Annotated in this window: 59 protein-coding genes and 4 pseudogenes (1 of these 63 running past the window's edge); 35 read left to right on the top strand and 28 right to left on the bottom strand. The window is 39.1% G+C overall.

The genetic code is table 11. The features are described 5' to 3' along the window. A protein-coding gene (locus NSQ44_RS18575; RefSeq protein WP_340858342.1) for a hypothetical protein crosses the window boundary here: on the bottom strand, positions 1–9 show its start. It extends 420 nt beyond the left edge of the window; 9 of the gene's 429 nt are visible here — the first part of the coding sequence; its start codon is at positions 7–9; its stop codon lies off the left edge, out of view. A gap of 462 nt (positions 10–471) precedes the next feature. Then, positions 472–555: a putative holin-like toxin gene (locus NSQ44_RS19140; protein ID WP_353391810.1), complete on the bottom strand. Its 84-nt coding sequence runs from the start codon at positions 553–555 to the stop codon at positions 472–474. Positions 556–792: 237 nt separating this feature from the next. Here NSQ44_RS19140 and NSQ44_RS18570 point away from each other — a divergent pair, with 237 nt between their 5' ends. From NSQ44_RS18570 to NSQ44_RS18560, 3 genes are all read left to right on the top strand, one after another. Further along, positions 793–975, top strand: coding sequence for a hypothetical protein (locus NSQ44_RS18570; protein WP_042385846.1), 183 nt, complete (start codon positions 793–795; stop codon positions 973–975). Continuing rightward, positions 972–1,610: a Fic/DOC family protein gene (locus NSQ44_RS18565; protein ID WP_042385843.1), complete on the top strand. Its 639-nt coding sequence runs from the start codon at positions 972–974 to the stop codon at positions 1,608–1,610. Before NSQ44_RS18570 ends, NSQ44_RS18565 begins: the two co-directional genes overlap by 4 nt. A gap of 183 nt (positions 1,611–1,793) precedes the next feature. Further along, positions 1,794–2,768, top strand: a complete 975-nt coding sequence (locus tag NSQ44_RS18560) for a tyrosine-type recombinase/integrase (RefSeq protein ID WP_340858341.1) — start codon at positions 1,794–1,796, stop codon at positions 2,766–2,768. Positions 2,769–3,061: 293 nt separating this feature from the next. On the opposite strand, the gene NSQ44_RS18555 is transcribed toward NSQ44_RS18560, so the two are convergent. From NSQ44_RS18555 to NSQ44_RS18545, 3 genes are all read right to left on the bottom strand, one after another. Further along, positions 3,062–3,553: a hypothetical protein gene (locus NSQ44_RS18555; RefSeq protein ID WP_172418762.1), complete on the bottom strand. Its 492-nt coding sequence runs from the start codon at positions 3,551–3,553 to the stop codon at positions 3,062–3,064. Positions 3,554–3,744: 191 nt separating this feature from the next. Further along, a complete protein-coding gene (locus NSQ44_RS18550) occupies positions 3,745–4,185 on the bottom strand; it encodes a JAB domain-containing protein (RefSeq protein ID WP_340858340.1) in 441 nt (146 codons plus the stop codon). Between the two features lie 233 nt (positions 4,186–4,418). After that, entirely contained in the window at positions 4,419–4,655 is a 237-nt protein-coding gene (locus NSQ44_RS18545) for a hypothetical protein (RefSeq protein ID WP_340858339.1), read from the bottom strand. Between the two features lie 52 nt (positions 4,656–4,707). Between NSQ44_RS18545 and NSQ44_RS18540 the strand changes: the two genes are divergently transcribed. After that, the gene (locus NSQ44_RS18540) at positions 4,708–5,193 is read left to right on the top strand and encodes a hypothetical protein (RefSeq protein WP_340858338.1); all 486 of its coding nucleotides are present in this window, start codon (positions 4,708–4,710) and stop codon (positions 5,191–5,193) included. Positions 5,194–5,356: 163 nt separating this feature from the next. Here NSQ44_RS18540 and NSQ44_RS18535 read toward each other — a convergent pair whose 3' ends face one another. Further along, the gene (locus tag NSQ44_RS18535; protein WP_012749540.1) at positions 5,357–5,497 is read right to left on the bottom strand and encodes a hypothetical protein; all 141 of its coding nucleotides are present in this window, start codon (positions 5,495–5,497) and stop codon (positions 5,357–5,359) included. Positions 5,498–5,751: 254 nt separating this feature from the next. Between NSQ44_RS18535 and NSQ44_RS18530 the strand changes: the two genes are divergently transcribed. The 4 genes from NSQ44_RS18530 to NSQ44_RS18515 all read left to right on the top strand — a co-directional run bounded on the left by NSQ44_RS18530 (position 5,752) and on the right by NSQ44_RS18515 (position 8,363). Further along, on the top strand, positions 5,752–5,967 hold the full coding sequence (locus NSQ44_RS18530) for a class IIb bacteriocin, lactobin A/cerein 7B family (RefSeq protein WP_144972630.1): 216 nt from the start codon (positions 5,752–5,754) through the stop codon (positions 5,965–5,967). 23 nt (positions 5,968–5,990) lie between these two features. Continuing rightward, complete coding sequence (locus NSQ44_RS18525) at positions 5,991–6,194, top strand: hypothetical protein (RefSeq protein WP_063388395.1); 204 nt, start codon at positions 5,991–5,993, stop codon at positions 6,192–6,194. Positions 6,195–6,285: 91 nt separating this feature from the next. After that, complete coding sequence (locus NSQ44_RS18520) at positions 6,286–7,248, top strand: ATP-grasp domain-containing protein (RefSeq protein ID WP_339193332.1); 963 nt, start codon at positions 6,286–6,288, stop codon at positions 7,246–7,248. A gap of 20 nt (positions 7,249–7,268) precedes the next feature. Further along, entirely contained in the window at positions 7,269–8,363 is a 1,095-nt protein-coding gene (locus NSQ44_RS18515) for a hypothetical protein (RefSeq protein WP_340858337.1), read from the top strand. Between the two features lie 204 nt (positions 8,364–8,567). Here NSQ44_RS18515 and NSQ44_RS18510 read toward each other — a convergent pair. Continuing rightward, a pseudogene (locus NSQ44_RS18510) lies at positions 8,568–9,746 on the bottom strand (ISL3 family transposase). A 220-nt stretch (positions 9,747–9,966) separates the two neighbouring features. Here NSQ44_RS18510 and NSQ44_RS18505 point away from each other — a divergent pair. From NSQ44_RS18505 to NSQ44_RS18490, 4 genes are all read left to right on the top strand, one after another. Further along, on the top strand, positions 9,967–10,182 hold the full coding sequence (locus tag NSQ44_RS18505; RefSeq protein WP_144972630.1) for a class IIb bacteriocin, lactobin A/cerein 7B family: 216 nt from the start codon (positions 9,967–9,969) through the stop codon (positions 10,180–10,182). A gap of 29 nt (positions 10,183–10,211) precedes the next feature. After that, positions 10,212–10,382 (top strand): class IIb bacteriocin, lactobin A/cerein 7B family, encoded by a 171-nt coding sequence (locus NSQ44_RS18500; RefSeq protein WP_340858336.1) that lies wholly within the window; start codon positions 10,212–10,214, stop codon positions 10,380–10,382. 71 nt (positions 10,383–10,453) lie between these two features. Continuing rightward, the gene (locus NSQ44_RS18495; protein WP_340858334.1) at positions 10,454–12,640 is read left to right on the top strand and encodes a peptidase domain-containing ABC transporter; all 2,187 of its coding nucleotides are present in this window, start codon (positions 10,454–10,456) and stop codon (positions 12,638–12,640) included. Between the two features lie 6 nt (positions 12,641–12,646). Further along, positions 12,647–14,128, top strand: a complete 1,482-nt coding sequence (locus NSQ44_RS18490) for an HlyD family efflux transporter periplasmic adaptor subunit (protein WP_340858333.1) — start codon at positions 12,647–12,649, stop codon at positions 14,126–14,128. A 115-nt stretch (positions 14,129–14,243) separates the two neighbouring features. Here NSQ44_RS18490 and NSQ44_RS18485 read toward each other — a convergent pair. Beyond that, positions 14,244–14,453: pseudogene (locus NSQ44_RS18485) on the bottom strand (helix-turn-helix domain-containing protein); the annotation flags it as partial. Positions 14,454–14,801: 348 nt separating this feature from the next. Between NSQ44_RS18485 and NSQ44_RS18480 the strand changes: the two are divergent. The 4 genes from NSQ44_RS18480 to NSQ44_RS18465 all read left to right on the top strand — a co-directional run bounded on the left by NSQ44_RS18480 (position 14,802) and on the right by NSQ44_RS18465 (position 18,515). After that, complete coding sequence (locus NSQ44_RS18480) at positions 14,802–15,716, top strand: tyrosine-type recombinase/integrase (protein WP_340790024.1); 915 nt, start codon at positions 14,802–14,804, stop codon at positions 15,714–15,716. 38 nt (positions 15,717–15,754) lie between these two features. After that, positions 15,755–16,009: a hypothetical protein gene (locus tag NSQ44_RS18475; protein WP_012301086.1), complete on the top strand. Its 255-nt coding sequence runs from the start codon at positions 15,755–15,757 to the stop codon at positions 16,007–16,009. 183 nt (positions 16,010–16,192) lie between these two features. Next, entirely contained in the window at positions 16,193–16,729 is a 537-nt protein-coding gene (locus NSQ44_RS18470; RefSeq protein WP_011229485.1) for a hypothetical protein, read from the top strand. 19 nt (positions 16,730–16,748) lie between these two features. Continuing rightward, positions 16,749–18,515, top strand: coding sequence for an ImmA/IrrE family metallo-endopeptidase (locus NSQ44_RS18465; protein WP_340790023.1), 1,767 nt, complete (start codon positions 16,749–16,751; stop codon positions 18,513–18,515). A gap of 88 nt (positions 18,516–18,603) precedes the next feature. Here NSQ44_RS18465 and NSQ44_RS18460 read toward each other — a convergent pair whose 3' ends face one another. After that, a complete protein-coding gene (locus tag NSQ44_RS18460) occupies positions 18,604–20,298 on the bottom strand; it encodes an AlwI family type II restriction endonuclease (protein ID WP_340790022.1) in 1,695 nt (564 codons plus the stop codon). 21 nt (positions 20,299–20,319) lie between these two features. Then, a complete protein-coding gene (locus NSQ44_RS18455) occupies positions 20,320–22,218 on the bottom strand; it encodes a Dam family site-specific DNA-(adenine-N6)-methyltransferase (RefSeq protein WP_340790021.1) in 1,899 nt (632 codons plus the stop codon). Positions 22,219–22,711: 493 nt separating this feature from the next. Here NSQ44_RS18455 and NSQ44_RS19135 point away from each other — a divergent pair, with 493 nt between their 5' ends. Together NSQ44_RS19135 and NSQ44_RS18450 are read left to right on the top strand one after the other, a co-directional pair. Then, a complete protein-coding gene (locus tag NSQ44_RS19135; RefSeq protein WP_012301082.1) occupies positions 22,712–22,891 on the top strand; it encodes a DNA-damage repair protein in 180 nt (59 codons plus the stop codon). Next, positions 22,831–23,127 (top strand): annotated as a pseudogene (locus NSQ44_RS18450) (tyrosine-type recombinase/integrase); the annotation flags it as partial. The gene NSQ44_RS19135 and the pseudogene NSQ44_RS18450, both read left to right, overlap by 61 nt. Before the next feature lie 162 nt (positions 23,128–23,289). Here the strand turns inward: NSQ44_RS18450 and NSQ44_RS18445 are convergent. Beyond that, positions 23,290–23,547 carry a transposase gene (locus tag NSQ44_RS18445; RefSeq protein WP_340790019.1) on the bottom strand — a complete coding sequence of 86 codons (258 nt, stop codon included), beginning with the start codon at positions 23,545–23,547 and terminating at the stop codon, positions 23,290–23,292. Between the two features lie 20 nt (positions 23,548–23,567). After that, positions 23,568–24,098, bottom strand: coding sequence for a helix-turn-helix domain-containing protein (locus NSQ44_RS18440; RefSeq protein WP_340790017.1), 531 nt, complete (start codon positions 24,096–24,098; stop codon positions 23,568–23,570). Positions 24,099–24,182: 84 nt separating this feature from the next. Here NSQ44_RS18440 and NSQ44_RS18435 point away from each other — a divergent pair, with 84 nt between their 5' ends. From NSQ44_RS18435 to NSQ44_RS18420, 4 genes are all read left to right on the top strand, one after another. Then, positions 24,183–24,434: a hypothetical protein gene (locus NSQ44_RS18435; protein ID WP_340858332.1), complete on the top strand. Its 252-nt coding sequence runs from the start codon at positions 24,183–24,185 to the stop codon at positions 24,432–24,434. Positions 24,435–24,691: 257 nt separating this feature from the next. After that, a complete protein-coding gene (locus NSQ44_RS18430; protein ID WP_340790015.1) occupies positions 24,692–26,095 on the top strand; it encodes an alkaline phosphatase in 1,404 nt (467 codons plus the stop codon). 92 nt (positions 26,096–26,187) lie between these two features. Continuing rightward, complete coding sequence (locus NSQ44_RS18425; protein WP_445659544.1) at positions 26,188–26,886, top strand: hypothetical protein; 699 nt, start codon at positions 26,188–26,190, stop codon at positions 26,884–26,886. 488 nt (positions 26,887–27,374) lie between these two features. After that, positions 27,375–28,343, top strand: coding sequence for an IS4 family transposase (locus tag NSQ44_RS18420; protein WP_340790011.1), 969 nt, complete (start codon positions 27,375–27,377; stop codon positions 28,341–28,343). A 924-nt stretch (positions 28,344–29,267) separates the two neighbouring features. On the opposite strand, the gene NSQ44_RS18415 is transcribed toward NSQ44_RS18420, so the two are convergent. Together NSQ44_RS18415 and NSQ44_RS18410 are read right to left on the bottom strand one after the other, a co-directional pair. Continuing rightward, complete coding sequence (locus NSQ44_RS18415) at positions 29,268–30,623, bottom strand: hypothetical protein (RefSeq protein WP_340858331.1); 1,356 nt, start codon at positions 30,621–30,623, stop codon at positions 29,268–29,270. Next, positions 30,577–30,807, bottom strand: a complete 231-nt coding sequence (locus tag NSQ44_RS18410; RefSeq protein ID WP_340790004.1) for a hypothetical protein — start codon at positions 30,805–30,807, stop codon at positions 30,577–30,579. Before NSQ44_RS18410 ends, NSQ44_RS18415 begins: the two co-directional genes overlap by 47 nt. 299 nt (positions 30,808–31,106) lie before the next feature. Between NSQ44_RS18410 and NSQ44_RS18405 the strand changes: the two genes are divergently transcribed. The 4 genes from NSQ44_RS18405 to NSQ44_RS18390 all read left to right on the top strand — a co-directional run bounded on the left by NSQ44_RS18405 (position 31,107) and on the right by NSQ44_RS18390 (position 36,818). Further along, positions 31,107–32,603 (top strand): type I restriction-modification system subunit M, encoded by a 1,497-nt coding sequence (locus NSQ44_RS18405; RefSeq protein WP_340858330.1) that lies wholly within the window; start codon positions 31,107–31,109, stop codon positions 32,601–32,603. Beyond that, positions 32,596–33,891: a restriction endonuclease subunit S gene (locus tag NSQ44_RS18400; RefSeq protein WP_340858329.1), complete on the top strand. Its 1,296-nt coding sequence runs from the start codon at positions 32,596–32,598 to the stop codon at positions 33,889–33,891. The genes NSQ44_RS18405 and NSQ44_RS18400 overlap by 8 nt, the downstream gene beginning before the upstream one ends. Further along, positions 33,888–35,387 carry a type I restriction endonuclease subunit R gene (locus NSQ44_RS18395; RefSeq protein ID WP_340858328.1) on the top strand — a complete coding sequence of 500 codons (1,500 nt, stop codon included), beginning with the start codon at positions 33,888–33,890 and terminating at the stop codon, positions 35,385–35,387. The genes NSQ44_RS18400 and NSQ44_RS18395 overlap by 4 nt, the downstream gene beginning before the upstream one ends. A 135-nt stretch (positions 35,388–35,522) precedes the next feature. Next, positions 35,523–36,818, top strand: a complete 1,296-nt coding sequence (locus tag NSQ44_RS18390; protein WP_340858327.1) for a type I restriction enzyme endonuclease domain-containing protein — start codon at positions 35,523–35,525, stop codon at positions 36,816–36,818. A gap of 24 nt (positions 36,819–36,842) precedes the next feature. Here NSQ44_RS18390 and NSQ44_RS18385 read toward each other — a convergent pair whose 3' ends face one another. Next, entirely contained in the window at positions 36,843–37,571 is a 729-nt protein-coding gene (locus NSQ44_RS18385; protein WP_340858326.1) for a M48 family metallopeptidase, read from the bottom strand. A gap of 85 nt (positions 37,572–37,656) precedes the next feature. Here NSQ44_RS18385 and NSQ44_RS18380 point away from each other — a divergent pair. Beyond that, positions 37,657–38,096: pseudogene (locus tag NSQ44_RS18380) on the top strand (site-specific integrase); the annotation flags it as partial. A gap of 30 nt (positions 38,097–38,126) precedes the next feature. After that, entirely contained in the window at positions 38,127–39,365 is a 1,239-nt protein-coding gene (locus NSQ44_RS18375) for an esterase/lipase family protein (RefSeq protein ID WP_445659543.1), read from the top strand. A gap of 711 nt (positions 39,366–40,076) precedes the next feature. Here the strand turns inward: NSQ44_RS18375 and NSQ44_RS18370 are convergent. Genes NSQ44_RS18370 through mobQ form a run of 7 tightly spaced genes read right to left on the bottom strand, consistent with a single transcriptional unit; the run spans position 40,077 to position 48,720 of the window. After that, positions 40,077–40,919, bottom strand: a complete 843-nt coding sequence (locus tag NSQ44_RS18370; RefSeq protein WP_340858324.1) for a hypothetical protein — start codon at positions 40,917–40,919, stop codon at positions 40,077–40,079. Next, complete coding sequence (locus tag NSQ44_RS18365) at positions 40,912–41,268, bottom strand: hypothetical protein (protein WP_033017425.1); 357 nt, start codon at positions 41,266–41,268, stop codon at positions 40,912–40,914. The genes NSQ44_RS18370 and NSQ44_RS18365 overlap by 8 nt, the downstream gene beginning before the upstream one ends. Before the next feature lie 16 nt (positions 41,269–41,284). Then, positions 41,285–42,277, bottom strand: a complete 993-nt coding sequence (locus NSQ44_RS18360) for an ArdC family protein (RefSeq protein ID WP_340858323.1) — start codon at positions 42,275–42,277, stop codon at positions 41,285–41,287. Continuing rightward, positions 42,274–42,468, bottom strand: coding sequence for a hypothetical protein (locus tag NSQ44_RS18355; RefSeq protein ID WP_041265042.1), 195 nt, complete (start codon positions 42,466–42,468; stop codon positions 42,274–42,276). The genes NSQ44_RS18360 and NSQ44_RS18355 overlap by 4 nt, the downstream gene beginning before the upstream one ends. Before the next feature lie 33 nt (positions 42,469–42,501). Beyond that, positions 42,502–44,622 carry a type IA DNA topoisomerase gene (locus NSQ44_RS18350; protein ID WP_340858322.1) on the bottom strand — a complete coding sequence of 707 codons (2,121 nt, stop codon included), beginning with the start codon at positions 44,620–44,622 and terminating at the stop codon, positions 42,502–42,504. A gap of 21 nt (positions 44,623–44,643) precedes the next feature. Then, positions 44,644–46,770, bottom strand: a complete 2,127-nt coding sequence (locus NSQ44_RS18345; RefSeq protein WP_340858320.1) for a VirD4-like conjugal transfer protein, CD1115 family — start codon at positions 46,768–46,770, stop codon at positions 44,644–44,646. A gap of 18 nt (positions 46,771–46,788) precedes the next feature. Further along, on the bottom strand, positions 46,789–48,720 hold the full coding sequence (mobQ, locus tag NSQ44_RS18340) for a MobQ family relaxase (protein ID WP_340858319.1): 1,932 nt from the start codon (positions 48,718–48,720) through the stop codon (positions 46,789–46,791). 227 nt (positions 48,721–48,947) lie between these two features. On the opposite strand from mobQ, the gene NSQ44_RS18335 reads away from it, so the two are divergent. Genes NSQ44_RS18335 through NSQ44_RS18325 form a run of 3 tightly spaced genes read left to right on the top strand, consistent with a single transcriptional unit; the run spans position 48,948 to position 50,092 of the window. Then, positions 48,948–49,199: a hypothetical protein gene (locus NSQ44_RS18335; protein ID WP_340858318.1), complete on the top strand. Its 252-nt coding sequence runs from the start codon at positions 48,948–48,950 to the stop codon at positions 49,197–49,199. Next, positions 49,174–49,428 (top strand): hypothetical protein, encoded by a 255-nt coding sequence (locus NSQ44_RS18330; RefSeq protein WP_340858317.1) that lies wholly within the window; start codon positions 49,174–49,176, stop codon positions 49,426–49,428. Before NSQ44_RS18335 ends, NSQ44_RS18330 begins: the two co-directional genes overlap by 26 nt. Positions 49,429–49,444: 16 nt before the next feature. After that, positions 49,445–50,092, top strand: a complete 648-nt coding sequence (locus tag NSQ44_RS18325) for a hypothetical protein (RefSeq protein WP_340858316.1) — start codon at positions 49,445–49,447, stop codon at positions 50,090–50,092. Positions 50,093–50,153: 61 nt separating this feature from the next. On the opposite strand, the gene NSQ44_RS18320 is transcribed toward NSQ44_RS18325, so the two are convergent. Continuing rightward, positions 50,154–50,699: a cupin domain-containing protein gene (locus NSQ44_RS18320; protein WP_008881732.1), complete on the bottom strand. Its 546-nt coding sequence runs from the start codon at positions 50,697–50,699 to the stop codon at positions 50,154–50,156. 510 nt (positions 50,700–51,209) lie between these two features. Here NSQ44_RS18320 and NSQ44_RS18315 point away from each other — a divergent pair. Both NSQ44_RS18315 and NSQ44_RS18310 read left to right on the top strand, forming a co-directional pair. Further along, positions 51,210–52,361: a ParM/StbA family protein gene (locus NSQ44_RS18315; protein ID WP_340858315.1), complete on the top strand. Its 1,152-nt coding sequence runs from the start codon at positions 51,210–51,212 to the stop codon at positions 52,359–52,361. An 18-nt stretch (positions 52,362–52,379) separates the two neighbouring features. After that, positions 52,380–52,751 carry a hypothetical protein gene (locus tag NSQ44_RS18310; protein ID WP_340858314.1) on the top strand — a complete coding sequence of 124 codons (372 nt, stop codon included), beginning with the start codon at positions 52,380–52,382 and terminating at the stop codon, positions 52,749–52,751. A 45-nt stretch (positions 52,752–52,796) separates the two neighbouring features. On the opposite strand, the gene NSQ44_RS18305 is transcribed toward NSQ44_RS18310, so the two are convergent. From NSQ44_RS18305 to NSQ44_RS18290, 4 genes are all read right to left on the bottom strand, one after another. Next, the gene (locus NSQ44_RS18305; protein WP_340789971.1) at positions 52,797–53,204 is read right to left on the bottom strand and encodes a CopG family transcriptional regulator; all 408 of its coding nucleotides are present in this window, start codon (positions 53,202–53,204) and stop codon (positions 52,797–52,799) included. Positions 53,205–53,310: 106 nt separating this feature from the next. Further along, entirely contained in the window at positions 53,311–54,039 is a 729-nt protein-coding gene (locus NSQ44_RS18300) for a replication-relaxation family protein (protein WP_340789969.1), read from the bottom strand. 1 nt (position 54,040) lies between these two features. Next, positions 54,041–55,198: an FtsK/SpoIIIE domain-containing protein gene (locus tag NSQ44_RS18295; protein WP_289666615.1), complete on the bottom strand. Its 1,158-nt coding sequence runs from the start codon at positions 55,196–55,198 to the stop codon at positions 54,041–54,043. Between the two features lie 13 nt (positions 55,199–55,211). Next, the gene (locus NSQ44_RS18290; RefSeq protein WP_289666614.1) at positions 55,212–55,544 is read right to left on the bottom strand and encodes a hypothetical protein; all 333 of its coding nucleotides are present in this window, start codon (positions 55,542–55,544) and stop codon (positions 55,212–55,214) included. Between the two features lie 357 nt (positions 55,545–55,901). On the opposite strand from NSQ44_RS18290, the gene NSQ44_RS18285 reads away from it, so the two are divergent. Both NSQ44_RS18285 and NSQ44_RS18280 read left to right on the top strand, forming a co-directional pair. Then, a complete protein-coding gene (locus tag NSQ44_RS18285; protein ID WP_042409949.1) occupies positions 55,902–56,132 on the top strand; it encodes a helix-turn-helix domain-containing protein in 231 nt (76 codons plus the stop codon). Then, positions 56,129–56,548 carry an endonuclease domain-containing protein gene (locus NSQ44_RS18280; protein WP_340789968.1) on the top strand — a complete coding sequence of 140 codons (420 nt, stop codon included), beginning with the start codon at positions 56,129–56,131 and terminating at the stop codon, positions 56,546–56,548. The genes NSQ44_RS18285 and NSQ44_RS18280 overlap by 4 nt, the downstream gene beginning before the upstream one ends. A gap of 76 nt (positions 56,549–56,624) precedes the next feature. Here the strand turns inward: NSQ44_RS18280 and NSQ44_RS18275 are convergent, their stop codons facing one another. Continuing rightward, positions 56,625–57,629, bottom strand: coding sequence for a RepA protein (locus tag NSQ44_RS18275; protein WP_340858313.1), 1,005 nt, complete (start codon positions 57,627–57,629; stop codon positions 56,625–56,627). Between the last annotated feature and the right edge of the window lie 42 nt (positions 57,630–57,671).

Genomic DNA, 57,671 nt, shown 5'->3' with positions numbered 1-57,671 from the left:
AAGCTTCATTTTGCAAAAGCCGCAATAATAACGATGTTGGTGATTTTGTACCCCACTTCCACAGTACGGGCAAGTTTTCATCACAACTTGGCGAGGAGACTCCAACTTCTAAGCGTTAGCGAAAGTTGGAGAGGAATCGCCTTCTCTCCTTTCTACATAAAATTGGATTTTCACTAATTTTATACTGACTCCCTCTCTATATTGTTGTAACTTACTACAATTATTATAACATCTATTGTTGTAAGTTACAACATTTTTGATTTTTAGTTTGGCGAAGTCACCTTTGAGCGAATAGACCTATACATTCATCATTCAAACATGTATAATATATATAGAAGCTCCATATAAATAAAAATAAGACCGACGGTGCAGCAACACCCTCGGTCCTTCGCAATAGAACGGTTCCCTACAAGGGGGATCGGCAGCGGAGAGGAAATAATCCACCCGACCGGCCGTTAACTCAAGGGTGGATTATTTCTTTTGGTTGAAAGACAGTATTGAAACGATGAGACTTGCGAAAGCAATCGCAAACATTAACGCTTCAAATACCGTCATCGGCATCACCCCCTTTCTTCATATGAAGGGGTACAATGCCGACCCACCCTTGAGTTCTTCCGTTCTATTGCCTTTCTATTATACCATATATTTGCATCTACTGAAAACAGAAGATAATAAGAATTATCTTCTGTTTTTTTATTAGAAATCATTGAAAAACGAGAGATAATTCGGTAGAATATATAATAGAAAAACGAAAGATAATTCGGCTATTTTTTTAAAAGGAGAGAGATTGTTATGAAAAAGAATACAATGAACCAAAAAATTGAAGGAATTTTGCCGGAGGTAAAAGCGTCGTTGAGTTTTGAAGGTTTGCAAATAACTGAAGAAGAAGAAAAACTAATTAAAGCTGCATTGAGTGGAGATATTAGCCGAGCAACCTTTCTAAAAAAAGCAAGAGAGTTGGCTGAAAACCAATGATGCAATCAAAGCAATCAAAATACTGGTATCCAGGGACCGAAGTATTGATCAATAATTTCAATATTCGTGATCCTAAAAAACTCGAAACATTAGAGCGTATTATTACAGGTGAACGATTGGCAAAGCTATATCTAAAACCGATTTATGGAAAGTTTGATTTAAAACACTTACAAGCAATACACAAATTTCTTTTTAGCGACATTTATCCTTTTGCCGGAAAGATTAGGGATGAAAACATTGCGAAAGGCGGTTTTTCTTTTGCTAATGCACAGTTTATTGAGGAATCGGCGAAACAGCTGTTTAAGGAATTAGCCAATGAAAAGCATTTGAAGGGTTACGACTTCGAAAAATTTTCCGAACGTGCAGCATACTATTTGGCCGAGATTAACGTATTGCATCCTTTCCGAGAAGGAAACGGAAGAACACAACGTGAGTTTATTCGTTCCTTAGCGCTTAAAAATGGATATTCTCTTGAATGGAGCCGAATTGATCGTGAAGAATTATTAAGTGCTTCAATACGATCCATTACTGACATTCAGCCTTTAGTTAATGTATTAAAGAAAGCAATTGTGAACAGAGAGCCTGATAGACAGTTAATGAGGTTATTTGAGAATGCAAGAGGGATAGAAAGGTAGGTAAAGATGAATGTGGGTATATGGAGATGAAGAAGGCGGCTCCTGGATTATTAAGAGCGCTCAAACGGAAAATTAGAGATCGGCGTTATGCCGAACTCCTGCCAGGAAACCGCCGCTAATAGATTATCACAATTTTTAGATTTTGAATATCTGGTAATTAATTACAAAAGGAGAGAAGGGAAATTGGAAAAATACATTCATTGGTTACAGCAACAAGGAAAAAGTGAACATACCATCCGTCGCTATAAAACCGTACTAAAAGAATTTCAACAATGGTACGAAGGAATGACGGGTGGAGTTCCCTTCGATCCCAAAAATGTGTCTGCTATCGATCTCCAGGACTGGAAGAACTATTTAATAAATATTGCGCGTATTGAAAATCCAAAAACAGGGGAAAGGAAAAAACTCACGATTTCTACCGTTAACAACAAAATTGAGAGCCTGAAGGCTTATTTCCGGTATCTTTATGATACCGGTATTATTAAAGATAATCCGGCTTCTTCTCTTTCAGTACAAAAACAACAAACACCATTATCACCGCGTTGGCTTGAACGTGTTGAGAAAAATAAACTTTTGCATTACATTGACGATAAGGAAAAGCAAAAAAAAAATCCGTGGCGCTATGCGAGAAATCAAGCAATCATCTACTGTATGCTTCACGCTGGAATGAGGGTCAGTGAGGTTGTAGAGCTGGAATTAGAGGATATTGATTTCGCAAATGGTTATATCAATATACGTGATGGTAAAGGTGGGAAGGCTAGACGTATTCCCATGAACAGCGATCTAAAACATGCCCTAAGTCTATGGATAAGCGAAAGGAACACCAAAGAAACGAATACAAATAAAGTCTTTGTCTCTCAGAAAGGCGGCAATCTAACCATATCTGGCGTGAATAACTTATTTAATAAGATTCGACATGACTTAAAAATTGAAGAACTTACACCGCATGTGCTACGACACACTTTTTGCCATGATCTTATTGAAAAAGGTTTTCCTATTACTTATGTTGCCGATCTTGCGGGTCACAGTGATTTAGATACGACCAGGAGGTACGTGGCCACAAGCGATAAGGAAATGAAAATCGCTGTTGAGTCTTTATCTTCAGGCCGTTATCGACAAACAGAAAACAAAAAACATAAGGGTGAAGATGAAAGATAAAGGAAAAGTGAATGATTTGTATTTCGTCATCTAGAGGGCATTGGCCCTCTGTTTTCATGGTTTTGTAGTGGACTTGTGAGTGATACTTTCACAGAATACGAAAAGGGGAGGTATCCTGAATTTTTCAGCCCCCCTTTAAAAAACGGCTTCTCAGATTGGCGTATAACGCGTCTTCAATTGCAAAGTAATGGTTTTATATACGGAAGAGAAAAAGCGTCTCTATAGGGCATTTATGGCTTTTTAAAACGTATCCCCTTTTGTTCAATCAAAATTTTGCTATATTTTTTCCCTGATCATTTCTTCTGTTGCTCCAATAAATGCTTGGCAAAGCTTTCAACGGTATATTTTGACCAGTATGGCGTTCCGGCTACTACTAAGTCTTCCTTTGGAAACTTTCCTCTTTTGCGATAGACAGCAATCTTGTTTTGGGGGAAATGAATTCCTTTATCCTCTAGATAGCGCGCAAAATCACTTTGGGTGTAGTAGTCCTGGGAGTCTTTAATGATCGAGAAGTTAGGGTTTTTGATTAAATGCGTTTCGTTCTTGAAGAATTCCGCGATTAGTTGCAACGCAAATTCCAGCCATTCATCTTCAAGGTGCTGATATAGTAATTGGAGCGAGAATGCTTCCTCATTCGGTTTTTCAAAGAATCGAGCTAATTGCAAAAATGTCTTTTCTAACTCACTTAATGTTGAGGAAGTTTTCAATACTTCTTTATTGGATTCATCCAGTAAAGGTTTTAATTGAGGAAATTGATTGATGATCTTTTGTGTAGTATTTTTCATTTAATCCACCTCTTTGTTGTAAGTTACTACAATAATAGCATAAAATGTTGTATATCACAACATTTTCCCTAAAATAAATGGCTGTTTTATTGCAACGCTTTAAAACAGCCCATTTTTGAAAAGCTCGATGCTATTCAAAAATGGAGAAAGGGAAAGAAAGAAAAAGAAGAAGGAAGGAGGAAAACCTTCCTTCAGGAAAAGAACCCTCTTTCTTTGAGGGAAGTGTATTCTGCTTTGTAGTTGATGACTAGGTGATCGAGAACTTCAATCCCTAGTATCCTTCCGGATTCTGCTAGCCGTTTCGTCATTTCAACATCCTCTCTCGATGGAGTTACGTCACCACTTGGATGCTGATGTGCGACGATGATGCTAGCTGAGTTATTGAGGATTGCTGCCTTAAAGACTTCTCTTGGGTGAACGATGGATGCGTTGAGAGAACCGATATGGCAGCGATGAACGGCAACGACTTCGTTTTTGGTATTGAGGCACATAACGAAGAACACTTCTCTGTCGTCGTCGCCGATGAAGTGTGCTGCCACTTTTGCTGCATCCTCCGGACAACGGATTTTGTATCGCTCTTCCACCTCCTGAACGATTTGTTTGATGCGTTGGATTTCGTAGATTTTTTCCATGGTTGAACACTCCTTTCTTTGTTTGCCGGTGGGGGAATTTTTGCGCGAAGGTGGGTAGAAGGGTGCGGAACGAAGTGGAGCATACGAAGTATCAAGCGATTCGTTGACGGCTTGTGGGAAGCCCAATGACTTAGCAAGCCTTAAAAGCGATGCTTCTTAGGCTTGGTTAGCCGACTTGGCTTCCCCAAGCCGTCCGAAGAGCGCAGACCCTTTACGCGCCTAACAAGCAAAAATTATAATGGGGTGAGGCAAAGGAAGGAGCGTACTTGGGAAGGAGGTAAAAAATAAAACGCATTTTTAGCCTGTTGCATTTTTTTAATGCAACGGCCTAAAAATGCGCCAAGACAAACTTCTACTCGATGTAACTGAAAATGGGGAGAATAAATAAAAAAGAAAATAGGGATGTCTATGTTAGCAGGGTTATTCCCCATAGCCATCAAGTTAAGAATTTGATCTTTTTTCAGCGCCAAAAACATGGTATCCTTTCTAACGAAAATCATCGTTGGAAAGGATTATTTTTTGATGGCAAAAAAGATGAAGGCATGGATAAAAACGATTCGTCAACTCTTCTCCTCTGAAGAACTGACCCGTCTGGCACGGAAAGTCGGATTCATTCAGCGGCAGCGTTCATTAACAGCGGAAGCCTTTCTGACGCTATGTGCTTGGGGAGACGGATCGCTCGCCTGTCAGTCGCTTCAGCGGTTGTGTGCCGATTTGGCGCTCTGGCATGATTGCTCTCTCTCGAATGAAGGACTGAATCAGCGGTTTACGCCTCGTGCCGTGGCGTTTTTAAAAGAGGTCTTTTTTACTCTCCTGATGCATCAACGTCCGGCACTCTCTTCCATCACCGAGACGTATCGCGCTTGTTTCACCCGTCTGCGGATCTTAGACTCTACCAGTTTTTTACTTCCGGCCGACTATGGTGAGGACTATCAAGGTTCGGTTTCATCTGGCGCCAAAATCCAATTTGAGTATGAGCTGTTATCGGGAACCTGTCTTCAGCTGTAACTCCACTAACTACTTATATAACCAATAACAAAAGAGGTTAGAAAAAGAGAAATACCACCTAAAATCAGATATTTTTTGTCATTCCATTTAAAATAAAAGATAATACTTAATACAGTAACAATAAAAAAAATCAAACCAACAACCCAAATCATCTTTCTTTCCCCTACCCCGTTATTCTAGCAATAAATCCTCCTACTAAATACCCTGCTAATAAAATAATAAAAGATGCCCCTACATAAAATCCTATTCTAATAAATGTATCCTGACGGTTAACAAAATCGATAATTAAATCCAATACTTTCATATTGAATTCCTCCATAAATCTTTATTATTTATACAATAACATTAACATAAGATATCGACTATTTAAATACATTATTAATTTTATTTTCAAAATATGTTACATTTTTACAAATTTAATGATATAATCCATAATTGTAATATTCAAATACATTATTAATTTTATGTAAAATATGATACATTTTTACAAATTTTATGATATAATCCATAGCTGTAAGGCGCCTTACATACTATTTTTAAAATAGGAGTGTGAGGAAAATGGAACAAAAAGTAGTAAACTTAGAATCTGTATTAAAAAATAATAATATGCAGGAGTTAGACTTAAATGAATCTATTGAAGTTGACGGAGGAGTTTTACCAGCTCTAGCTGGGGTAGGAGCAGGATTCCTTAAAGTTGCTGGTTATGTAGGAGCTGGTGCTACAATCGTTGGTGCTGGTTATGCTGTCGGAAGATGGGTAGGTAGACACTTTTAATTTAATAGACTAGGAGGTCAAAAATGAAAAAGAAATTGTTTATTGAAGAATTGGAAGTAAGGCAATCTAGCTCTCCGTTATTTGTGAGCCCTATTGTGGATCCGGGATATGCCACAACGTTAGCTTTAGGCGAAGAAGGAGGATATACAACTCAAGCTATCGGGGAAGAAGGCGGGCCAATTGTTACCACATATGCACTTGGCGAAGAAGGCGGTTTTATAAAATAGGTTTTGTTAAAAGTTGGACAAGCGCCCCAGAGAATGTTTTCTGGGGCGCTAAAATTCGGAAAATTCTCATTTATTTCATCGGAGGTGCGAAATGGCGGAAGTATCTGTTGGTATTATCGGTTCACAATTTGAAAGGCATTGTCTTTATTTACAAAAGGAATTGGTTCGACAAGGCGCCCAAGCATTCATTTTAGATAATTCGCCGGATGTCCCCTACCCCTTAAGCTTTGGGGGTGAAGACAGCCATTATGAAAACCGTGATTTATCGGAAACGAACGTTTACTTTTTGAGAGCATTATTTGTTCCTACTCCTGCATTCGATACTTCTCAAATAAAGGAACAAATCAAGGAGAATGGATTTTTGGCATATGCGGCGGAGCGGGAGAGATATGCTGCTTGGCTGTCTTGGTTAAAATCTTCCTCTTACTTCGGCAGACTCATCGTCAATCCTGTTGATACACTGCTCATTCATTTTGCAAAGCCTTATCACCTCGAGTGTCTAAGAAGAGCAGGTATTCCCGTTCCTAAAACGTTAGTAACCAGCAATCCGGAAAAAGTTTTGGAATTCAGCCATAACTGCGATGTCATCTATAAACCCGTTGCTGGAGGAGCATTGTGCCGTCTATTGACAGAGGAAGATAAAAAACCTGAAAGATTAGAAGCATTGAGCACAGCACCGGTGCAATTCCAAGAATACATACAAGGTCAGGATGTACGTGTATTTGTCCTGGACAGAAAAGTCATCGCATCATTTATCATTGAGGGAGAAGGAATTGATTATCGTGAAGGCGCCCATCAAGTCAAACCCTTTGAGATAACGCCAGAGATCGCTCAGTTATGTATAGAGGCATGCGAAACATTAGGGCTTATTTTCAGCGGAATTGATTTAAAACTACGTCCAGACGGTTCTGTTATATGCATTGAATGTAATCCAAGCCCAATGTTCGAAGGATTCGATCGGGTTGCCCCTGTTTCAATTGTTTCCCAGCTGGCTTCATACTTGATCAAACAAGCCATTCTTAAAGAGGAAAATAAACTGAAAGTGAGAAACTGACGTTTGGAGAGGGAGTATTTGTGAATTACTCACAGTCATTTCAAAAACCGTTAGTATACAAAATAGGAAAGATAAAAGAAGATCGGTACTGGATTGAACGACCGGATGGACTTTTATTGCAAATAGATAACTATTCAAAAAAATTGTTGGAGCAGTTGGCAAACAAAGAGCCTATATCTTCTATTGCAGATAAAATGGAAGTATCGGAGAAGGAAATTTTACTATTTCTTGAAAAGTTAGGCATCGATAAGGATGCAGCCTTTTCCCTTATTGAAGAAAAACAATCTGATTTTGAGCCGTATCAAAAGCCGCTCATAACCTATTACAATCCTTGGCTGGAGCGTAAATGGTTTAACTGGATTACCGCAGGTGCTGTTTTGATTTCGATCATCAGCACCGTTTTGTTCATGATCAACACTCCATTTTTTCTCGTCACTGATCTAAAAGGTCAATGGATCATCGCCGGAGTTTTAACATTTTCAGTCCTCATCCATGAGCTTGGGCACTTATTAACAATGCCGCGTACAGGGAACATTTCCATTTCTGTTCAATGGTCCGGGCCTGTCCCGTTATTTAGCATTGTTTGCAATGAAGCTTGGAAGCTATCAAAATGGCAGCGCATGCGGATCAACATCGCGGGCTTTACGGCAGATTTGATTGTATGCGGATTAACATCAGTGATCGGCTTATGCTTTGCACAGCTTTCACCATGGATTTGGTCCTTTCTTATTGTTCATATGTTTAGAATGCTGTTTGCGATTTTCCCGCTGCTTCCTGGAGACGGCTACTGGATGATCGTTGATCTATTGAATCAGCCGAATTTGTGGAAAAATGCAATAGATCAACTAAAGAAATTGAAAATTAATTGGCTTTCCTTCTATGCTTTTGTGCGGATTGCCTTTCATATCTTTATTTGGATTTTATATACGTATTTCATTTTTTTGTGGTCAGCTATCATATTCACAAGGCCGTTTGAAGACGTTCTTTTATTCTTTTTACAGCCTGCGCCGTTGTTGTTATTCCTGAACCTTTTCTATCAGCTGATTTTCATTACTTCCCTCGGAATCAAGCATATAAGGCGGCTGGACAAGGCGGAACGGGCTCTGGAACGGTAACGATTTTTCGCCATTTTATGAAAATCATAACTTAATGATTCGCCATAAACGGCTCTCGAGTTGTTGAAAAGATTGCAAGAGTGGAATTTTTGAATGATTATTCCCGGAACGGAGCCAATCTTGAACATAATTTAATTGATTTTTTTTTGAAAAAATATTGACAAAAAATTGGTTCATCACCAAAAGATGTACTTGATTTTTACGTTAAAATGTGATAGAGGTCTCTAGACGGACACGCAAAGTAAAACGCTGGATATTTCGATACCCATATCCTCGCCTTTTGTATCAATTTTATTTTGTTGTTGATTCCTTCCATTGGACCATTTGAGTAAGAAAAAACGATGCAAGAAAGCACTGCGTCTCTTCGGGTGATGAGTGCCTTGGCAATACTGCGTACGGCGGCACAGTCGCTAAAAAGGTACCGGTCAAACCATTGGGTCAAACGAGTTTCGGCTTGCTTTCTTGTTTGGCTTTTGGATACGTAACGGAATGTTGAAGTGCTTGATAGACATCACGTAAATAAGCACTTTCTTGGCACCATTGTCGAACTTCCTGTCTCTCTTCTTCTGTTAATTTTTCTGGACGTTGGCTTAACAATCGGCACACGCGGCGAACGCTTCCATGTTTGGTTCCGCCTTTGGCAAGGTATTTGCGACAACGTTCCAGTGCATCGGTGAATAACTGAATCACATGGAAGTGGTCAAGAACATGGATGGCTTTTGGACATACCTTTTCAATGGCTTTTCTCATGGCAGGAGCCAAGTCGCTGACAACATACTTCACTTTGGAGGCGACGGGTTGAAGCGCCTCCACAATGGCTTCTTCATTTTTTCCAGAAGCAATGGAAAGGACATTCCGAGTCTGTGTGTCCATCACCGCTACTCCGTAATCATGTCCCTTTCGGAAAGCGAATTCATCCACACATACTACTGTAGGATTCGATGTTGGTAAAAGAGCCGGGGCATATTGATAAAACCAGCGTTCTACTGTCGTATAGGCGAGTTGTAACAAGCGAGCGACTTCTTGAATCGTTTTTCCGATGCATAACTGGGCGACCCAATGTTGAAACGATTCCGTCGCGATACTGTGAGACGGAAGTCCCGGATAAGAAACGGTGAACGTCAGAAAACAGGCTTGGCAACGCCGTCTTTCTATGGGAAGTTCAATCCAAAATAAACCGACCGTATTGGCATAGCCATGAATCCATTGTTTTCGTTTCGATGATATTTTGGTTGTCCGTCCGAAGCAAGTCGGGCAGATCGGACAATGAGGAGGGAGGGAAAGTTCAAAAATCCATCGTTCTCCCTCTTTTCGTTCTCCTTGAATAAGAAAATCTGGTAAAGTGATCAAATCTTTGAATTTCGCATTTTTTGTACCCTTGATCAGAAAAAAACCTGATTGTCAAGTACATTTTGTGGTGAAGAGCCTTTTATTTTCAAAATATGTTACATTTTTACAAATTTCATGATATAATCCATAATTGTAATATTCAAATACATTATTAATTTTATGTAAAATATGATACATTTTTACAAATTTTATGATATAATCCATAGCTGTAAGGCGCCTTACATACTATTTTTAAAATAGGAGTGTGAGGAAAATGGAACAAAAAGTAGTAAACTTAGAATCTGTATTAAAAAATAATAATATGCAGGAGTTAGACTTAAATGAATCTATTGAAGTTGACGGAGGAGTTTTACCAGCTCTAGCTGGGGTAGGAGCAGGATTCCTTAAAGTTGCTGGTTATGTAGGAGCTGGTGCTACAATCGTTGGTGCTGGTTATGCTGTCGGAAGATGGGTAGGTAGACACTTTTAATTTAATAGACTAGGAGGATAGTGGGTAGCATGTCTAAATTAGAAATTGCAAATGCAAGAGATTTAACGGAACAAGAACTAAGAGAAACTGACGGCGGTTGGGTGCCTTGGGCAATTGCTGGAGGGCTTTTCATAGTTGGTGGAATCGCTGGTTACATGGATCAAAAACAAGAAAATAAAAAAAATAAATGTGGAAAATAAAAATTATATAAAAGTAAATCAATTGGGGATAGTTTAAACTATTCCCATTCGATTTTGTTAGGAGAATTGGTATGTTAAGCCTAAAAAGATACATTTGTGTAAAACAGCATGATGAAAAAGACTGTGGAGCTGCATGTTTAGCAACTATTTCTAAACATTATGGTTTAAAAGTACCAATTTCTAAAATTAGAGAAATTGCAGGAACTGATAAGAAAGGTACTAATGTTTATGGCTTAATCAAAGCTGCAGAACATCTTGGTTTTTCTGCTAAAGGGGTAAAAGCTAATCCTGATGCTTTAAAAGAACGATTCCCTTTACCGGCTATAGCTCATGTAGTAATTGATGGTAAATTACTTCATTATGTTGTTATTCATGAAATAAGAAATGACAAAATGATTATTGCCGACCCAGGAAAGGGAATTGTTAAGTATAAAATTGAAGAGTTTTTAAAAATCTGGACTGGAATTTTGATATTAATGGTTCCTTCAGAAACATTTAAAAAAGAAGATCAAATACAAAGTACTTTTTCTCGTTTTTCGCATGTAATATTTGCTCAGAAATCTTTACTAACTCATATCATTATTGCCTCTTTTATAATTACACTTTTTGGTATTTTAGGCGCCTTTTATTTTCAAATAATTATAGATGAAATACTTCCCAATGGTATCAAAAGTACGTTACATATAATCTCTATTGGATTAATAATAATGTATTTGTTTCAGGTAATATTATCAGCATTTAGACAATATTTATTACTTTACCTTGGGCAACGTCTAAGCATATCTATTATGTTAGGTTATTATAACCATGTTTTAAAACTTCCTTTAAATTTTTTTGGTACAAGAAAAGTCGGAGAAATAATCTCACGTTTTACGGATGCTAACAAAGTAATCGACGCTATTTCAAGTGCTGCTTTAACTGTTATTTTAGATGTAATAATGATTATCATAGTTGGAGGAGTTCTTTATTTTCAAAGTCCTACATTATTTGGGGTCACTTTGTGTCTAATTCCGATTTACATAGCAATAGTATGGGGATTTTTTAAATCCTACGACAAAATAAATAAACAAGAAATGGAAAATAATGCTCAACTTACTGCTAAAATTGTTGAGTCGTTAAATGGTATAGAAACAGTAAAATCATACAACTCTGTAGATAAAGTCAATACAGAAACAGAGAAGCAGTTTGTAAAATACTTAAAATCAGTATTTAAACATGGATTAATCGACACCTTTCAAACTTCTTTAAAAAGTTTCTTAGAACTTGCAGGTGGTGCTTTAATATTATGGATTGGAGCTACAAAAGTCCTTGATGGAAGTATATCTATTGGACAACTTATAACTTTTAATGCACTATTAACTTATTTTTTAGATCCTTTACAAAATTTAATTAACTTACAACCTAAGCTTCAATCAGCAGCAGTTGCTGCTGAAAGATTAGGAGAAATTTTAGATATTGATCAAGAAATATTAGAAAATGAAGAACATAAAATTACTAACCCTGAACTAATAAAGGCACCTGTTACCTTTAATTCAGTGGATTTTAGGTATGGTACAAGAAATTTAGTTTTAAAATCAATAAATATCAATATTAATCCAGGTGAAAAAATTGCATTTGTTGGAGAAAGTGGTTCAGGAAAGTCCACTCTAGTCAAACTTATTATGAATTTTTATTCTCCCGAAAAAGGAGAAATTTTAATAAATGGTATCAATATTAATGATATTCAAAGAAATACTTTAAGGGAAAAAATTGCATTTATTCCTCAAGAGGCTTTCTTTTTCAGTGGTACTATTCTTGAAAACCTTATGTTAAGCGCACCTCCAAATACAAGCATGGAAGATATAGTTAATGCTTGTAAAATCGCAAGAGCTCATGAATTTATTAATAAATTACCTCTAAGATATGAGACGATCTTAGAAGAAAATGCTTCAAATTTATCAGGTGGTCAAAAACAAAGATTAGCCATTGCACGCGCATTTCTAAAACAGCCGAGTATTTTAATAATGGACGAGTCAACAAGTAACTTAGATTCTTCTGCTGAAAAAGCTATATTAGAATATATATATACGCGTGATGATATAACAACCATTTTTATAACCCATAGATTAAGTACCATTATGAGATGTGATCGTATCTATGTTATGGAAAATGGGGAAATAGTTGAGGAAGGTTCTCATGATGAATTAATGAACAAACAAGGACATTACTATAAGCTATGGCAAAATCAAATACCTTCAGTAACTGAACCATGGTGGTAAGATAATATGAGATACAATGACAATGTCTATGAATGGGAAGAATTAACTGATAGTAAGGAACTTTATGTTTCTAAACCTCGCCCAATATCAATCATATTCATATACATATTATTTGCTATAATAGCATTTTTTCTTTTATTTAGTTATTTCGGGAAAAAGGAAATAGTAATTAAAGCTCAAGGAATAGTAAGACCTTCAAAAGGAACCACTACTATAACAAGCGAAATCCCAGGTGAAATAAGTCAGATTAACTTTAAAGAGGGTAGTACCGTAGAGAAAGGAACTACTTTATTTATACTTAATAGCGAAACTTTATTATCACAAAAACAATCGTTAGAAAATGAATTATCCAATTTACAAGAGGAGTTACGTTTAAACAAATTATTAGTTAAAAGTATCACTGAAGACAAAAATTTTTTTAAACCAAATGAAGGTAAAGATTTTCAAAGTCAGTACGAACTATATCATACAAAGAAGCAAATGTTGATGAATGAAATTGATTCATTAAAGAAACAGTCTTCTGAAGTCATAAATAATAAAAAACAAAAAATAGAACAATTATCGAAAGAAGAAAGTAGATTAAACAAAAAACTTAATAGAGTTCAATCGCTTATTTCCGCCATAAAAAACAATAAACCATTCCCTTTAAATAATGACGTATATGATACAAAATATCAAAAATATAATAGTCTTCGTGATCAAATAACAGATAAAATGAATGCATTGGACCCAAATATAGAAGAAAACAAGGAACAAATTGCTACTCTAAAAAATGAACTAGAAGCACTTAAACAGGAAAATATTATTTCTTTGGAAGCTGAAGAAGAAGCATTGAAAGAAGCTATCATTGATGTTCAAAATAACATTGAAGAAGTGTCAAATATGGATTATGGGAATAATTTCAAAAATGAAATGAGTAAAGTTCAACTATCAATTAATCAATTAAAAATGGAATTCACAAATCAATTATATACTCAAGAAAAAGAAATAAAATCTAAAATTAGATCTATCGAAAATGAAATAAAATTACTAGATTTACAAATAAAAAAACATGAAATTAAAGCTCCAGTAAGTGGACAAATAAATATCAAAAACAATGTATCTGTTGGTGAACATCTTCAACCTGGCGTTGAAATTTTAGATATAGTACCTTTAACAGATAAAAAAGTGGTAGAAATCTTAGTAGATAGCAATAAAATATCAGGTTTAAAAATTGGACAGAAAGTTAGGTATAATTTTTATAACTTACCTAATAACAAAAGTGGGTATTTAGAGGGTAAGATTATACATATAAACCCTGATGCCACATTCACACAAAATGGTGAGAAATTCCATTTAATTAAAGCTAGTATAGAAGAGAAACCTCTATATAACTATAAAGGTGATAAACTTTACCTCAAAAATGGAATGTCAACAGATGTTTCTATAATAACTGATAATAAAAGGATAATTTATTATTTATTGGAAAAAATTAATTTTACAAATTAAAGCGCACTTTTATAGCCGCGCTTTAATTTGTTTTTACCTCTCCTTTATTCTCTGGACATTCACACAGTACATTATGACGTTGCTACTAATTTGGGAATACCACAGAAACTCTTCAATCTTCTAACATCCGTTTTTGAAGATACGGTTTAAATGGATCTAACTTGCTTTTTCTTTGTTTTCGCTTGGATTTGGAAGGAGGATTGGGAGAGTGAATATATTTTCGGACTGTTTTTCGATCAATCCCCAACTCCCTCGCAATATCGGAAATACTCATTCCCCTTTCATACATCTCTTTGATCATAAAAAATTCCCCTCTCGTAATCATGAACCATAGCTCCTCTCATTGACACTATGGTTCTATTGTAAGTGGGGAATTCTATTCCGGCTATATTGGGGATTTTATCATCGGCTTTAACATAGGAATTTTAAACGGACGATTTTTGGAAAAAATAATAGACTTTGACAATATGTTGCATTCATCGATATCTGACAAAACGAAACTGGGTTTTTCTTTGTCTCTTTTATATGATTAAACTAGACATATAATATACATTATATGTCTAACAATCTCGTCTTTTTTATGATATACTCGTCATATAATTTTATTTTTCGAAGCGATTATTTGCTCTTCGAATCCTTTTAAACTCGTCGTATAAGTGAAAGGATGAAAAAGATGCTGCACGAATATGAAACATATTTGCAAGAGAAGGGGTTTTCTCCTAACACCGTGATCTCCTATCTCAATGACGTGAATCAGTTTTTGAAAGACTTGCATCTTCGTCCAGGCGATTACGTCACGTCGGCCGACATACGCAAATGGATTCAGCAAATGTTGAATCCGGTAGAAGGGAAACCGTTGGCTATCTCTACGATCAATCGCCGTATGAATTCGCTGCGAAGCTTCTATGCGTGGGCGGTGGAACACCATAAGATTGAACAGAACCCAATGAAAGACATCCAGGATTTAAAATCAGCCGATGAAGATAACGAAAAAATCATGTGGCTCACAGAAGAAGAATTCGAGGACTTATTGCATCGGATGCGGAAAAAACCGGTGCAAAGCCGGGGAGTCGATCCTGAAGAGAAATATCGTCGGGACCGTGCAGTGGTGTACCTGCTTACCTATGCAGGATTGCGAGTAGAGGAGTTATCAAACTTAAAATTGACGGACTTAGATTTAGAGATGAAACGAATTCGGATCGTGGGAAAGGGGATGAAGGTTCGGACGGTACCGATCTCGAATATCTTGCTGGCAGAACTCGAGGATTGGCTGAAGTTTCGTGCGGAAATGGCGAAAAAGAAACCGCATGTGGCCGCATCGCCATACGTCTTTTACAGCCAACGCTCGCCGAAGTTTTCGGTCCGAGGCATTCAGCGAATGATCGAAAGCTACAGCCTGCCGAATAAAAAATTAACTCCACATATGTTCCGACATACGTTTTGCAAGTGGATGTTAAAGGCGACGAACAACGATATCGAGAAAGTGCGGAGGCTTGCCGGACATAGCAATATTGCCACGACGTCTCGATACTTAAAAGACAGCTATAGTGATTTGGCTGATGCAGTCGAGGCGCTGCCGAAGTTCTAACCTAAGCAAATTTGTTTCAGAAGGGAGAAAACCAATCGATGATGGATTCATTGCAAATCATTGACGGGTATTTTAGCAATAAGGAGTTTTATATGCGCAGCGTGGCTGGATTTCCGTTAGAAGGTCGCTTCAAGGCCGCCGGCTTGCGTTCCTTGGCACGATTGATCGATGAAAACGAGCCTTTTTCTTTCACGCTAGGTCCCAACACCGTGCTCCACGTTCCTGTGGAGCTCAATCGGCAGCTGAAAAAAGAGCTATTCATGATTGCGGAGAAGCTTGATGAAAAGGAATAAACAGCGAAAAACGGTGTTTCATTTAGGGAATCTGGTGAATGACCCAAACTCGTCATTTACTGAATCATAAGCCGACGCCTCAATAGATTTTTCTCCTTTCTGTGAAGGAGATAAGGGAGAAGTCGATGAAATAATGTAATAATTATAAAGAAATTAACTTGTTAGATAGAGAGGGGAGTAAGATTGGCAAAGCAAACAAAAATTTGTGCATGTGGACATACAGTACCTATAGATTTTGATCAAGAACAAATAGAATTAACAGGTAAAGTAAGTGATCTGAATATGCTTGATCCTATAAGCTATAAAGCAGAAGCAACAGAGTTGTATAAGGGTATAGAGCTGTACTACTATTACGAAGAAGATACTTTAAAATTTATAGATGACGGGAGCGCACCTAAAGCAAAATTCAAGAACTTATGTGAATCATGTTTGTTGGAAACTTTACAAACTGATGAACCACATTATGGCGATGGTGTATATTTGACCCAACACAAGCAATTGTTTGATAATGCTACCCATGAAGAGGTGAAAAAAAGTCACGGAATTTCTTATAGAAAACACCGCGCTACATATGTTTGTCTTGATGAAAGTGTATTTCGAAAAATATATAAAACCGGAGGGGTTGTGCGTTCTTGCAAGCATACAGTACAAACAATAGGTGATAAAAAAATGGTAAGTGTAGATGATGGGGTTTTGTTTCAGCTTTACTTAGACTGGTAAGAAAGGAGGGGAGAAAATAATGATAACAGGAAAAGGAATTATTGATGATTTCTTTAATAAAAAGAATCCTATTGATAAAAAGAAGATATTATCCAATATATGTAAATATACATATATATATTATGGAATAATCCCATTTGCAAGCTGGTTTGCAAAAGATGAAAGAGGAGTATCTTATGAGGATTTGTTGTGGGAACTTTTCCGATCAGCAAATGCAGAAGAAACTTCAATTGGGGCTTTTTTATTATTGGCAGAAATAAAAGAAAAATATCCTCCTGTACCAATTGGATTCGCTCAACGGGCATTGACTATCTGGTGTCAACGAGATTTTAAGGACGATAAAGTACTGGCTTATGTATTTAATCGTTTCCCTCAAAATCGTAAAGAATGGATAAAAATATTAACTGATTATGGACGATTCAAAGGTGATATACAATTAAAATGGGGAGATTCATCTTTAGAAACTATCTTACATCTTTGTTTGACCATGATAAAAGGAGTACAGACATGTAAAATAGAGCAGATAGATTACTTTCTCAAACCTGAACTGGATCGATCTTTGAACCTTCTTACCAAACAGATAATCGGTTTAGTGAACAATAGCGAGGAAATTAGTAATCATTTTATCAATGAATTGCTGTCAGCAATTCCAAACAATAATTTGAAATTAACTACACGTATGTTAGCTTTTCAACTATTGACAATGAAAAAAATAAAAGAACGAGTTGAACCATCACACATTGCCAGAGTTTTTTTTAGTTCTTCTGTAGATGCTCCGTCTCCCCTTGGAGCTTTATTATATAATACAGCAAAAGAAATAAGTGATTTGGCAGAGGATATTCCAATTCCTTTAAAGTTGGTAGCACGATCAAACCGTTATATGAATGAAGACTACAGCCAAATCAAGCCTGAGGTATGGAAGGAAATTCTTCATGCCTTTCATACTGAAATAAAAAGTAATCACAGTATAAAGAAACTTCAATATCCAGAAGGATTTACAAATGATATGATTGTCAGATCACTGTTAAGAGAAACAAAAGTACAATCACCTATTGATCCGTTTGAATTATGCGATCAATTAAATATATTGGTTAAGACAGTAGAATTACCTCATAACATAGAAGCATTTACTATCAAAAGTGAATCGGCTGATAAGGGAATGATTGTACTGAATTGTAATTTTCGAGAAACAAATAGGCAAAAGTTTACGTTAGCACATGAGATCGGTCATCTTCTAAAACACTCCTTTCCAAATGGAACTAATGTTTTAGTGGATGAACGTGTAGAAGAGTTGCTTTCTAATCAATATACACCGTGGAATCAATATGTTAATCTGCAATGGGAAAGGGATGCAAACGATTTTGCGCATCGTTTGTTATTACCTACGGGATCGATTGAAGAAAAGCAGTTAAAAAGGATTCAATCCAATTTTGTAAGCAATATATCGTTTTTTTCAAAAAAATGGGGAATTTCTATGAGTGTCTTATCATCGAGACTAATTTCTGTTACAGATATAGAGATGATACTTATTATCTCAGAAAATGGGGATATTGTATTTTGTCAAGTTTCACCTTCCTGGGAAGGAGAAACAGTGTCATTAAAGAATTGTACTGTCCCTGATAATTCTCTTACGTATGATTTCATCTACTGTGAAAAATTTAGTTATACATCGCGGCCAGGTCAAACGAATTTAAATATTTGGTGTAAGGAAGCAGATGATATCTTTCTAAAAGAAGAAGTATTTGCCACTGGTTATGGAAAAGTGTATACATTTTTGTATAAGTAAAGTTTAAATAAAGTGTAATATTAAAAGAAGAAATGAGAGCTAACGTCAATTCTTGCTGCTCTCATTTCTTTGTGATTTGATCAATTTGTTAAGTAATGGAGTTTAAGCGTTGTACGGTCCGATCGATTTGTTGTTGTATTCTCCGTTTCCATTCTGGAGCGTCATTATTGCTTTCAACGAGACAGTCACGAAGCACTTGTTCTAACAATTTATAATCCAATCGTCCGTTTATTCGGAATCCAGTTTCAAATAAATGGATAAACTGTTCTAAGGTTAAAGGAACAATTCTTAAGGCCATTCGCGAATCGTCTGGTCGATACCACACACCGATTCGGAAGGTTTCGGCAGCATTTGTATCGATTTTATTTGCAAGGAATAGTCCATAAACTCGCTTCCCATGTTGTTCATAGTGATCTACTATTTCCGCAACATGCCTACGTACTGGTTCCCCTTCCGCAGCCTCTTGACGTGAAGACTGCGTTAGAGTGACCTCAACTACTATAACGAAATCATCGAATTCAAAAATCATATCTGGTCCATTACCAGGGGCTGGATGTAATGGCAGAAAGTCTTGGTCAACTTTAAATCTCCTTGCTTCCCACGGCTCATTACAAAGCGAATTTATTGCTAAAAAGGCTCGCCAAATTGACCATTCGAAATATGCAGCACCTTCTCCTTGTGGAATTATACTATTACGTCGAATTGGTTGAGTTAAGGCTTGAAGATACTGCAATATATCCTGCCATTGATTAGCCTGATCTTGCGCATACTGCTTTTCAAGAACTTTCAACCAATCATCTTCCAATTCAAGGCGCAAACGAGAGAGATCAGGTACTCCCATCTCTTCAAGGTTAGGAAGTTCTACTGTTTGGCCACTTTCTGTGAGAAGCTGAGCTGTTGTCTGAATCACCTCGATAGCCTTAGGAGCATTGTCGGTAGGTAGCTTTGCTCCATTCCAAAGTGTCTCAAGATACTCACTTTCTGGTATCGGAGTGTACGGTTCTTCAAGAATTTGCTCAATGATGGTTTTTTTATGGCTTGCAAAACGAAGTTTGTTTCCCTTTTCTACAAAAATACCGGTTAACTTCAAATATCGGAAGTTCGAGTCAGCATAATCCATAAGCGTATTTGCGCTTTGACTCGCAGTTACAACTGATTGTAGATGTTCTCGAATTAACTCTTTTCTCATCCTTGCACTAGTAGCTGTAGCAAGTTTCTCACGATATCTAACAATGCGATTGACCACATCATCAATTTCTTCTAAAGACGTTGTTAGTTGAACAATTGAGGCCATCTCGTGCTTGCTAATTTCAGCTTCTAACCCCCGACGTTCTAACGCAGCTATTATTTCCAGGACTATGCGAAGCGGGCTAAAAATAGGTTCGTGAAAAGATCTTTCGATGTCTGAAGGAATTTGATAGGCTAGTAATGCTCGCAAAAAACATTCCTGTTCACTAGGCATAGTCCTTGATTCCACGAGTCTCATTCCATTTGGAGTGATCGTAAATGGATCATCTGCAAAAAAGGGTTTGATAAATCCAAGCTGCATTAAAGCAGCACGCCATTTTCTTCCTACGTCGCTGGCATCACTACTTGGTGAATCATTGAGTCTTTTAACAAAAACGATACCTTCATTATGAAGGAGTTTGGCAAACTCCTGCTCTTTTTCTCTTCCGATTAGGTTCCCATGCAGTGGAGAGTTCAAGAGGACTCTCAATCCATCTTTCAAACGTTTAGCGTTGCGCACAGTTGTATTGCCGATGTACCATGCTTTTTGCGTCATGAATTGTTCCCCCGATAAAACCTAAAATCCGACAAATAGATACTCTTGAACTTGGTTGTTGTTGTCTCCAACTTTATGTCCTTGGTTGCCAAACGAGTATCTATGATCTATGGACACAACTTCGACTCTTTTTTTGTATTTAGCCATCAAAGCAAGCATTTCGTCTTTTGTAGGTAACGAGTTAGAGGAATAGGATACTATCAAGATGCTGTTTTGATGGCGTTTGAACAAAAGATCAAAAGCATCATGAGCACCTTTGATGGAACTAAATGGAGTAGGGTAGCTCTTGAATTTCTTTGTTTTTGTATGCCATTGCATTTCTACTCCTTTCCAGTTCCGAGCGATTCCTTCAACAAAATGATAGCGACGAACATAATCGTTATCTGACAATGGACTGTAGTAAGGTGGATCAATATAAACTAAATCTGCTTTTTGTCGACAATCCATTGCATCACCATAACGAGATTTACTCATTTTCCCATTATCAAAAACTGCTCCATTCACTTGTGTTACCGCCTCGAGAAATTGTTGCTGTAAAGTCAGAGTTAAATCGCGTCTACCGTCGTCGTAACGATATCCCGTATAAGTAAAAATACCTCGAGGACGTTTTTTAAGACACGCTCTGACTAGTGCTGATATAGCAATAGCTCGTTTATATTCGTTTTTTAATCTGTCTAAATTTGCACGAATAGTATCAATAAACTCATTATCCTCATCGTTGAAATACAGGTCCTTGAATGTCTCGGAAACAAAGTTATCACGTGGAGTTGACTTATCAAACAAAAGCTCTATATCTTGATCGGTTAAGGTTACAAAACTATTCTCGACCATCGCTTTTGTAAAGTAATGCGAAAAGGCCATATAGTCATTGCTGAAAACCTGCTTTCCTTGAGTTTTAAACATATAACTAACTACGCCACTTCCGCTGAACAGATCCAGAACGCTATCGAACTGGAAATGAGAAGCAACAGACCAGATATGTTCTAAAAGGTTCTGTTTGCTCCCCATAAAACGAGTCGGAGGATATTTGTCCATTTGGCTTGGGAGTTTGACGGGTTCTGGAACGATAAAAATACGTTGTTTTGGTTCGACCTTTACCATGACGTCCTCTCCTGTCCTTTTTGAAGCGTCGCTATTTATGTTTCTCCGAGTCTTATGAACGCTAATTGCGTATTTTCCATACAGTTCATGAACTAAAGGGTGATTCGAGTTTGTCAGTATTACATAACACCCTAACTCATGAAGCCTGTCAACTTCTTGGGCAAGTTCAATATGATCTTCTTCGTAAAACTGTTCCTTCGTATATCTTTTGAAGTCAGAATACTTTCCAACGGGCAGATACGGCGGGTCGAGAAAAATAAAATCGCCCGGTCTCGCGTGTTCTCTCAAAACGTCTTTATAATCGCCTTCAACAATGAGGACGTCTTGAAGTGCGTTACTAGCCGCACGAAGATTTTCTTCATCACAGATTTTTGGATTTTTGTATTTCCCATAAGGAACATTGAATTGTCCTTTTCGATTCACTCGATATAATCCGTTGTAGCAAGTCCGATTCAAATATATAGTTCGAGCTGCTCTTTCAACCGGAGACAGTAAATCTGGGTCAAGACCTCGAACCTCATAATAGAAAGATTCGTCATTTTTCATTTCTTTCAAAATTGAAATCAGTTCTTCGACATTGTCAGCAACGACACGATACAGGTTTATCAGTTCAGGATTAGAATCCGCAATAATTGCGTCTTTTGGGGTGAGTGCAAAGAACAAAGCACCTCCACCAAAAAACGGTTCTATATATCGGTTATATTGTTTTGGTACTTGTGGCAACAACACGTCTAGCATTTGTTGCTTTCCGCCAGCCCACTTCAATATTGGTTTTGGTTTCACCATAGTTCTAATTTCTTCTGAAGCCTGTGGTTTCATTCTGTTTTCTCCTATCAACTATCAGTAATCTTTCTATCAAAAATAATAACATATATATGGGATGTATTGAATTATGCGGTTCTGGTGCGAAGAAAATTCACAAAAAACATAGGACATGAATTTCCTGCTAACTTACGGATTATGGAGCAATATGGATGATTTAGGGCTGATGATGTTTTTATTTGGATAAATTTTGTTTTTCTATACTAATCATGCCCTTTTTTAGATTAGTAGTATCAGTATGTCTAAGTTTGACAATTACTTACAATCAGCCTAAGGTTCTTTGCACCAGAACCATATACGAAACAAGCAATTCCCGATATAAAGTACTATAAGCACCAGACCGGATGTATCCGGTCTTTTTTAATAAACATATGGCTCCTCTTCATCATAACACCTTATTTTCCCAATAACATCTTGACTTTTTTAACAAAATATAAGAACATATATTCGTAAATAGAACATATGTTCTTAAAAAGGGGGTCTTGCGTCGATGTTGCTTGATATTTCTCGTCTGCCAAAAAATAAAATTTTATGTATCGACATGAAAAGTTTCTATGCCAGCTGCGAATGCGTCGATCATGGACTGGATCCGTTTCGAGTGGGAATGGCCAAAAAAAGAAACTTTATGTTGCAGCATCTCCATATGTCTTTTATAGTCAACGATCACTGAAATTCTTACTAAGGGGAATGCAGCGAATGATTGAAAGCTACATCCTACCGAATAAAAAGCTCACGCTCCATATGTTCCGGCATACATTTTGTAAGTGGATGTTAAAAGCGACGAACAACGATATCGAGAAAGTGCGGAGACTCGCAGGTCATAGCAATATTGCCACGACGTCTCGATACTTAAAAGACAGCTATAGCGATCTGGCGGATGCGGTGGAGGCGTTGCCGAAATTTTAACATTAAGACTGATAACAGTTTGATATTAAAGAGGATATCTAATTAAATTTGTAAATTTTAGGATATTTTCTCGATATTGAGGCTCAGCCTTGTTGTCCGAATATATCCAAGTATTTTTAACTCTACAGTGTTAAGTATGATGAAACTAATTAGGATATTTCGTTACTGAAATTCGTCCTCATACGTTCCATAATTTTTACTCGTTTCCTTGAAACGACTGATGTATTTTATCTTCAACGTTGTAGCATTGGCTGCCCCTGCTTGATGAAGAACCGTTTCGCCATCGTGGACGTTGACGGCGCCAAACAGCGATATGTGGGCATGATGGCCGAACGTCGGCACTTGCTTTTGACGGCCAACCTCTGACCATGTCGTACGCAACACATGATACGACCGGATATGCGTTTCATCGATGTACAACAGGACGGAATCCGGATCCATTAAGTTTTTTTTATCAGGTCCATTTGTTTCTCGAAGTTTTTTTGCCGGTTCGGATCTCCTTTCGCCAACGTGTAGGTCGGCCGGGTCCAAGAAAGCCCTTTTCGATGCAAGAGCTTTCGTAATGCTTCGCGGGAAATGGATATGCCGTAATGGTGGTACACATAGGATTGAAGGATGTTCGTATTCCACGCCGAAGCGATGTCCCAGCCCAGCTCCGCGGGTGTCGTGGTCAACACGAGGTGTTTGATCTCTTCCTGCTGTTCTTCGGTGAGAAACGGCTCCCGCCCAGGGGCAAAATCCCGATGAAGCAGGAGTTCAAGGCCGCCTTCGTTAAAAAGCGACACATAATGGGAAACGGTTTGGCGGCACACATTGACCATGGAAGCAACCTCTTTGCCCAAATAGCCTTCCATGACAAGGTGGACTGCCATCACACGTTGGCGGAGATGAGCGTTTTTGATCTTCCGTTCCTGCTTGCGGAGTTTCCGAGGCGTCCATCCGTGATCATGGGTGATTTTCAGCCGTTTCATGTCTGATTCCGCTCCTTTTCCATGCTTTTCCTTAGGAGCAGTATAACCGGAGTGGGCACCACTTATGCGAAGGTTAACTTTTCAATGAGCATGTATATAAATACATTGGTGGCTATATTTTTGCTTATTTTGTTAAATGTGCAAATTATAGCGGAGATTCCCGTTTTTGATATCAGTTTCATTTGGATTTCATTGTTCGGAATGCTCATATGCTTGCTTGGCCTCCTAAAAGAAGATCGATTCTACTCCTATTTAGGCGGCATCCTTCACTTCATCCTAATCATTTCTTGTATGGGAATGATTTGGTTTGGCTTAGGAATTAACTATCAGCCATAAGAAAACTCATGGAAATCACCAACTGAACTGTCACCTTGCAAATTCACATGTTAAAATTCATATTTCCATCTGGTAAAACAGAAAGTTTCGATATTTTATTTTGTCTACTTGACAGGGTAAGACCAAGTAAAAGAAATCCTTTTGTGATTCAAAATTCCTATTATTCCCTTTTTTACACAATTATTAAACTCGATTAAACAAGACTTAACATTTCTCCAATACAATTGTTCTTGAAAATTTTTGAGGAGGGTTTAAAATTGTTCAGAAAAAAAATCTTACCCTTGGCAGTTGTTTCTACCATTGCTTTAGGAAGTTTATTAGGAATGGGAAGCGTCACAGAAACAGATGCAAAAGAAAAGAAAGATTATGACCATGGAAAAGTAAAAAATATCATTTTTATGATTGGTGACGGAATGGGTGTATCTTATACTTCCGCATATCGTTATTTAAAAGACAACCCAAACACAAAATTCGTTGAGCGAACAGAGTTTGACAAATATCTTGTCGGTCAACAGATGACTTATCCTGAAGACCCTGCAGAAAATATAACTGATTCTGCTTCCGCTGCGACAGCGATGGCAGCTGGAATTAAAACATATAATGCAGCCATTGCTGTGGATAATGATGGTTCAGAAGTAAAAACCGTACTTGAAGCTGCAAAAGCAGCAGGTAAAGCAACTGGTCTTGTAGCCACTTCTGAAATTACACACGCAACTCCTGCAGCATTCGGTGCTCATGATGAACATCGTAAAAATATGAATGCTATTGCCAATGACTACTATGATGAATTAATCAATGGCGAGCATAAAGTCGATGTTTTGCTAGGGGGAGGAACCGATCTATTTATCCGTGAGGATCGTAACCTTGTGGAAGAATTCAAAAAAGACGGATACAGCTATGTGACGAATCGCAATGAATTATTAAAAGATCAAAACGAACAAGTTCTTGGTTTGTTTGCGGCAAGAGGACTTCCGAAAATGATCGACCGAACTGAAGACATTCCTTCCCTGGAAGAAATGACAAAATCGGCGATTAAGCGTTTAAGCAAAGATAAAGATGGTTTCTTCTTGATGGTGGAAGGAAGCCAGATTGACTGGGCGGGACACGACAACGATATTGTTTCTGCGATGAGTGAAATGGAGGATTTTGAAAAAGCATTCAAAGCGGCTATAGAGTTTGCAAAAAAGGACAAGCATACGCTTGTTATCGCTACAGCTGACCACTCTACCGGTGGTTACTCCATTGGAGCAGACGGCATTTATAATTGGTTCGGTGCGCCAATTAAAGCGGCAAAACGCACGCCCGACTTTATGGCACAAGCGATTGCCAATGGCGCCGATGTTGAAGAGACGTTGAAAAAGTATATCGATTTGGAATTGACGGCTGAAGAAATACAATCTGTGAAAGATGCCGCTGAACAAGGGAAAGCGGACAAGGATAAAGGTGTAAAAAGAGTCGATGATGCGATCGAACATATTTTTGACAAACGTTCACATACTGGCTGGACAACAAGCGGCCATACTGGGGAAGACGTTCCTGTTTATGCATACGGTCCGGGAAGTGAACGTTTCGTTGGACAAATAGAGAACACGGATCATGCCAAAATCATCTTTGATATTTTAGGAAAAGGAAAACAAAACATTGTCATTGAAGATAAGTAGTGATCAAAAAAGTATTGAAAAAGAACACCCATCCCGTTGCCCACTCAAGCAACGGGAACTTTTTTGATATGCATATGGAGGTTCAAACGATGATGAAAAAACTATTTTTGCTTACAAGTCTGATAACTTTGCTTGTCGGATGCGGCCAACATATAGATCACGGAAACAAGGCTCCTCATTCAAATACTCAACAGCAAACAAAAAACGAACTAATGGATAAGTCGACCAAAGATACAAAGCAAGATAAGCTACCAAAAGAGACAAACGAATATATTTCAAACCCGCAGGTAACAGATGACCAGAATTTACAAAGACCAGGTGATTATTATGTAGATGAAAAGGGAGAAGCTACTTTAAAGAAAATAAAAATCGTAAACAAGACATACAATGTTGGACCAATTCAACTTACAGTTAAAGACGTGAAAGTGATTCATTTAATTCCTGATTACAGCCTTATTGATTATTTTCACGCCTTAACGCATGAGGAACAGTTCGACTTTATCAAAGTATTCGTAGAGATCAAAAATACATCTTCACAGAAAGTAAATTTCGCGCCGGTAGCTTTATTGGAATCAAGCACAGGCGAGAAGTTTGATTGGGAAAAAGATATTTATCTTGAAAACTTACATGGGGAAATTGAAGGAAACGGCACGAAACAAGGTAATCTAGGGTTTATTCTAAAAGAGCCGAACGGGGAAGATGTGCAATGGGTGAAAATGATTACGAGTGACGTCGTTGACCCAAACAAGAAAATCATCAGTAAAGCAAAAGAAATAAGATTGGAATTTTAAATGAATTCCTTACTACCATGAACACCAATCTTCAACAGAGGCATCAAGGCTACGAGACAGGCGATTACAGATGCAGAAACAGCTTGGTTGAAGCTTTGGATTTTTGGCGGTATTAGAGAATCATTTAAAAGCTCGAGGATTTGAAGTGTACTTAACTAAAAACGAAAAACATATTCGTTTATATATGAGCGGCAGAAAAACCATTAAGGAATTTTCGACTGGATTTATCATGATAAAGGATTATGTTTAAAACGCAAATTTGAAGCATTCCTGGATCAAAATTTAGATACAGCAAGAAAAAAAGCTTTTATCGATGAATTATCGAAAAACTTATTGCATTCATCAAGTATGTGAAACAGTTGGAAATACATAATATATTATCAGGCGTGTTGATTATCCAATAAAATCCAAAGAGCATAGAAAAAAGAGCACCTTTCCTATAGAATGTAAGTAACCACACCAACAAACCCAGGAAAGAGGTGCTCTCTATGAACAAGCATACCACACTCCCGAATTTGATGCAAAAAATTGTGTCAGACGAAGACATGCAAACCATCACAGAAGCAGTCGGTTATCACGACTCATCTCGTAAATTTACCGTACGTACGTTAATCGACTTTTTCCTTCTCGCTGCTGTCCATGAGTGGAAGAGTTTTCGTCATGGTGCCGATGTTTCGACAACGGTGACAGTCGGAAAGAACCGCCTATCATGGGCGCCTTATCATGGGGAACGGTCAGGGATTAAACTGCATGTCGCTTATTCTCCTGAACACCAGTCACCAATGGATGCCATAGAAACAACCGGTCTACGCCACGATGGTCCTGTCGGGGAAGCGTTGACACATCCGAAGCAAATTCTTGTGGAAGATCGGGCGTATTTTAAAATCGAACGGATCGACCAATTTGCCGAAAATGGACAACTTTTTGTCATTCGCATGAAAGAAAATGTAGAGATTCATCGTCGTCACCGTTTACAGCGTCTTGTTTCTTCCGATTCCAATGTCATCACTGATTTTACTTGTCAGCTAGGAACGAAGCAATGCCGTTCGAAGAAACGTCATCGAGTGGTCATCTTTCGTGATGCCCATGGAAAGGAGATTCGCGTCGTAACTAATGTCTTTGACGTATCGGCAGAAAAGATTGCCGACATGTATCAAGAGCGTTGGACAGTCGAGGTCTTTTTTCGATGGATCAAGCAATACTTGAATGTACCTACCTTATTTGGGACAACAAAAAACGCCGTCTACAATCAGCTGTTTGCGGCGTTCATTGCCTATGTGTTATTGAGATGGCTATATGACCGAACAGAGAAACGAACGCAAACCACCCTCACGTTCATTTCTTTCGTTCGTCGGGTTTTATTTGGGCAACTTCCTCTCGATTGGAAATCAGAGATGGTAGCTGTCTTATTTGAGCATGCCCATTTTTACGGGAGAAGTATTCCTAATTTTGGATAATCAACAGCCGTGTTTTATCTTTATTCTATTTTTATTTAGTAAACGTGTTTTACTGGCTACAAACCGCTACATAAGTGCTTAGCACAAAAACAAAATGATTCTTACTCATATTTGGTGAACTGTAAAATTATTTAATGATTGTTCTGTTCTTAATTATTCGAAACTAAATTACCGGAAACATCATTATTTAGTTATTTACTTTATTGCACATATCTTTCGTTTTAAAATAATAGAAGCTTCTCCCAATAATGGGAGAAGCTTCTTCATGTGCGCCCGGCATGGGTGTAATCTATAGGGTGAAAGTCCCGAGCTGCGAAGGCAGAAGTAGCAGTTAGCTTAACGCAAGGGTGTCCGTGGCGACGCGGAATCTGAAGGAAGCGAGCGGCAAACTTTAAGGTCTCTCGGAACACGAACTTCATATGAGGCTAGGTATCACTGGGTGAGTTTGCAAGACAAAACAAAGCCCTTTCTGCCGAAGGTGATACAGAGTAAATGAAGCAGATGGATGGAAGGAAAGATTACACTCTTACCCGGGGAGGTCTGGCTGGCACGCCAAGTAACCTTGGTAACCTATCTAGTGATAGATAGCTGAACAGTCAGAAGTCAGCAGAGGTCATAGTATTAGTTGGTCTAGAACAACTAAGAAGGACCGAACAATTAAGAGAGAATAGCCCTTGGCATTCAGTGAGTCATGATGAACACAGAAAACGTAGTACCTCACTTGAGGAAGGAAGCGGTGAATCCCGTGGGAGACCTCTTGGAGGGTGGAGTGACCACTGGCATAAAGAGAACAGCTATTCACGGAAGTTATAAAGACTTGCGTCAATTATCTTAATTGAACCGCCGTATACCGAACGGTACGTACGGTGGTGTGAGAGGTCGGTGGTTAGTCACCCCCTCCTACTCGATTAGTATTATTAGTGATTATTTTTTCACGAAATATTTCTCCTCAACTATATTATTAGTATCTGGAAGTAGTTTAACTTTAATTGTTTCCCCTTCTTCCATGTCTGCATACTTTCTTTTTAATTTTTCCAAATCATCTATTTTTGTGTTATCATATGTCGCTTCCATCTTTTCAAGTGGAATAGTAGCACCGAATAGCTCAACCCTTGCTTCTTCACCTGAAGAAGTTACTTTTAGTATTAATCCTTTATTATTTTTTTGTTCATAAATATCAATAATGTTTTTTAGAGTTTCTTTTTCTGTAATGGTGCATGTAAGATTATTGAATCTTTTTTTGATAGTAGTATTTTCTTTTATGCTATCTAATACACGAATACCCTCCCTATCTTCCTTTGTTATCTTGTCAGGCAATGTAAATCGAACACCAAAAAATTGTTCTAATTCATAAAGATGTTGTAAAAAAGAAAATTTTTTACGCAAGTCATCATGATTACCTTTATTATCAATATGAAAATTTGAAGAAACTATAAAATCCTTATTAGACTTTAAATCTTTGAATGCCAAAGTTACTTGTTGACCCTCTGTATATATATAAAATTTTAAAAAATCTCGGTTAGCTTCAACATCATTGATATATTCATCTCTTACCTTAAAATTAATCTTAGCTTTATGCACACTCATTAATCCATTCTCATTCTTATTATTGATTAAGGGGAAAGTTATACTCACTAGAAGCTTTGAATTTTTTTGTCTACTGTTATCTAGCGTAAGAATATTGTTATTTCGATCAATTCCTCTGATACCCATTTCTAGATAATCAATAATAGAAAATTCTGGTTCATCTTTAATATAGAATTTTAATTTCATTGGTTCAGGTAATTGTTTAGGTTTAATTACCCATTTTCCTTCTTTGATAAATTCGCCTAGATTTGGAGTAGGAACTGGTTCATCACCTATCCAAGCATTCAATGTGACCATATCAATTTCAATTTCGTCTTGTTTGAAAAAAGCATCCTCAATAAGTTCATGAATATCCTTAAAGCCTTTCATTCGCTTTTTTGGAATTTTAAATTTTCCTCGATAGGTAAGAGGATATTTCTCTTTTGCTTCTTCAGTAAGGGGTTCGTGCTCAGCAACTATGCGTCCACCAATATTTTCAAATTTATATCTGTAGTGTGGGTAAAATGGATGCATTTTGCCTGCCTCTTCATGTAATTCTGCCAGTATCTGTACAGCACCATTATAGTCTCCTTTTTCAGCTAATCTCTTAAATTCGTCAAATTTGGAGTAATAATAAATAGTAATATGAGAGTTCTGGATGGCTATATTACGATTGCCCTTTTGATTTATGGTTTCTATCTTTTTGTTTATCATTGCGTTCACCTTTCTCGTAATTAATATTAATAGTTGAATTCATGTATGCGTTATTATTATTCCCTTCCTGATTAATCTTATTTAAGTTCTTATTTCTGTTTATGATTTTATATGTAGCAGTTCCTATTAATGCAGTAGCTACAATACCAGCTAAAACAGACCATATGAAAGTAGATAAATCCATATAAATGCTCCTATAATTTAATTTTTTAATTTTATTAGATTAATTTGATATTGACGAAAAATTACACTTTCATTTTCTATCATATGGTAATCTAACGAAAAAACTCAACTTGTGAATTTGTGGATTAAACACAATTTCTAGTGTTCTTAAATATCGATATTTTTATGTCAAGCATAAAATATGTATATAAAAATTACCATTCACTAGAAAATTGAACTTTTCACGTTATTTCAAGACAAACCCTTACATCATCTGTAAAATAAAATTAGACCATATTGACTACTCACAGGGGGTACACGATGGAACCGACAAAACAGAAACTGACACTGCAACAACTAGAGTCTCATTTATGGGAATCTGCCAATATACTACGGGGGTCAATCGATAGCTCCGATTATAAAAACTACATATTCGGTCTATTGTTTTTGAAACGACTAAATGACGTGTTCGTCGAAACAGCAGAGCGCATTGAACGCGAAGAAGGAGAAGACTACGGATGGTACGACCGCGACGAGCACCAATTTTTTGTGCCGGAACGTGCGCGCTGGTCGTATATCACCTCTCTTACTCAGGACATCGGTGCGGCAATCAATAAGGCATTCGAAGAACTGGAGGAGGAAAATCCATCCCTCGAAGGCGTCCTTGCGAGCATCGACTTTAACGATAAAGAAAAACTGCCGGATAAGCTGCTAATGCAGCTGCTTCAACACTTCAGCAAAATCGACTTGCGCAACGAAAACTTATCCGATCCGGACATTCTCGGACGTGCTTACGAATACCTCATTAAACAATTCGCCGACGACGCAGGGAAAAAAGGTGGCGAGTTCTATACGCCTTCCCAAGTTGTTCGTCTAATCGTCAAACTCATTAGACCAGAAGAAGGGATGCGTATATGCGATCCGACGGTAGGAAGCGCAGGGATGCTCATTCAATCGGTAGACTACATCAAAGAAAAGGGCGGCAACCCTCGCAACCTCACACTACATGGACAAGAAAAGAACTTAAACACATGGGCCATTGCAAAAATGAACTTACTTTTGCACGGCTTAAGCGATCATCATATTGAAAAAGGTGATACGATCCGCGAACCAAAATTGCTCGATGAAAACGGAGAATTGCTTTTATATGACCGAGTCATCGCTAATCCGCCATTTTCTTTGAAAAACTGGGGGCGCGAAGAAGCCGAAGCCGATCCGTACGGTCGTTTCCGATTCGGTTTGCCACCGAAAAACGCAGGTGATTTGGCGTTTGTTCAACATATGATTGCGACACTCAACCATCGAGGAATCGCTGGTGTCGTCATGCCGCACGGCGTTTTGTTCCGTGGAGGCGCTGAAGGGAAAATTCGCCAAGGTATCCTTGAAGAAGATTTGTTAGAGGCAGTAATCGGCCTACCAGCTAACTTGTTCTATGGAACGGGTATTCCAGCATGCATCCTTATTCTAAATCGCAACAAAGCGCCGGAACGAAAAGGGAATGTGCTGTTCATTGACGCATCGCGCGACTATCAGGAAGGAAAGAACCAAAATGTCCTTCGCGATCAGGACATTGATAAGATTGTATCTGCCTTTGAAAAATGGGAGGACCAGGACAAATATTGTCGCGTCGTTTCTCTCGAAGAAATCAAAGAAAATGACTACAACCTAAACATCGCTCGATATGTTGACACTACTGAAGAAGAAGAGCAAATCGACATCGCCGAAGCCTTTCGCCAACTCCGTGAGTTAGAAAAAGAGCGCGAGGAAATCGAAAAAGTGATGTACGGTTATTTAAAGGAGTTAGGGTATGATGAGTAAGGATATTCTTATTTATAAAAAGACAGGACTCTCGGATGTTCCAAGTGATTGGGAGATTAAGAAATTAGAAGATTTAACTTCTAAAATTATTGATGGAACACACCACACTCCAACCTATACCGAGAGCGGCGTTCCATTTTTACGAGTTACTGATATAAAAGAAGGTAAAATTGACTGGAATAACACAAAATACATCTCATTAGATGAGCATCAACAGTTGATTAAAAGGTGTAAGCCTGAAAAAGGAGATTTTCTGTTATCCAAAAATGGAACGATTGGTGTCGTGAAGCTGGTAGACTGGGATGAAGAGTTCAGCATCTTTGTAAGTCTTTGTTTAATTAAACCAAAAAAGGAACTAATTGATCCTAATTTTTTAAAACATTTCTTAGATTCCGATATTGTACATTTACAATATAAACTCCGTGCAAAAACTGGTACAGTTACTAACTTGCATTTAGAGGAAATACGGGAATTAGATATAGCTGTTCCTTCTATAAAAGAACAACGCAAAATCGCTGCCATCCTTTCCTCTGTCGATGAGGCGATTGAAAAAACAGAAGCCATCATCGAGCAAACAGAAAAAGTGAAAAAAGGACTGATGCAGCAACTCCTCACCAAAGGAATCGGGCATACGAAATTTAAAAAGACAGAGATTGGCGAGATTCCGGAAGAGTGGGAAGTGAAAAGATTGGATGAGATCGCAAAAGTATCGGGAGGAAAAAGACTTCCGAAAGGTAAATCTTTAACTTCAGTAAAGAATGATCATCCATATATTCGAGTTGCGGATATGCAAGAAGATGGGATTTCACTTGAGAATATTCAGTATGTACCAACTGATGTTGCAAAAAGCATTAGAAGATACACGGTAAATGCAGGTGATATATATATATCTGTTGCTGGAACATTAGGTTTAGTTGGAATTGTACCACCAGAGTTAGATGGCGCAAATCTTACAGAGAATGCTGACCGTATAAGCAATATAAAATGCAACAACATCTTTTTGAAGTATGTTCTACAAAGTGATTTGATACAAAGCATTATTGAAAGAGAAAAGACCATAAGTGCCCAACCAAAACTTGCATTAACAAGAATAAAGGGATTTTTAATTCCAATTCCATCAGTAGAAGAGCAAAAAAAGATTGCTGATATTCTCTTAGCAGTTGAAAAAAAACTAAAAAGTGAAAAACAAAAACATGTTCAACTTTTATTAATTAAAAAGGGACTTATGCAAGTTCTTTTAACAGGCAAAGTCCGGGTGAAGGTAGATGACGAGGTGGTGTCGTCGTGAGTTACGAATGGGCGAAAGAACGGCCAGTTGAACATCGATTAATCAAACAATTAGAAGGACTAGGATATACGTACATTCCAGGACATGAGCTCGATTCAGAGCGCATGTCCCACCGGGATGTCGTGCTCGAAGGCCGGCTACGCCAGGCGATTCAGCGCCTGAATCCATGGATTGACGACATCAACCTCCATAAGGTCGTGCGCATGGTGACGCATATCAACGCCGCGAGTGTTATGGAGGCTAACGAGAAGTTCTATGACATGGTCGTGAACTATGTGTCCATCCAGCAAGACCTTGGAAAAGGGAAGAAAAGTCAGACGGTCAAACTAATTGATTTTGAAAATCCCGGAAACAACGAATTTCTAGTAGTGAACCAATTCAAAGTCAGTGGACCGATGGACACGATCATTCCGGATGTCGTCTTGTTTGTTAATGGTCTTCCACTTGTCGTCATTGAATGTAAAAGCCCTACTAAGACACATCCAATCAATGAGGCGGTCCAGCAACTGCTTCGCTATCAGCAAGAGGCAGAACGTCTCTTTCACTACAACCATGTTGTCGTGGCAACGTGTAACGAACAAGCCAAATTCGGATCTATTGGCGCGAAACTGCGACACTTTGGGGAATGGAAAGACCCGTATCCGCTCAAAGCTAGTGATATTGGCGACAATCCGACGCGTCAAGACGTGTTAGTCGCGGGAATGTTCCCGAAAAAGAACCTGCTTGATATGATCCAAAACTTTGTCGTATACGAGGCAGAAGGCGGTCGCACCATTAAAAAAGTGTGTCGCTACCAGCAATTCCGCGCCGCGAACAAGGCAGTCGAACGGATTTTAACCGGAAAGACACCAAAGGAACGGGGCGGCGTTGTATGGGCGACACAAGGATCAGGGAAAAGTTTGACGATGCTCTACCTGTCCGTCAAGCTGCGGCGCCTCAAGGAACTGCGCAACCCGTCCATCGTCATCGTGACGGACCGCACCGATTTGGACGAGCAAATCACCAATACGTTCCGTCGCTGCGGTTTCCCGAATCCGCAACGTGCTGAAAGCGTCAAAGATTTGCGTGAATTATTACGAACCGCAACAGGCGCGACCATCATGACGACAATCCAAAAATTCCAAGATCACGCTGACGATGGAGATGATTTGCTTTTAAATGACGCCGACAATATCTTTGTCCTCGTCGATGAGTCGCACCGCACCAATTACGGTGGACTGGCGATGAATATGAGAGCATCTCTTCCAAATGCGGTATACATCGGATTTACAGGCACACCAATTGACAAAGAAGACCGTAGTACGGTCCAAACATTTGGTACGTACATTGACACATACACCATCCAACAGGCCGTTGAGGACGGGGCGACAGTCCCGATCTATTACGAAAGCCGCCTGCCGGAATTACGGGTTGAGGGCGAGTCACTTGACGCGATTTTTGATCGTGTCTTTCAAGACTATTCGAAAGAGGACAGGGAACGGATCAAGAAGAAATAGGCGACAGAGGAGGCCATTATCGGAGCGCCGCAGCGCATTCGCCGGATCTGTCTTGACATCATTGAACATTACGAAAAACATATCGCACCAAATGGTTTCAAAGCACAAATTGTCGCGATTAACCGCGAAACTGCCGTGCTGTACAAAGAAATTCTCGATGAACTAAACGGACCGGAATCGGTAGTTATCATATCTCCTAACAACAACGACGATGAAAGGCTCAAAAAATATCATTTAACCAAAGAACAGCAAAAACATTACATCGAACGCTTTAAAAAGCCGCTACATGAGGATAAGCTGGCGTTCATTATCGTGTGCGATATGTTGTTGACGGGGTTTGACGCGCCAATTGAGCAAGTAATGTACCTCGATAAGCCGCTAAAGGAACATAACTTGCTCCAGGCGATCGCAAGAACGAATCGGACCTACGACAAGAAGACATATGGCCTCATCGTCGACTATTACGGCGTGTCCGCGTTCCTTAAGCAAGCATTAGCCATTTTTAACCCGACGGACATCCAGGGAGCGATGACGTCGATCCAGTCAGAGATACCGCGACTGCAGTCGCGACATCGCGCCGCCATGCGTTTCTTTGATCATGTTGACCGCAACGACATTGAGGCGTGCATGAAAGTGTTAGAACCAGAAGACGTGAGACATGCATTTGACCAGGCATTTAAGCGATTTGCGGAAAGCATGGACATGATTATGCCAAATCCAGCAGCAAAGCCATATCATGAGGACCTTAAATTTTTAGGAAAAGTGCGTCAATACGCGCGCAACCGCTTCCGAGACGAGCAGATGGACATCTCTGACTGCGGCGAAAAAGTGAAGAGACTCATTTACGATCACATCTACGCAACCGATATAAAAGCGCTTCATCGCCCAGTCAGCATCCTAGAAAAAAATTTCGACGCCCATGTGAAAAGTTTAACGACGGACGAGGCGAAAGCGTCGGAAATGGAACACGCGATCCGCCATGAAATTCGAGTGAAAATCAACGAAAATCCGGTGTATTACACATCGCTGAAGGAACGACTCGAACAGCTCATTCAAGCGAGAAAAGAGAAGCGAATCAATGATGCCCAGCTCGCATTTGAGTTGGAAAAATTGATTGAGGAGATGCGCGGACAATCTAAAACCATTGAAGAAGAAGGCCTGACACCGCAATCCTATCCGATTTTTCAATTGTTGCAAAAGGAATGGACCGATCAAGAAGAAGAGAAAGAACGGTTAAAAGAAATCACCCAGATCATTGTGGAACATATCGAAGGCCTCGTCGTCATCGACTGGGTTAACAAAGAAGACGTCAAACGCGAAATGCGTAAAAAAATCAAGCGCCAGCTCCGGACAAGCAAATGCCCGTCCGATAAAATCGAGCCGCTTGCTCAGCAAATCGTTGAACTGGCGGAAATCCATTACAAAAAATAAGGCACCCTTCATGGGTGCTTTTTTCTATATCGTTAGCGTCGGGCCGTTCACACGCAGCCATTCTTTACGTTTCTCATAATCCGGCAAAATCGAACGTACCAGATTCCAGAAATTTTTCGAATGATCCGCGTAACGCAGATGGGCTAATTCATGCACAATCACATAATCAACAACGCGCATTGGGGCCAGAAAAAGACGCCAATTCAAATAAATCGCTCCCTGTGGTGTGCACGTTCCCCAGCGAAACTTCTGCTCTTTTACCGCAAGCTTCGCCGGCGTTACCCCTAGACGCTGTGCATAACGTTTCACCCGTTCTTCCGCTTTCACCTGCGCCCGCTGGATATACCAAGATTTTAATGCTTCACGAATCATAGGCACATGCTCTATATCATTGGCTGATGTTGGCGTTTCAATATAAAATTTCCCTTGATGAAATAACACTTTTACCTTATCGATATCTTGATTTTGTTTCACCTTAATTCGATAATACCGTCCTAAATACGGTAATTTCTCTCCACTAACAAATTCTAACGGAGCCGGTGGTCGCTTAATCTTATTCAAAGAGTTCCACTTATCTAAAATCCACGTTGCCTTCTTACGCAAAACTCGGTCTATTTCTTCCAGAACTAGATGATCGGGAGCTACCACTGTAACCCCCTCCATCCACTCTACAACAATAGAAATATCTTCTTTCCCTTTCACCTGCTGCAATGTGTACTCAATAGCTGTCTTCCCAAACTGAAAGGTAGGCATAAAACACGTCCCCCAAAATATCAAGTGATACCCCTATTATACAAGCCAGTTATCCACTTTTTCACTGGATTTATCCCCCAAAATCCCACTACATAAATACCGATGCGTCCATGTAATCATTTACCTTCGTACATACGCGTGTCTATGTGTTGAAGAAATTTCCAATTTGAAAATAACAGACCTGAATCTCGAGTTAAAACGAATTCGTATTGTAGACAAAATAATGAAAGTAGTACCTATCTCGGAAGATTTTATTAGCCGAACTAGAGGATTAGTTGAAGTTTCGAGTGGTAATGACAAAAAAAGAAACTTTATGTTGCAGCATCTCCATATGTCTTTTATAGTCAACGATCACTGAAATTCTTACTAAGGGGAATGCAGCGAATGATTGAAAGCTACATCCTACCGAATAAAAAGCTCACGCTCCATATGTTCCGGCATACATTTTGTAAGTGGATGTTAAATTTAATGTTGAAACCGCTTCCAAAAATAGTTATTATTAGTACTGTATATCCTAAAAATTAAAATAGTAGAGGAGGTTTTAATTTGAAAACATTGCAGAAACTATTCATTACAGCTGTGTTCTTATTTTCTGTTTTTGCCGTTTCCTTATCTATTCAGCCGGAACAACAAGTCCGTGCGGAAACGAGTGGAAATGATTATCCGATTGTCCTCGTTCACGGTTTAGGAGGGTGGGGAAAAGGTGAATTTTTAGGTTATCGGTACTGGGGAGGATTGAAAGATATTGAGTTTTATTTAAACCAAACCGGTCATAGAACGTATGTAGCAACAGTTGGTCCGGTTTCAAGTAACTGGGACCGTGCAGTAGAACTCTATTATTATATTAAAGGCGGTAAGGTTGATTATGGTGCTGCTCACGCAAAGGAACACGGTCATGCTCGATTTGGACGAACATATCCGGGAATATACGGCCAATGGGATGAAACGAATAAAATTCATCTGATTGGTCACAGTATGGGTGGACAAACATCTAGAATGTTAGTAGAATTGCTGAAAAGTGGTAGTCAAAAGGAACAAGAATATTACAGCCAACATCCTGAAGAAGGAATCTCTCCTTTATTTACAGGTGGAAAAAATTGGGTTCACAGTGTAACGAGCCTGGCAACTCCGCATAATGGTTCAACTTTTGCAGACCAAGAACAAATCGCTTCCTTTATTAAAGATTTCATTATTCATCTGGCAAGTGCAGCCGGGCAGAAACAAGAAAGTTTAATCTATGATTTTAAATTAGACCAATGGGGATTAAAACGTCAACCGGGTGAATCTTTTCGTGCATATATGAATCGTGTAATGAAAAGTCCGATTTGGCAAAGTAGTGATATTAGTGCCTATGACTTAACTACCTTTGGGGCTCAAGAATTGAATCAATGGGTGAAAACGTATCCGGATGTTTATTATTTGTCTTACACAGGAAACGCTTCTTATCGCGGGGTTGTTACCGGAAACTATTATCCAATAAGAACAATGTATCCATTGTATAAACAGATTAGTATGCAAATGGGCTCATATACCAGACAAAGCCCGGCACCTGTCATTGATCGCAGCTGGTTACCAAATGATGGACTTGTAAATGTTGTATCTGCAAAATATCCGTTTGGTCATCCAAATAGCCCATATGACGGTAAGATAAAACAAGGTGTTTGGAATTCATTCCCTGTAATGGAAGGCTGGGATCATCAGGATTTTATTAATGGATCCAATACACCCGGTTATTCTTCCATTTACGGATATTATAATGAAGTAGCAAATCGAGTACATTCGTTACCTAAATAATATACTGGAATTGGAAGCAGACACCCAAGAATGTTATTATTGGTCAACATTCTTGGGTGTCTATTAGTTAGTAAGGGAGATTAGTGATTTATTTTTAATCTATTGCTATGCTTGTTAAAAGTAAATCTACTTGATTTGAAAAATTCTCGAGCAATTATTAATTATTGCGTGATCGGAAGTGTATCGTTTGCTACAAACTATATAAGTTGAAACTTTGTTTTACATCCAGTAGAACGCCCGCTGCATTCTATCAAAATGACTTGTTATGAAGGAAAACAGAATCGAACAATCGGAAAATCTTTATTGCAACTTATATAGTTTTATTTATTCAACGTGAGAAAAAAAACCTAGAGAATAGTTACTATTTGATTTAACGTAAACCTTTTAAGTTAAAAAATAAATATTTATGAAAGCGGTAACCTAATAATTAAATATTCTACATGCAATGATTATTTGAATAAGCAGGTAATCCATTTTCGCATATTAAGACTAAGAAAAGCACGCGTCGTAATGGGCTGGACAGCAAAACGAATTCAAGCACTTTTGCACGAGTTGCAAAAAATCTCCCTTAAATAAAATCTACAATTTCTTTTCTTCGATCATTAGTTTCTTCTTTGTTCATACGATTTTTTCACATAGCAATATATTATTTAAAACTATGTTCTAAATAATCAATAAAACAAAATCGATAATCCTTTTAAGTATAGAAACTTATCGTTCTAGTACGCTTGATTTTTCTCGGAATTTTTCTAATGATTGATATTTATCGGGATGGGGTTGTGGGTCAGGTTTTAATTGCAAGAACGGATTCTTCCATAAAGCATAAAATTTCACATCCTCCCGAATCCATTCTTTGGCTTTCTTCGGTTCTTTCCAATCTTCTCGAATTTCTTGCAACGATTTCTTTGTGGCAAAAGTGTGCGTGAAAGTGCCTTTATCTCCTTCTAACTGTACGGATAGAATATGTAAATGATTCCTCTTTTCCAACAATTGAATCGCCTTCACTCTAAATTCTTCGTTTCTCACAAACTCGTATTGATGATTCCCGCGATCATCTCGCATAAACTGCATTTTCTCGGCCAGTGTGACTTCTTTGAAAAAACCCATGAATTTTGCATAATAAGGATTTTCTTTCTCCATTTCAAGAACATGAATCGGGCGATTCCTGATCGTTTCGTGAATATCAATTAATTGTATCTTCGTTTCTAAGGGCAAGCTGCCAACTTTTAATATCATTTGTTCCTTTCGGATAAGGGGAAAACGATGAGCTTTAATCACCCCTTTTAAAGCAATATCAGCTCGATCGCTAATAATATTGGCAGGTACTCTTAATTCGTTTTCCTTTAATCGATAATAGTGCTGCTCTGTTTTTACTCCTTTAGTGACAATGGCGTGGGCAGGAAGAGTGGCGTATCCGCCCCTGAAATTTCCGATCACAACAGCAAAACGGGTTTTCGTAGGGGCGGCGTGTGCTTCTTTATATTGAAGATTGGGATAGTCCCTCACTAACACAATATCTCCTGTACGAATGGACATCCAATCATTCTTATTCACGGATTCCCCACGCTTTCTTTACGGCGTCGGCTAATTTTTCTTCATCGTTTTCGTCCAACGCTTTTTCGATCTCTCTCACTGTTTCTTCTGGTACTCCTTCATCTACAGCTTCTTCTAAATACTCAACTAAGTAAAAAGCATACGAAGGATTCGGACGTCCCTCTTTCTCATGGATTTCCACCCTTGATTTTAAATAGTTCAAGGCCTCGTCAAGATACTTTTCTTCTTCCTCCGTAATTTCTAAGTCTTCGATCAGTTGCTCTCTTGTTTTATCAAAGGTCGTGTAACTCCATAAAAAATCATAATATTCGTCTGGGGTCATTTTGCAGAACGGTTTTGTCTTTTCCATATTCATCACCTCATTATTAACGTTGCAGCTGCATCTCTTTATCTTTTTCGTTTTTATTGTTTTTGTCTTGATCTTTAGATGACTCATGCATCTGAAGCAATTCTTTGATTCGTTCTTTCATCAACTCGTCAATTTCTTGGATAATACCCTGGGCGACATGCTGAATCTCTTTCATGGCCTGTTTCGCCAACTGAATGTCTTTAGCCCAGGTCGCAATATATCCAGCGCTGTATGGTTCTGTGTCCAATCCGTAATATTTGGAGACGATAAATGCAACAGCTTCAGCTTGTGCTTCTTTGTGTCCTCTAGGCAATTTTTGCATGTCACTGTCTTTATGATGCAATTGAGCGTGGGCGTATTCGTGAATGAGCGTTTTGAATTTCAATGAAGTATTTTCAACAGACGCATTAATACGAATAAGGTGCTTTGCTCGATCATAGTACCCCTTTGTATTCGGGTCGTCCAATACCTCTTCTTTCACCTCAATTCTGTTTTTATTCAAATGAGCCAGAAAATGCTTGTAAAGCGACTGAATGTGCTCGCTTTCTTTTAAATCTTCACGAATCAATTTTCGGATATCAAACAGCTCTTTTCCTTGGGTTTGGCTAATATCAAAGACGTTGACAAAGCGAAAACCTTTTAGAATTTCTTTCTTTTCCATCACTGTTCGCCCCTTTTCATCACGGACAGGCTCGTTCGTTTCAGGATCAATTTTGGGTTGCAACTTCTTCTCGAAGATCGGCGCAAAAATCTTAATGGCCTTTTCGCCTTTTTGAACGTGTCTGCCAAGCTCCTGCCACGCTTTGTATCCCATAACCAACGTGGCATTGGGTTTCTGTGATAAAATCATCATGACATTGTGAAGGCTGTACTTTGGAAACCTCGCAACCACCTCTAGGTATCGTTGAAACTCTCCATTCTTGAAAATGCGCTCAATGGCTCGATCAACTTCTTTTTGGATTTTGTTCAGCTTTTCTTTGTATTCATTCGATTGTTGGTAATAACTCATGATTCATCCCTCACTATGGCGTACAGTGGCTCATACAGTTTTTTCCCGTTCTCTTCATATTCCAGATACCCTACTATCTCATAATCAATGAGAAATTCTCCTGAAGGAATCTCAGAAATGGTCTTAAGACCCGGCGGCTTAGTGCGATAAATCGGCTTTTCGCTGCCCAGGATTTCATGGTACTCGTACATAATTGGTCATCCTTTCTTCAAATGGTCCTTGGTTTATTGGAATGTGAACTGGATTTCCCCTTTTTGGAGTGTCAAATAGGCGTCAAAGGTCTTTTTCCCTTTGAATCCCTTGATCTTATTGGTTTTTCCTTTTTCACAAAGCTGCTTAACGTGTGTCTTAGTGATGGTTTTTCCTAAAATGGACTTCGGAAATGTCTGCTTACACCCGTTGGCATACTCTGTACATCCGTAGAATGTCTTTCGATCGACAATGTATCCTTTTTGACAACGAGGGCATGGGGCGATCGTATTTTCCTTCTTGATCTCTTCAAGCGCCTGTTTGGCATCGATACGTTCAACATCCTGAGAAGCCTGTTGAATCAGTGCATAACATAGCTTTTTCGCCTGCTCAATAAACACCTCTTTTGATCGGTTGCCTTTCCCGATTTCTTGCAAAAAAAGCTCCCATTTGGCCGTCATTTCTGGTTTGGATAGGATAGTTCCTTTGACTGCTTCGCAAAGGATTTCTCCTTTCTTCGTCACAAACACTTGGTTTTTCTTTACTTCGATTAGTCGCCGTTGAATCAAGGTATCAATAATGGCTGCTCTTGTGGCTTCGGTTCCTAACCCCTCAACCTGATTCAGCGCTTCTTTCATCTCCCGATCTTCTACGTACTTTCCGGCTGTTTTCATTAGTGTGATAAGCTGTCCTTGGGTATACGGCTTTGGTGGTTGAGTCATCCCCTGCTTAACGGAAATATCGGCTTTAGCCGATTCTCCTTCTTTAACTTCAGGTAAAATAGCTACTTGTTCCCCTTCACTTTCTTCGTCTTTTTCGTTTTGATACAGAGCCTTCCATCCCATCTCTTTCTCTGTTTGTCCTTTAGTGACAAATTCTTGTTTTCCAACAGAAGTAATGATGACGGTTTCGTCATAAACATAATCAGTCATGAACATAGCCAGGGCGCTTTTTAATATTTCGTAATACACTTCTTTTTCGTCAGACGAAAAAGTTTCAAACGCCTTAGTGTCAGGGACTTTTTCTGTTGGAATAATGGCGTAGTGATCGCTCACTTTCTCTGGATTTACATAGCGTTTAGAAGGCTGAAGCGAACGAATAGGAACATGAATGCCTAAACACTGTTGATATTGGTCCACATGCTTTTGTAAGTAGGTGTATTCTTCCTCGGTGATATATTGCGAATCGGTTCGAGGATACGATACATATCCTTTCTCGTATAAAGATTGCACAAGCTCCAATACTTTCGTTGGACTGAACTTTTTGGTTCGGTTGAGCTTGCTTTGCAGTGTCGATAAACTATGCAGTTTCGGAGCTGGTGTTCGTTTTTCGCTGATTCGCACGCTCTTAATCACTGCTTGGTACGTCTGTTGCTCTTTCGTGATGTCGGGACGGACAGCTTCGTACAATTCATCGGGAGACGAAAAACGCTTGTTCAGTTTCCCTCGGTACGTTCCGTTCTTGACTGTAAACTGTCCCTCTAATTCGTAAAACGGTTCCGGTCGAAATTGTTCAATTTCTTTTTGGCGATCGTAAATCAGTTTCAAAACAGGAGTCTGCACCCGTCCGACGCTAAATACATCCCGGATGCCCTTTTGCTGAAGAAGAAGCGTATAGAGCCGACTAGCATTCATTCCTACTAGCCAGTCGGCGATCTGTCTCGCCTGGGCTTCATGAAACAAATGGATGGTTTCTTTCCCGTCTGTCAGTTCAGCAAACCCTTTTCGAATGGCATTTTCGGTTAGAGATGATGTCCAAAAGCGCTTAATCCGTTTTTTTGAGCATCCGGCCATGAGGATAAGCAGACGAGCGATATTTTCTCCTTCCCTGGCTGGATCGGTCGCAATAATGATTTCATCAGCCTCTTTAAGCAGCTTCTTAACGGTTTGAAACTGTTTGGCTTTATCCTTCGACACTTTGTACTCAAACTGCCCAGGAATAATCGGCAAAGTGGCCAAGTCCCATTTTTTCCATTCCGGACGGTATTCCTCTGGCTCTTTTAGCTCGACTAGATGGCCAATTGCCCAGGTCACTGTTGCCCCGTTCGGAAATTCTTTACACGACTGAATAGAAAGAAAACCGTTTCCTTTGGTATGTGGAAACGGTGATGCGAGTTTTCGTGCCTGGTCGGGTTTTTCTGCAAGAATGACGATCATGAAAGCATCCCCCTATCGATTTCAAATTGGCAGCTCGTCGGCGATTTTCTGATTGCTTTCTTCTTGCTCTCCTTCGCTGTCATCGCTGAATTCTTCAATGATCTCCATTAAGTCCTCCTCGGTGATCTCATCTTCCATTTCATCGAATGCGTCTAATTCTTCCTCAATTTCATCTAAAATCGATTGTAGTTCTTCTGCTTCTCCCACTTCTTCGGATTCGTTTTCTTCATCTTCGTTTTCATCCTCAACGTTGCCAAGTAATACCCTCAATTCCTCTTCGGTAATCTCTTCGTCCTCTTCTTCTTCGTCAATCTTATTGATCTCATCGATCATTTCGTTAAGCAATACCACATCCGACTCTTCTAACTCTTGCTTGACTTCTTGGATGTCTTGGGCAGCCGAATCTTCTTCATCCCATACCCATTCTCCATTCCACAACGGCGCAGTATATCCTAAACGGCTTCGGTATTTTTCATAGTTGCTCAATAAATCGCCGTAAATATCGAACTGCCACGCTTTTTCTAGCTTCATCGGGTAAGCCCCAGATACGAATAAATAACAAGTGTTTTTGTCCATGTTCATAAGTTCGCCCGGCGTAATCAATGAGCGCTTTACATATTGCTCTGAAATGCTTTTGCTGCCTTCCTTACGTCCATAGGAAGCACTTTTCTGTTTGTGCTTCACCGTAGTCTCTCCGGCGAGTTCGCTAAAGTATTTCGCTGTTTTCGTGTCTTTCGTTCGCAGAAACAACTGAGTATCGTGGTTATTGATGATCGAACGAGCCATTTCCGGGCCATATCGGTTTTTGTCCTCTAGCTGTCCGATGTCCTGGATAATCGTCATCATGGCCATACCAAGTCCGCGACAGGTTGCCAATACTCGCGGATATTTGTTGATCGTGCCGATGTTGGCGAATTCGTCCAACAGAAAGATAGTGGGAATCGGTAACTTCGAGTGATTCTTGTCAGCAATGTCGTACAGAACAGCGATCAACTGTTCAAAGAACGTGGCGGTCAATTGCACAAAAGGATTTTCATCCATGCGAATCTTGATGTACAAAACGGATTTTTCTCTCTGCAAGTCATGAAATTTGAAATCGCTTTTGGCGGTCATTTTTGCGATCTTTTGCATCGAAAAAATGGAGATTTGTTGCGCCAAGGTCGCCATGATGCCGGCTCTAGTGTTCCCACTGCTCATGTTTGCAAGGGTGAACATATGATAAGCCGGATGGTCTGGAGACATGTTTTTAATGATTTCATCCAAATATTCTTCGTCTTTTCCTGCTCTTGCCACCATTTCAACGACATGGCGCATATTGGCTTTGTCTTTGTATTTTTCCTTCACGTACAGGATGAATGCTGACAGAAAGGCGACAGCTGATTCACTCCAGAAATCGCGTTTTCCTTCGTCAACCGAGTTAGAAGCGATCGTATTAGCAATTGTCCTAGCATCTTCATCATCTTCGACGTAGTCTAATGGATTGTATCGATCGCAATTGACGAAATTGATAAAGTCCACCTGATAGACTTTGTATCCTTGGTCCCTTTTGATCTGATGGGTAGCTTCATATATTTCCCCTTTCGGGTCTGTCACAATAATAGTTTCTTCCGTATGGTTAATCATGTTAGGAAAGACGAATGATTGACCTTTCCCAGACCCCGACGAACCAATGACCAAGACATTTCGGTTATCGATCGTCGTGTTTCTCGGAATGATGAGAAGTTCCCGTTTTTTTGGCACTTTGCCAACGATAATCCCTTTTTCCATCTGAAAAGCGTCAACAGGGTCTGTCGTATACGAGTTGTTTTTCGAGAACATCTTGCCGTCGATGACTTCATCCGGCGTTCCCCACCGGGAAGTTCCATGCAAGCCAAAGTCGCTAGCATATTCTAACTTCGGAACAATAATGGATGACCGAAAAGTGTATAGCAGCGCTGCTAAAATCACAAACGGAGCCAATGAGAAAACCGTTTTTAAGTTCTCTTCCGTGTAAACAAATGTGATTAACTCTTTCGGTCTTAATAAAATTTCTTTTAAGTCGCCTCCGTTCCCGATCATATAAAACAATCCCATCAGAACATAGGCAGCTATAACGGTCAACACAACACTAGCGAATATTGGCTTCCAGGCATCTTTTTTAAAGTTCATCGTGATTTCCTCTCCCCCTTAGCGTTCAAATTCTTGACCACGATATCTTCTGCGTTGTCGTTTCTTCGTTGGGTCTTTCTCATATTTCTTGCGATCATTCGCTCGTTGTGCTTCTTCTATCGCTTCTAACAAGCCATCAGCCACATGTTGCCGGTATTGATACTCCATGATCTGCACTTCTGTTTCAGGTTTTGGCATACGTTCAAGTTTTTGTTGTTCGCTAACGTGGATACGGCGTAAATCTGCTTCAAAGTCTTTGCTGCTTTCGCCGCGTTCCACCAGCTCATGCAACCGCAACAAGGCTGCCGTGTTCGTGATCGATACATCTCTGCCGTAATGCTCGCTCAAAATGGCTTGCAAGACGGCTTTGTTTTCCTCAAGCTCCTTGCTCATCTTTTCTTTTCTTAACATGCATTGCTCGGTCTTCCGGCTCGCTTCAAAGGCCTGCTCAAAGTCTCTTGCCTTCAACGCCTCCATGCGCTCTTTTGATTGCTTTTGAATCGTGCGATTCAAAACGAAGAGACTTTGATACATGTTTCGGGTTTGCTCCGCGAAGGTCGGCATCCGATGAATCTCTTGCTCTTTCTTCGCCGCATAAGCAGGAATTTCACTCTCTGACAACACACCCCCTGTGTCCTTAAAGTATTGAACGGCATGATATTTTTCTTCAATCCGGAAGTCAGCTCCGGCATGAGGATACAAGACTCGGAACTCTTCTTCTGTTAGCCGTTTTTGCACTTCCAGTGCTAATTCGGCTTTCTTCAGAACAGCTTCGTATTTGGTTAACTCGTTTTCAAAGGATTTCTCCATCTCTTTAAGTTGAGCGATTTTTCCTCTTAGTTGCTCATTAAATTTTCCTGGATGGAAGCCGTACTGAATCACTTGTTTTGGTTCTTGCTGATACACATGATACGCCTTATTGATGACATTCTTAAGCGCTCGCAGCTTCAGCTGCTGGCTGTCGATTTTTTTCTTCCAATTGCCTTCAGCGAGATCATGATATACACGTCTTGCTACAGCAAAATCAACATACGATTTTGCTCGCTTGGCAACCAAAAGCAGTGATGCTTTTTCTACATCGTTTAAAGAAGCATTTTTGCGAATAGATTCGATCGTTTCGTTCAATGATTTTTCTTCTTGATATTCAGAAATGGATACAACTTTTTCCTGTTGTTTTAACGCTTTTAGTTCTTGATTAATACGTTGAATTTCTTGATTCAATTTGCCGTAATATGTAACCGGCTCATACGGTTTCCCTTGTTTCTCAGCTTCTCTTTTCATTCGTTGTTCGTATTGATATGCCTCACGAGAAAGACGAATTTGAGGCACTTTATCGATTCCTTGTTTCTCATAGCTTTCATGAGAAACGCGATCATCGATTCCTTTTTCTTTAAATTTTTCGTTGATCCGATCGGCGAAATTTTTTCTCCATTTCAGCAGCGTTTCTTTATCATTCCAGTTTGTTAAATGAACGGATTTTCCGTTCACTTTTTTACGTTTCTTCCCCCACGTTCCATCTTCATTAAACGGACGCATCGTTAACATGATGTGAGCGTGTGGATTGTGTTTTTTATCACGGTGAATGGCGATATCTGCCACCATTCCTTCATCCGAAAAATTCTCTTTGCAGAAATCCAAAAGCAATTGTGTTTGCTCTTCATTGGTTAATTGTGTTGGAAGAGCAACAATGATTTCTCTGGCTAATTGAGCATTATGTTGTTTCTCTACTTTCTCGACTTCATTCCACAAGCGTTCGCGATTGTATACCCAATCAGGAGCATGTTTTGGCGCAAGAATATAAGTTTCCGGAGGAATGTCACGATGGCCGTATTTTTTCGTTAATCCATCCCGTTCTGAATACAATGCTTCTCCACTTCGATAGGCAGCGCAAGCAACGGATGAGCGATTTGATTTACTAATGATTTGTGTACGGAATAGAAAGTATGCCATCGTCATTTCTCCTTTCTTAATTTTTTTAGCCCCTGCGGGTCATTTGTCGAAGACAAACTTTTTATCGAGCGAAGCGAGTTCCCATTTACCCCTGAAAGGGGTATAAATGGGCACTCATTTCATTCGTGACTTCATTATACCATAATTTTCTTATTTTGGATAGACATAAAATTCCTCATCATGTAAAATATTCTCAAGAAATATTCAAAGAAGAAAGGGTGAATGAAATGGCAAGAAAAGACCCTTTGTCCAGAGCACAAGAGATTGAGGAACAGATCAAAAAATTACAGGAGAAGCAGCGAAAATACATCGAGCAAGCTCAAAGAGAAATCGGTCAGTATCTAATGGAAACGTGGGATATTGAAGATATCGAGCAGGCGAAATTGTTGATTGACAAATTCAAAGAAGAAGCAAAAAAATATTTCGGTAGTGGTCAAAACACGGAGGAATCCAATGAACAAAAAACGTCCGATCAGTGATCTGCAAAAACGAATTGAACAACTGGAAGAAAGAAAACGACAAATATTAAGATTAACAAAAGAACGCGAACGTAAAAAAAGAGCGCATCGGTTAATACAAACCGGCGCACTAGCGGAAAAGTACTTTGAATTGGAACACTTGACAATCCCAGAACGAGAAGAATTGTTTAAGATTTTCGCGAACTACATTAACGAAAAAAAGCCGGATAAATTTAAGAAAAAAGAATAAGGAGGCCACGGTTAATATGGAATCCCGAGATCACATCAACCAAAGTTTGTATGAGATACTTGAAGAGATTTTGGAAAAGGCTAAACGGTCACGAAAGTTAAATCCTCCCTCTCCTGAAAAAAGCGAATTGGAAGAAACTAAATCAAACGAAAAATCACTTAAAACTTTACTGAAGGCAAAAGAAAACCTGAACGATCTTAAACAGAAGCTGATGGAAAACCCGAAAAAGAATAAAAAAGAATTGGAACGTCTACAACGCATAGAATCGAAACTAGAAGTGAGTATTCGAAAAGCAGAGAGACGAGAAATCGCAAGAGCGCTAACTTCGTTAAAAAAAGACCCAAAACGAACCGTTTTTCGTTTAGTGGAAGCTAAAGACAGGTTAATGATTTTGAAAACAAAACTACAGGAAAATCCTCGGCGATACAAAGCCGAATTGCAGCGAATGGATGAACTGGAACAACGGCTGAATCAAAAAATCGAAAACGCTCGGTTAAAAACACTAAGAAGAGCCATCATGTATATTGAAAAAAATCCTAAACGATACAAGGAAGAGCTTCAGCGCTTCAACGAATTGGAAGCAAGACTAAAACAAGAGTTAGAAGAAAAACGAACGCAAGAAAAAGCTAAAACTAAAGAAAAGGATTTAGAGTTAATCCGATGATCCTTTTCTTTTATACACCAATCTGAGAAGCCGTTTTTTTAGGTATTTATTTTTGGCTCTTTTATTCAGCTGCCATAGCATCGGCTTTTGTTACATGTACAGTACCATGTGGATGCTGTGGAGGTGCATATATCGAGTAAAGTTTTAGCGGGATATTACCTGTATTGATTACGTTGTGCCATGTTCCAGCAGGTATCATAATGGCAGAGTCATCATAGACTTTTCTTTCAAAGTTTAAATTATCTTTACTTCTGCCCATTTGAACAATTCCTTGACCTTGTTCAATACGTAAGAATTGATCAACGTTAGGGTGAATTTCCAAACCAATATCTTCTCCAACATTGATACTCATCAATGTGACTTGCAAATGTTTTCCTGTCCATAAAGCAGTACGATACGTATTGTTTTGCTTTGCAGCCGCATTGATATTAACTACAAACGGTTCTGGTCCATAATCTTTTAACTTGATTTTACCTCTTCCCAAACCTAGTTGTTTAGCATACTCTATCTCATTAGGAATAGTCCAGTAAACAGGCTGTCTTCCATAGTTATACATTGGCACGTTAACATAATAAGGATATGGATATGGGTAAGGAACATAGTACATTTTTCTCACCTCCTTGCATATTTACAAAATAATCCTATGCATTATGTTTAGGGAATTTACTTAGATTCAGGGGGACTTATTTAAGAAATCGTTGTTAACCCAAAACACTTTACTCAATTAAATGACCCTTTAATAAAAGGAGAACACATATTACACATGAATAATATGTGTTCTCCTTTATTTTTACCTCTCTGATCCTCTTTCTGTTGATTTTCATTCATTCTGATAGGCCTCTCCATTTTATAAATGAATGAATAAAACATTCAATTTGAATGAATATAGAATGATAATACCCCTAATAAATGAATAATGAATTTAAAATAAATTAAATATGAATTAAAAATAATAGTGAATCTTATATAAATTAAATTTACATTTAAAATACATTCAAAAATATTTATTTTTTAAATTCATTTTGATTGATTATATAACATTAATGCTTTATAATGTAGATAAGAATTAATTATAAATTTAATTTGAATGTAAAATGAATTATTAGGGGGAGTTTAAATGAAAATAGTGGTGGCTAATGATATTGGGAATTCGGAAACAAAAATGATCGTGAACAATACGCTCATAAAACAACCATCGGTAGTCAAACGTCTGTTATCCAAGCCAAATGTGATGGAAACAAATGTGGAAAAAAACATTGCTAATTTATTGGATGAATTGATTGTTCATGTAACAAGTAACGCTATTAAACGAAGTGGCCTATACTTCATCGGAAAACGCGCCAATATAACGGCCGATAAAGTAGAAAATATGAATATCAAATTAGGGAATAAATCAAAACACGATATTCCAGTCCTAATGACGCTATCGATGCTTGCTGCTCGATCGGTTCAATTAGCATATCAAGAAAATCAAGAGCTTCCTTCATCAATTTCAGTAGATGTCTCAATGACAACAGCAATCCCTGCGTCAGAATATAGTGCCGATCAAGCCAGATACCTTGAAGGACGTTTCACAAGCAACGATCATGTGGTGATTGTATATGTCGGAGAAACTCCTGTGACCGTCACACTCCATTTTCAGACTGTGAAAGTCACTCAAGAAGGCATTCCAGCTCTATATGCCTTATTGGAACGTGACAATGAAATTCTGAAGAATTATAACGAGCACTATAAAAAACAAGCTGTACCAAAAGACTTCGCTAACAAACGAATTCTCCACGTAGATATTGGCGATGGAACAACGGAATATATCTATACTGTTGGAATGAATCCTGTAACAGATGTTTGTTCAGGGGAGAAACGAGGAGTGGGTCATGCCACGGAAGAAGCTACTCAATTGCTGAAAGAGGAAGTTGGCGGCTTTTTGAACCTAAATCGCCAGCAGTTTATGAATATTTTTTTAGATCCATCCCATCATCTTCACGATTTAGCCGTTCGCTTCATGCAAGAAGCACGTTATTCACAAGCTCAACGCATTTTAGAGGACATTCAGGAAAAATACAGCGACATAGCCGGAAACGTTGATGTAATTGCTGTATATGGTGGTGGCAGCATCCAGTTCAAAGAAGAACTTTATGAGGATTTATTGGACTTTGCAAATAACGTCCACTGTGAAGTTCTTTGGATTCCGGAAAAATACGCAGTGGATATGAACGTAAACGGATTGCATGTCATCAATGAGAAAATCTTGTTCAAAAAACAAAAATAATGAAAGAAGTGATACGATATGGCAAAACGAAAAATCGTCACTTGGAGGGTGGCTGATACCCCCCAAAGTGACTTGATTAATGAATGGCTGGACAAGCAGAAGAATATTCAAGTATCTCTCACTAACATCGTTTTACACATAATCGACCGTTTCGGAATGCGAGACATCACCGACTACGACATACAAAAAGTACTGTATCAAGAGTTTTCTTCTGGTACATCCAAAGAGTCCTCATTAAAGAACAAAACAGCCTCAAACCAAAATGAAGGAACAGAGGAAACAGACACGAGATCCTTAAACGATCCGGATTCGAAAAAAGACCGAGATAAAGAAAACCAAGATGATGATAATGATCTCTATAAAAACGTGGATATAAACAATCTTTTCTAAACAGGCTGACCAAGGTTTTGACCTTTAGGTCAGCCTGTTTTATATTCACCATATTTTCGATTTCAGTGTTTGGATTAACTCCCGAATCGCTGCTGATTCGGTAATATTTTTTGTCTGACAATATTGTTTCAACAACTGATAACTCTCATCGTCCAACCGGACGGTTACACGATGCGATAGCGTATTTTCCTCTTTAGGGCGTCCCTGTTTTAGCTTTTTCCGTTCATACGTTAAATCATCATATACCACGACATCTAAATATCCAAAGCGATCATAAATGTTTTGATTTTTCCGCACGAATTCTTCCCACATTTGAGGAATTTCACGAATCAGGCGCAAATATTCTTGTTGTAGCTCCCATTTTTCCTTTTCTGTAGACGGTCGGCGTTGGGCAAACTGGGATAAGATCAATACCTGAAAATCATATTGTTCATAGCATCGTCCTTCTCTCATAAAAATCACCTTTTTTGTCTGACGTAAATTTATTTCTATATTATCACAAAAAAATAGAATGCGAGACATCACCTACTACGACATATAAAACGAGGACTACGCTCTTTTATTTAACACCTAAATTAATCTTGATCCCTCCACTATATTTCAGTTGGGACGCTGTCTTTGGTTTCGGTCGTTGTTCTTCCTTCGGCTTCGCTGGCTTCAACGACTGCATAAATTGCGTGAACGATTGCGCTTGTATCACCCGAAACGGATAACTCCCGTCTATCGCATACCGATGTTCCGATATGATTAGAACGATCGGAAAAACGGGCGGACGGTCGGCCGGCTGCCACGGTTCCTGCGCGATTAATCCACTCCGGTAAAGCTCCTCGTATCGCTTTAGCTTTTGTGTCATGACTTTTTGCGAATAGAACGTATTTTGTACCTCGATAAAAAACGGAGTCCGGCCAGTTATACCGTGCTTTCGGAATATGCAAAACATGTCTGGCTCAACATTTCCCTTACTTCCATACTTCGGCTCGACTTGAAAGACGTCAAGTGTTCCGTGACGAAGAATGTCTTTGTAAACATCCAAGATCGCGAGGTAATGACCGATCTTTGCGGAGTCCTCACGTAATAAGGTTTCTTTGCTCAAATACAAATAAGGTGCCCCGAATTTCGTTGATCGGCGAATATGTCCATTGGTCACTAGTCGTTTTAGGACAGAGTTTGCGCTGTTTACAGGTCGTTTAAGTCCCGCAAAATGAAGCTCGGCAATAGAGTCGCGGTCCATCACACGAAATCGATTAATGTCGCGAATAATCGCCTTGTCGCGTTGTGATAGGCGCATTTTACAGTCCCCCCAAAATGTCGTCCGTTAACGGCTCGCTAGATGGCCTAGAATCGCCCGTAAAACGATTTTTCCAGTCGGAAGACTTATAAGTCGCTAGAATCTTTTCGGCGTGTTTCTCGTCAAGAAATGGCGCTTGCAGCTCGATAATATCGCTTCGTTTAAGAAGGAAACGACCTGGAGTCTCCTTTGCGATTTTCTCGGCGCCAGGTGTTCCAATTATTTTAGCGTTAGAAAAGTCGCTGACACGGAAGCCCATGCGGACCGTTAAGCAGCTCCGAATCTTCGTGTCAAGAATGTCGTGGCTCGGTCGTTGCAAGCTCAATATGCAAACTATGCCCAGCGCACGACCTAGCGCTACGAGCTGAATCAACATCGCTTTCATGTCCTTGTCGTCCATAATCATGACAAATTCGTCTATGCAAATGAGAATGTATGGTACTTTTTCCGATTCCGGCAGCTTGTTAACGTGCGTCACGCGGTATTTGTTTAACAGCTCCCCTCTCCGTTTCATTTCTTCGGTTAAGTATGTGAGCATCTTTTGCAAATCCTCTGGGTAAATACAAACACTCTTAACGTGTTCGATGTTGTAGAAGAGGTGAAATTCGCTCATTTTGAGGTCACCGAGATAAATTTCGAGTTCGCGAGGCTTCTTGTATTGAATTAAGGTGGTTATAATGCTGCGGACTTGTGAGCTTTTTCCTGCGCCTGGTTCACCGGATATAAGCAATCCTGGCTCATTAATTGCGTCGAAAACGTGCCATTGACCATGTCGGTCCATTCCTGCTACTATTGGCAAGTCCAGTTCATCGATTACCGGAAAAAAAGTGTCGTAATTATATTTCAGTTCCTTCGGAAACGTCTTACGGTAAACGGTGAGAGTAAACGTTTTGTGATCGCCGTCTAGCTCGATATTTGCGCCGAAATGTTGCATAAATACATATTCTTTTTTGCTAACCTCTTTCGGGTCCATCCCGTTTATCAATGTAAACACGTATTCCGTTTGGTCGTCGTCAATTTTAACGCTGTGAATCTTCGGGAATATCCTATATGTCTTATCACCATTTTTGTACGGGATAAACAGACCGGCGCTATAAAATGCCTTTTTGAGAGCAAATCTTGCCCGTTGGCGCCGAATAAATTCTAAGACTTTTTGCAATTGCGCCCCCTCCTTATAACGTGAAGAAAAACCAAAAAATCGCACTGTAAACGATGACCGGAAACACAAATCTACTAATTACTCCGATGGCTTCCGAAATCGCTGGTGAGCCACTTTTTGCAGCAAAGTGCTGGAAAAAGGCGGAGCCAGCAATCGCAGCACTTCCGGCTAGGAATAGCGCAAACACAGGGTCGTGAATCGGAAAAAATGAGCCTGGCGTAATTACAGGAAAAAACGCTGACATAGCGCGTACATTTTTAGTACGAGGCGATTGTTTTTGCGTGTGATGGTTGCCGGCCATGAACTCGCGAAAGTCAATCGCCTCGATTTTATTTTTGCGGAACATCACTATCGCCCCTTTAGAAAAAATGGTTTGGTTTCCCCCTCGCGCTCCCCCTTCCGTCGTTCGCGTTCACTCTCTCTTTTAACAAATCGGCTTTTTGGCGCTATTGCGGCGTTTCTGCTCTTATTTTTGTGTCGCAATACATTTCCGAAACATTGTTATTGAAACGTTGCTACAATGTTGCTTTTTCGTTGATTGGCAGATCTTAACGAGTATTCGACGAGAAAGCTACAACGTTATTGCTTCGTCACTTTTGTGTTAATAGCCTATGCGACACTGCTTGTCCAAGTTGTCACTTTTTTGCGTTAGGTTTAAAAAATGACATCTCGGACAAGAATGGTACCGAGGAGGTTTATAACTATGTTCAATTGGCTAGGACTTGGAAAGAAACGAAGTAAATTCGGCAAATGGCTTGACCGCGAGGGAATATCACAATTAGAACTGGAAAGGCGGTCAAAGCTAAGTCGCGGTACTATCTCACGGTTGTGTAACGATGACTCGTATCGGCCTAAACACTCGACGATAGCAAAGATTAAAAAAGCGCTGAAACAACTCGGTAAAAACGTACCGGACGACTTTTTTAACGTGTGATAGCTATGATTGAGTACGTTGTCTTTTTCGGGTTAATTATCGTTGGTATTGTCTTCTTTGTACTCGATTTGAGGAGACCACAAACACAAACCATTTTGGTCGATCAAGAGCGTTTAAAATGCGAAAGCCCGATCGAACGCCACCTTTACGATACACTTCGAATACTAGGTTATTATGTACAAACACAAGTACCTTGCGGCAAGTACCGCATTGACCTAGCATTACCAGTGTATAAAATCGCCATAGAGTGCGACGGCAAAGCATATCACTCCACGCCTGAGCAAAAAGCCCATGATCGGCGAAAAGACGCTTATTTGCGCAAAAATGGCTGGAAAGTTCTACGGTTTAGTGGGCGCATGATCTACCACGACTTGCCGAAAGTGATTGCGCAGATTGAAAAGGAAATACAGAAGTAGCTCCAGGCAAAAGCTGGCGCTCGCCGGTTCCTTCGTGACATCGTACCAAATATTAAGCCGGCAGGTTTATAGTCTGTCACCTCGGTTGGCTTGCGGCGAACTTTTTCGGATTTAGCCTTCTATATTTTTTCAACCGTTCCTCAAGTTCCCGTCGTGCCTGTTCAATGTCGAAATCCTCATCATCCTTCGGTTGGTTGTAGTCCATCTTCAACCAATCCGGTACTAATTCTTTACGTGTCGGTTTCTGAATGTTTTGCCCTTCGCTAGAATTAGAGTCTACCATTTTCTTAACGGTTTCAAATGTCTTTTCTATGTAGGCCATGTATTTGAATCGTTTTCCTTTTAGTTTCTCCAACAGTTTGTTTTTCAAGTCATCATCATCAATCTTGTTGGCTTGTAGAAACTCATGGATCAAGTCGAATTGTTGCTGGTTGAATCCTTCGATCAAGGGATGATGATGATTTGAATCATTATTTATATCATTTGAATCATTATTTATATCATTTGAATCATTATTAGGTTTCTCTTCGAAACCACCCCTGGTTTCCGTGGGAAACCACCCCTGGTTTCCGTGGGAAACCACCCCTGGTTTCTGTAGGAAACCATCCGAACTTTCGTTCTGTTTTCTGCCGCCTTTTTTGGCAAAAGTTCTGCTGCTTGTTTCATATTCAGTATCGTAATCACGAATCTTTTCAAGTGGCTGATATTTCTTTTGAATGTCGTTTTGCGGATACTCATAAACTACAATATTTACAGGTTTGTTACCTGGCTGTTCGCTATCTTCATATGTGACAAGATCAATCAAACCATAATTCCATAAAGGCCGGATGATCTCATTGTAGAATTTTTTCTTTCCAACCCCTAAACGTTTCATGACTTTGGAAAGGCTTGAAGGAATCACATCATTATCTTTGTCTTTTCGCTGATCTGAACGATCACACCAACTATAGAATTTTAGCCAAGCCGCGAAGGCTTCAGGACCAAGTTTATCAATCCAATCATCAGCAACAACAAAATGAAGAATTGGAAGCTGCAATTCGTTTCTATTTTTCTTCGCCTTAGTAAACTCTACTTTTGCCATATATATTCTCCTCCTGTTTCTCCCGAAATTTGGGACAAACAA

Source organism: Aeribacillus sp. FSL M8-0254 (genome assembly GCF_038008845.1).
GTDB lineage: Bacteria > Bacillota > Bacilli > Bacillales > Aeribacillaceae > Aeribacillus > Aeribacillus composti.
The sequence above is the reverse complement of the archived record's forward strand: the minus strand, read 5'-3'. Positions and strand labels throughout refer to the sequence as shown.

Excerpts from the sequence above, each read along its gene's own strand:
- NSQ44_RS19140 (WP_353391810.1), bottom strand. The coding sequence starts at position 555 with ATGACGGTATTTGAAGCGTTAATGTTTGCGATTGCTTTCGCAAGTCTC.
- NSQ44_RS18570 (WP_042385846.1), top strand. The coding sequence starts at position 793 with ATGAAAAAGAATACAATGAACCAAAAAATTGAAGGAATTTTGCCGGAG.
- NSQ44_RS18565 (WP_042385843.1), top strand. The coding sequence starts at position 972 with ATGATGCAATCAAAGCAATCAAAATACTGGTATCCAGGGACCGAAGTA.
- NSQ44_RS18555 (WP_172418762.1), bottom strand. The coding sequence starts at position 3,553 with ATGAAAAATACTACACAAAAGATCATCAATCAATTTCCTCAATTAAAA.
- NSQ44_RS18550 (WP_340858340.1), bottom strand. The coding sequence starts at position 4,185 with ATGGAAAAAATCTACGAAATCCAACGCATCAAACAAATCGTTCAGGAG.
- NSQ44_RS18540 (WP_340858338.1), top strand. The coding sequence starts at position 4,708 with ATGGCAAAAAAGATGAAGGCATGGATAAAAACGATTCGTCAACTCTTC.
- NSQ44_RS18535 (WP_012749540.1), bottom strand. The coding sequence starts at position 5,497 with ATGAAAGTATTGGATTTAATTATCGATTTTGTTAACCGTCAGGATACA.
- NSQ44_RS18530 (WP_144972630.1), top strand. The coding sequence starts at position 5,752 with ATGGAACAAAAAGTAGTAAACTTAGAATCTGTATTAAAAAATAATAAT.
- NSQ44_RS18525 (WP_063388395.1), top strand. The coding sequence starts at position 5,991 with ATGAAAAAGAAATTGTTTATTGAAGAATTGGAAGTAAGGCAATCTAGC.
- NSQ44_RS18520 (WP_339193332.1), top strand. The coding sequence starts at position 6,286 with ATGGCGGAAGTATCTGTTGGTATTATCGGTTCACAATTTGAAAGGCAT.
- NSQ44_RS18505 (WP_144972630.1), top strand. The coding sequence starts at position 9,967 with ATGGAACAAAAAGTAGTAAACTTAGAATCTGTATTAAAAAATAATAAT.
- NSQ44_RS18500 (WP_340858336.1), top strand. The coding sequence starts at position 10,212 with ATGTCTAAATTAGAAATTGCAAATGCAAGAGATTTAACGGAACAAGAA.
- NSQ44_RS18495 (WP_340858334.1), top strand. The coding sequence starts at position 10,454 with ATGTTAAGCCTAAAAAGATACATTTGTGTAAAACAGCATGATGAAAAA.
- NSQ44_RS18490 (WP_340858333.1), top strand. The coding sequence starts at position 12,647 with ATGAGATACAATGACAATGTCTATGAATGGGAAGAATTAACTGATAGT.
- NSQ44_RS18480 (WP_340790024.1), top strand. The coding sequence starts at position 14,802 with ATGCTGCACGAATATGAAACATATTTGCAAGAGAAGGGGTTTTCTCCT.
- NSQ44_RS18475 (WP_012301086.1), top strand. The coding sequence starts at position 15,755 with ATGATGGATTCATTGCAAATCATTGACGGGTATTTTAGCAATAAGGAG.
- NSQ44_RS18465 (WP_340790023.1), top strand. The coding sequence starts at position 16,749 with ATGATAACAGGAAAAGGAATTATTGATGATTTCTTTAATAAAAAGAAT.
- NSQ44_RS18460 (WP_340790022.1), bottom strand. The coding sequence starts at position 20,298 with ATGACGCAAAAAGCATGGTACATCGGCAATACAACTGTGCGCAACGCT.
- NSQ44_RS18455 (WP_340790021.1), bottom strand. The coding sequence starts at position 22,218 with ATGAAACCACAGGCTTCAGAAGAAATTAGAACTATGGTGAAACCAAAA.
- NSQ44_RS19135 (WP_012301082.1), top strand. The coding sequence starts at position 22,712 with ATGTTGCTTGATATTTCTCGTCTGCCAAAAAATAAAATTTTATGTATC.
- NSQ44_RS18440 (WP_340790017.1), bottom strand. The coding sequence starts at position 24,098 with ATGAAACGGCTGAAAATCACCCATGATCACGGATGGACGCCTCGGAAA.
- NSQ44_RS18435 (WP_340858332.1), top strand. The coding sequence starts at position 24,183 with ATGAGCATGTATATAAATACATTGGTGGCTATATTTTTGCTTATTTTG.
- NSQ44_RS18425 (WP_445659544.1), top strand. The coding sequence starts at position 26,188 with ATGAAAAAACTATTTTTGCTTACAAGTCTGATAACTTTGCTTGTCGGA.
- NSQ44_RS18420 (WP_340790011.1), top strand. The coding sequence starts at position 27,375 with ATGAACAAGCATACCACACTCCCGAATTTGATGCAAAAAATTGTGTCA.
- NSQ44_RS18415 (WP_340858331.1), bottom strand. The coding sequence starts at position 30,623 with ATGATAAACAAAAAGATAGAAACCATAAATCAAAAGGGCAATCGTAAT.
- NSQ44_RS18410 (WP_340790004.1), bottom strand. The coding sequence starts at position 30,807 with ATGGATTTATCTACTTTCATATGGTCTGTTTTAGCTGGTATTGTAGCT.
- NSQ44_RS18405 (WP_340858330.1), top strand. The coding sequence starts at position 31,107 with ATGGAACCGACAAAACAGAAACTGACACTGCAACAACTAGAGTCTCAT.
- NSQ44_RS18400 (WP_340858329.1), top strand. The coding sequence starts at position 32,596 with ATGAGTAAGGATATTCTTATTTATAAAAAGACAGGACTCTCGGATGTT.
- NSQ44_RS18385 (WP_340858326.1), bottom strand. The coding sequence starts at position 37,571 with ATGCCTACCTTTCAGTTTGGGAAGACAGCTATTGAGTACACATTGCAG.
- NSQ44_RS18365 (WP_033017425.1), bottom strand. The coding sequence starts at position 41,268 with ATGGAAAAGACAAAACCGTTCTGCAAAATGACCCCAGACGAATATTAT.
- NSQ44_RS18360 (WP_340858323.1), bottom strand. The coding sequence starts at position 42,277 with ATGAGTTATTACCAACAATCGAATGAATACAAAGAAAAGCTGAACAAA.
- NSQ44_RS18355 (WP_041265042.1), bottom strand. The coding sequence starts at position 42,468 with ATGTACGAGTACCATGAAATCCTGGGCAGCGAAAAGCCGATTTATCGC.
- NSQ44_RS18350 (WP_340858322.1), bottom strand. The coding sequence starts at position 44,622 with ATGATCGTCATTCTTGCAGAAAAACCCGACCAGGCACGAAAACTCGCA.
- NSQ44_RS18345 (WP_340858320.1), bottom strand. The coding sequence starts at position 46,770 with ATGAACTTTAAAAAAGATGCCTGGAAGCCAATATTCGCTAGTGTTGTG.
- mobQ (WP_340858319.1), bottom strand. The coding sequence starts at position 48,720 with ATGGCATACTTTCTATTCCGTACACAAATCATTAGTAAATCAAATCGC.
- NSQ44_RS18335 (WP_340858318.1), top strand. The coding sequence starts at position 48,948 with ATGGCAAGAAAAGACCCTTTGTCCAGAGCACAAGAGATTGAGGAACAG.
- NSQ44_RS18330 (WP_340858317.1), top strand. The coding sequence starts at position 49,174 with ATGAACAAAAAACGTCCGATCAGTGATCTGCAAAAACGAATTGAACAA.
- NSQ44_RS18325 (WP_340858316.1), top strand. The coding sequence starts at position 49,445 with ATGGAATCCCGAGATCACATCAACCAAAGTTTGTATGAGATACTTGAA.
- NSQ44_RS18320 (WP_008881732.1), bottom strand. The coding sequence starts at position 50,699 with ATGTACTATGTTCCTTACCCATATCCATATCCTTATTATGTTAACGTG.
- NSQ44_RS18315 (WP_340858315.1), top strand. The coding sequence starts at position 51,210 with ATGAAAATAGTGGTGGCTAATGATATTGGGAATTCGGAAACAAAAATG.
- NSQ44_RS18310 (WP_340858314.1), top strand. The coding sequence starts at position 52,380 with ATGGCAAAACGAAAAATCGTCACTTGGAGGGTGGCTGATACCCCCCAA.
- NSQ44_RS18305 (WP_340789971.1), bottom strand. The coding sequence starts at position 53,204 with ATGAGAGAAGGACGATGCTATGAACAATATGATTTTCAGGTATTGATC.
- NSQ44_RS18300 (WP_340789969.1), bottom strand. The coding sequence starts at position 54,039 with ATGCGCCTATCACAACGCGACAAGGCGATTATTCGCGACATTAATCGA.
- NSQ44_RS18290 (WP_289666614.1), bottom strand. The coding sequence starts at position 55,544 with ATGTTCCGCAAAAATAAAATCGAGGCGATTGACTTTCGCGAGTTCATG.
- NSQ44_RS18285 (WP_042409949.1), top strand. The coding sequence starts at position 55,902 with ATGTTCAATTGGCTAGGACTTGGAAAGAAACGAAGTAAATTCGGCAAA.
- NSQ44_RS18275 (WP_340858313.1), bottom strand. The coding sequence starts at position 57,629 with ATGGCAAAAGTAGAGTTTACTAAGGCGAAGAAAAATAGAAACGAATTG.